The 51,271-nt window shown below is 64.6% G+C and carries 35 protein-coding genes and 1 pseudogene; 21 read left to right on the top strand and 15 right to left on the bottom strand.

Annotated elements, in window-relative coordinates:
• Positions 1-258, top strand: a pseudogene (locus E4K65_RS42290) (FAD-containing monooxygenase EthA); the annotation flags it as partial.
• Between the two features lie 400 nt (positions 259-658).
• Here the strand turns inward: E4K65_RS42290 and E4K65_RS42295 are convergent.
• Complete coding sequence (locus E4K65_RS42295) at positions 659-1,585, bottom strand: response regulator (protein ID WP_167771597.1); 927 nt, start codon at positions 1,583-1,585, stop codon at positions 659-661.
• Positions 1,569-4,940: a hybrid sensor histidine kinase/response regulator gene (locus E4K65_RS42300; protein WP_135179140.1), complete on the bottom strand. Its 3,372-nt coding sequence runs from the start codon at positions 4,938-4,940 to the stop codon at positions 1,569-1,571. Before E4K65_RS42300 ends, E4K65_RS42295 begins: the two co-directional genes overlap by 17 nt.
• 166 nt (positions 4,941-5,106) lie before the next feature.
• Between E4K65_RS42300 and urtA the strand changes: the two genes are divergently transcribed.
• From urtA to E4K65_RS42345, 9 genes are all read left to right on the top strand, one after another.
• Positions 5,107-6,366: an urea ABC transporter substrate-binding protein gene (gene urtA, locus E4K65_RS42305; RefSeq protein ID WP_027542194.1), complete on the top strand. Its 1,260-nt coding sequence runs from the start codon at positions 5,107-5,109 to the stop codon at positions 6,364-6,366.
• A 148-nt stretch (positions 6,367-6,514) separates the two neighbouring features.
• Positions 6,515-7,441, top strand: coding sequence for an urea ABC transporter permease subunit UrtB (gene urtB / locus E4K65_RS42310; RefSeq protein ID WP_135179141.1), 927 nt, complete (start codon positions 6,515-6,517; stop codon positions 7,439-7,441).
• Between the two features lie 18 nt (positions 7,442-7,459).
• Complete coding sequence (urtC, locus tag E4K65_RS42315; RefSeq protein WP_135179142.1) at positions 7,460-8,602, top strand: urea ABC transporter permease subunit UrtC; 1,143 nt, start codon at positions 7,460-7,462, stop codon at positions 8,600-8,602.
• A gap of 64 nt (positions 8,603-8,666) precedes the next feature.
• Entirely contained in the window at positions 8,667-9,422 is a 756-nt protein-coding gene (urtD, locus tag E4K65_RS42320) for an urea ABC transporter ATP-binding protein UrtD (RefSeq protein WP_011083791.1), read from the top strand.
• A 10-nt stretch (positions 9,423-9,432) separates the two neighbouring features.
• Positions 9,433-10,122, top strand: a complete 690-nt coding sequence (gene urtE, locus E4K65_RS42325; RefSeq protein ID WP_135179143.1) for an urea ABC transporter ATP-binding subunit UrtE — start codon at positions 9,433-9,435, stop codon at positions 10,120-10,122.
• Positions 10,123-10,149: 27 nt separating this feature from the next.
• Positions 10,150-11,379 (top strand): formamidase, encoded by a 1,230-nt coding sequence (gene fmdA / locus E4K65_RS42330; protein ID WP_027542198.1) that lies wholly within the window; start codon positions 10,150-10,152, stop codon positions 11,377-11,379.
• A 92-nt stretch (positions 11,380-11,471) separates the two neighbouring features.
• Positions 11,472-11,849: an FmdB family zinc ribbon protein gene (locus E4K65_RS42335; RefSeq protein WP_135179144.1), complete on the top strand. Its 378-nt coding sequence runs from the start codon at positions 11,472-11,474 to the stop codon at positions 11,847-11,849.
• A gap of 45 nt (positions 11,850-11,894) precedes the next feature.
• Entirely contained in the window at positions 11,895-12,935 is a 1,041-nt protein-coding gene (locus E4K65_RS42340; RefSeq protein ID WP_135179145.1) for an aliphatic amidase, read from the top strand.
• Between the two features lie 378 nt (positions 12,936-13,313).
• Positions 13,314-16,295, top strand: coding sequence for an autotransporter outer membrane beta-barrel domain-containing protein (locus E4K65_RS42345; protein WP_135179146.1), 2,982 nt, complete (start codon positions 13,314-13,316; stop codon positions 16,293-16,295).
• Positions 16,296-16,335: 40 nt separating this feature from the next.
• On the opposite strand, the gene E4K65_RS42350 is transcribed toward E4K65_RS42345, so the two are convergent.
• From E4K65_RS42350 to E4K65_RS42365, 4 genes are all read right to left on the bottom strand, one after another.
• Positions 16,336-17,157: an MlaD family protein gene (locus E4K65_RS42350; protein WP_135179147.1), complete on the bottom strand. Its 822-nt coding sequence runs from the start codon at positions 17,155-17,157 to the stop codon at positions 16,336-16,338.
• A gap of 163 nt (positions 17,158-17,320) precedes the next feature.
• A complete protein-coding gene (locus tag E4K65_RS42355; protein ID WP_135179148.1) occupies positions 17,321-19,540 on the bottom strand; it encodes an acetate--CoA ligase family protein in 2,220 nt (739 codons plus the stop codon).
• A gap of 271 nt (positions 19,541-19,811) precedes the next feature.
• Positions 19,812-20,381, bottom strand: a complete 570-nt coding sequence (locus tag E4K65_RS42360; RefSeq protein WP_135179149.1) for a class GN sortase — start codon at positions 20,379-20,381, stop codon at positions 19,812-19,814.
• Between the two features lie 178 nt (positions 20,382-20,559).
• Positions 20,560-22,821 carry a marine proteobacterial sortase target protein gene (locus E4K65_RS42365; protein WP_135179150.1) on the bottom strand — a complete coding sequence of 754 codons (2,262 nt, stop codon included), beginning with the start codon at positions 22,819-22,821 and terminating at the stop codon, positions 20,560-20,562.
• Positions 22,822-23,007: 186 nt separating this feature from the next.
• On the opposite strand from E4K65_RS42365, the gene E4K65_RS42370 reads away from it, so the two are divergent.
• The gene (locus E4K65_RS42370) at positions 23,008-23,769 is read left to right on the top strand and encodes a helix-turn-helix transcriptional regulator (RefSeq protein WP_027542206.1); all 762 of its coding nucleotides are present in this window, start codon (positions 23,008-23,010) and stop codon (positions 23,767-23,769) included.
• A gap of 79 nt (positions 23,770-23,848) precedes the next feature.
• On the opposite strand, the gene E4K65_RS42375 is transcribed toward E4K65_RS42370, so the two are convergent.
• Both E4K65_RS42375 and E4K65_RS42380 read right to left on the bottom strand, forming a co-directional pair.
• Positions 23,849-25,072 (bottom strand): ABC transporter substrate-binding protein, encoded by a 1,224-nt coding sequence (locus tag E4K65_RS42375; protein ID WP_135179151.1) that lies wholly within the window; start codon positions 25,070-25,072, stop codon positions 23,849-23,851.
• Positions 25,073-25,145: 73 nt separating this feature from the next.
• Positions 25,146-26,696 carry an acyl-CoA synthetase gene (locus tag E4K65_RS42380; protein ID WP_167771598.1) on the bottom strand — a complete coding sequence of 517 codons (1,551 nt, stop codon included), beginning with the start codon at positions 26,694-26,696 and terminating at the stop codon, positions 25,146-25,148.
• A gap of 264 nt (positions 26,697-26,960) precedes the next feature.
• Here E4K65_RS42380 and E4K65_RS42385 point away from each other — a divergent pair, with 264 nt between their 5' ends.
• The 7 genes from E4K65_RS42385 to E4K65_RS42415 all read left to right on the top strand — a co-directional run bounded on the left by E4K65_RS42385 (position 26,961) and on the right by E4K65_RS42415 (position 35,966).
• Positions 26,961-28,097 (top strand): acyl-CoA dehydrogenase family protein, encoded by a 1,137-nt coding sequence (locus E4K65_RS42385; protein ID WP_167771599.1) that lies wholly within the window; start codon positions 26,961-26,963, stop codon positions 28,095-28,097.
• A 126-nt stretch (positions 28,098-28,223) separates the two neighbouring features.
• Positions 28,224-29,390, top strand: coding sequence for an acyl-CoA dehydrogenase family protein (locus E4K65_RS42390; RefSeq protein WP_135179154.1), 1,167 nt, complete (start codon positions 28,224-28,226; stop codon positions 29,388-29,390).
• The gene (locus tag E4K65_RS42395; RefSeq protein ID WP_135179155.1) at positions 29,387-30,043 is read left to right on the top strand and encodes a glutathione S-transferase family protein; all 657 of its coding nucleotides are present in this window, start codon (positions 29,387-29,389) and stop codon (positions 30,041-30,043) included. The genes E4K65_RS42390 and E4K65_RS42395 overlap by 4 nt, the downstream gene beginning before the upstream one ends.
• A gap of 312 nt (positions 30,044-30,355) precedes the next feature.
• Positions 30,356-31,156 carry a helix-turn-helix domain-containing protein gene (locus E4K65_RS42400; protein ID WP_135179156.1) on the top strand — a complete coding sequence of 267 codons (801 nt, stop codon included), beginning with the start codon at positions 30,356-30,358 and terminating at the stop codon, positions 31,154-31,156.
• Between the two features lie 234 nt (positions 31,157-31,390).
• On the top strand, positions 31,391-32,257 hold the full coding sequence (locus E4K65_RS42405) for a beta-keto acid cleavage family enzyme (RefSeq protein WP_135179157.1): 867 nt from the start codon (positions 31,391-31,393) through the stop codon (positions 32,255-32,257).
• A 119-nt stretch (positions 32,258-32,376) separates the two neighbouring features.
• A complete protein-coding gene (locus E4K65_RS42410) occupies positions 32,377-33,993 on the top strand; it encodes an acyl-CoA carboxylase subunit beta (RefSeq protein ID WP_135179158.1) in 1,617 nt (538 codons plus the stop codon).
• Positions 33,990-35,966, top strand: a complete 1,977-nt coding sequence (locus E4K65_RS42415) for an acetyl/propionyl/methylcrotonyl-CoA carboxylase subunit alpha (protein ID WP_135179159.1) — start codon at positions 33,990-33,992, stop codon at positions 35,964-35,966. The genes E4K65_RS42410 and E4K65_RS42415 overlap by 4 nt, the downstream gene beginning before the upstream one ends.
• A 170-nt stretch (positions 35,967-36,136) precedes the next feature.
• On the opposite strand, the gene E4K65_RS42420 is transcribed toward E4K65_RS42415, so the two are convergent.
• From E4K65_RS42420 to E4K65_RS42450, 7 genes are all read right to left on the bottom strand, one after another.
• On the bottom strand, positions 36,137-37,123 hold the full coding sequence (locus E4K65_RS42420) for an ABC transporter ATP-binding protein (protein WP_135179160.1): 987 nt from the start codon (positions 37,121-37,123) through the stop codon (positions 36,137-36,139).
• Positions 37,120-38,127 carry an ABC transporter ATP-binding protein gene (locus E4K65_RS42425; RefSeq protein WP_135179161.1) on the bottom strand — a complete coding sequence of 336 codons (1,008 nt, stop codon included), beginning with the start codon at positions 38,125-38,127 and terminating at the stop codon, positions 37,120-37,122. The genes E4K65_RS42420 and E4K65_RS42425 overlap by 4 nt, the downstream gene beginning before the upstream one ends.
• Entirely contained in the window at positions 38,127-39,020 is an 894-nt protein-coding gene (locus E4K65_RS42430; protein WP_135179162.1) for an ABC transporter permease, read from the bottom strand. Before E4K65_RS42430 ends, E4K65_RS42425 begins: the two co-directional genes overlap by 1 nt.
• A gap of 83 nt (positions 39,021-39,103) precedes the next feature.
• Positions 39,104-40,051 carry an ABC transporter permease gene (locus tag E4K65_RS42435; protein ID WP_135179163.1) on the bottom strand — a complete coding sequence of 316 codons (948 nt, stop codon included), beginning with the start codon at positions 40,049-40,051 and terminating at the stop codon, positions 39,104-39,106.
• A 42-nt stretch (positions 40,052-40,093) separates the two neighbouring features.
• Positions 40,094-41,692 carry an ABC transporter substrate-binding protein gene (locus E4K65_RS42440; protein WP_135179164.1) on the bottom strand — a complete coding sequence of 533 codons (1,599 nt, stop codon included), beginning with the start codon at positions 41,690-41,692 and terminating at the stop codon, positions 40,094-40,096.
• A gap of 285 nt (positions 41,693-41,977) precedes the next feature.
• Positions 41,978-43,528 (bottom strand): AMP-binding protein, encoded by a 1,551-nt coding sequence (locus E4K65_RS42445; protein WP_135179165.1) that lies wholly within the window; start codon positions 43,526-43,528, stop codon positions 41,978-41,980.
• A gap of 18 nt (positions 43,529-43,546) precedes the next feature.
• On the bottom strand, positions 43,547-44,701 hold the full coding sequence (locus E4K65_RS42450) for an iron-containing alcohol dehydrogenase (protein WP_167771600.1): 1,155 nt from the start codon (positions 44,699-44,701) through the stop codon (positions 43,547-43,549).
• A gap of 545 nt (positions 44,702-45,246) precedes the next feature.
• On the opposite strand from E4K65_RS42450, the gene E4K65_RS42455 reads away from it, so the two are divergent.
• The 3 genes from E4K65_RS42455 to E4K65_RS42465 all read left to right on the top strand — a co-directional run bounded on the left by E4K65_RS42455 (position 45,247) and on the right by E4K65_RS42465 (position 50,997).
• Positions 45,247-46,464, top strand: coding sequence for an efflux RND transporter periplasmic adaptor subunit (locus E4K65_RS42455; RefSeq protein ID WP_167771601.1), 1,218 nt, complete (start codon positions 45,247-45,249; stop codon positions 46,462-46,464).
• The gene (locus E4K65_RS42460; RefSeq protein ID WP_135179168.1) at positions 46,461-49,628 is read left to right on the top strand and encodes an efflux RND transporter permease subunit; all 3,168 of its coding nucleotides are present in this window, start codon (positions 46,461-46,463) and stop codon (positions 49,626-49,628) included. Before E4K65_RS42455 ends, E4K65_RS42460 begins: the two co-directional genes overlap by 4 nt.
• A gap of 175 nt (positions 49,629-49,803) precedes the next feature.
• The gene (locus tag E4K65_RS42465) at positions 49,804-50,997 is read left to right on the top strand and encodes an ABC transporter substrate-binding protein (RefSeq protein WP_135179169.1); all 1,194 of its coding nucleotides are present in this window, start codon (positions 49,804-49,806) and stop codon (positions 50,995-50,997) included.
• Positions 50,998-51,271: the final 274 nt, after the last annotated feature.

Below are 51,271 nucleotides of genomic sequence, written 5' to 3' on the forward strand. Positions count from 1 at the left end.
GTCTGCCGCCTGCTCGGACACATGAAGGCGAAGGGCAAAAAGAAGGTCGAGGTACGCTTGCGACCCGAAGACCACAACATGCCGATCCTGCCCTGGATCGATCCGGAAAACTTCAATCCCGGCTACATGATGCGCAACATGAATCTTCTGCCCAAGCGCGGCGACAAGCCGGAATGGCAGCACAGCCAGGATTACTGGACCGAGAAGGACGAGATCCCGAAGACGGATCTGGACGACAAGGCGTTCGTTTACGGGTGAGGTGCGTTCGCGCTGACCACACACTCCGCTGTCGTCCCGGCGAAGGCCGGGACCCATACCGCGAGGTCTATCGATTGCGGATGGTGCTAATCCCGCACGACCAATCTTCGCCAAATCTCTCCCTGTGATTATGGGTCCCGGCCTTCGCCGGGACGACACCGTCTGTTGGGCATGCGGTGCCTCAACTCATTCACGCCGCAGCTACGAATTCCGCCGTCGTCCCGGGGCGCGAAGCGAGCCCGGGACCCATACTCCCAGGCCGTGGTTATAGGGCGGACAGGTCACTCCGAGTCTTCGCCAAACATCTTCCTGTGGTTATGGATCCCGGATCTGCGCTTCGCTTGTCCGGGACGACCACCGTTGTTTGGGTGAACGGCGCCTCAACTCATTCGCAGTACCGTCACGAATTCCGCCTTGTCGCGCTCGTCGCAATTGCGGCGGCAGCCGTCCGGTTCTCGACCCCCAGCTTCGAATAGATCTGCTCGAGATGCTTGTCGACCGTGCGCGGGCTCAATCCCAGGATCTGCGCGATGTCGCGATTGGTCTTGCCCTTGCTGAGCCATGCCAGCACCTCGCCTTCGCGGGTGGTGAGTCCGAGTTCGCTGGTGAATTCAGGCGGCAGTGCCGAGCCGGACTCCTTGGACAGCCGCAGCAGGAACTCGTTGGGCGCGGTTTCGCCCATGTAATAGAACCGGAGCTGCGGATTGTCGGGCAAGGAAGCACCTTGCGATTTCGAGCTGCCCTTGCCCTTGGCCTGCTCCAGCCATTGCAGCAGCGATGGCGGCAGGGCGAAGTCGTCGGCCTGTGCGCCGTGGTGATCGGACAGCAGCTTCTGCGCCTGCGGGGTCGCCCAGAGGATGTTGCCCTGGCGGTTGACCGCGAACAGGAAGCGGCCGGAGACGTCGAGCGCGGCGCGCGCACTCTGGGTCAGGCGGGCGTTGCCGAGATGGACACGGATGCGCGCCAGCATCTCCTCGATCACGATCGGCTTGGTCACGTAGTCGACGCCGCCGGCGTCCAGCCCGCGCACGATATGCTCGGTCTCGGCAAGGCCCGTCATGAAGATCACGGGGATGTTGGCAAGCCCCGCATCGCGCTTGAGGCGGCGGCAGGTCTCGAAGCCGTCCATGCCGGGCATCACCGCATCGAGCAGCACGATGTCGGGCGTGATCTGGTCGACGATGCGCATCGCTGCCGCGCCGTCGAGTGCCACCATCACCGTCATGCCGGCGCCGTCGAGCGCGTCGGTGAGCAGCCGCAGCGTTTCGGGAGAGTCATCCACAACGAGCGCGACGTCGCGCTTCTTCGAGTCAATGCTCATGCGCATGCAACGTCTTCAATGTGGCCATGTACTGGTCGAGATCGAAGCGGTCGACCAGCGATCGCATCTGGGCGACGAAGTCGGCGTGCTCCGGATGCTCGCTGCCGATCTCGTCGAGCTTCAGCTGGATGCCCTTGACGTAGCCGATCTGGCCGAGCCCAATCAGCTCCTCGATGTGTCGCGGCGGCGGCCGTGAGCCGCTCTCGGGCTGCCAGAACGGCACCGCGATCTCGTCCGGGCCGTACTGCCATTCGATCTTGAGCAGCTGGCGGATCGTCTCCAGCAGCCGCGGAATGTCGATCGGCTTCATCAGATAGCCGTCGTGGAATGGCTGTGCCAGCGGCGTGCCATGAGCCTCGAGCGCACTTGCCGAGACCATCAGGATCCGGGCCTGGTGATGGCCGCTCGCGCGCAGCGTCTCCGCGACCGTCCAGCCGTCCATGCCGGACATGGAGATGTCGAGCAGGAACAGATCGGGCCGGCAATGCTGCGCCAGCGCGAGGCAGCCCGGGCCGTCGGTGGCGCTGAGCAGGATGAAGCCGAGCGGCGTCAGCACCTCGCGCAGAAGGTCGCGATGAACGGGGTCGTCGTCGGTGATCAGGATCGTCTTGCGCGCGCCGTGATAGCCGGAGACCGGCGCTTCCACCGGCGCAATGCGCTGGGGATTGGCGACCTCCGACAGCAGGATCTTGACCTTGAACGTGCTGCCGGTGCCGACCGTGCTCACGACCTTGATGTCACCGCCCATGACGCCGGCGAGCAGCCGGCTGATGGTCAGCCCGAGGCCCGTTCCGGTCTGCGGCTGCGAGACACCGAGGGCGCCGCGTTCGAACGGCGCGAAGATGCGCTCGAGATCGTCGCCCTGGATGCCGGGACCGGTGTCGATCACCTCGAACTCGGCAACGGGGCTGCGATAATGCACGACGAATTGCACGCTGCCGGCCTGGGTGAATTTGATCGCGTTGGAGAGCAGATTGATCAGCACCTGGCGCAGCCGCTTCTCGTCGGCATACACGACGACCGGTAAATGCGCCGGACGCCTGAACACGAAGTCGATGCCCTTGGCGGCGGCCTGGAGCCGGAACATGCCGACGAGCTGGTCGAGGAATTCGCTGAGGCGCACCTCGTCGCGCGAGAGATACAGCCGCCCCGCCTCGATCTTGGAGATGTCCAGAATGCCGTCGATCAGGCCGGAGAGATGGTCGGCGCTGCGGCGGACGACGCGGACCTGATCGCGCGGCTTGGTGCTCAGCGTCGCATCCTGCTCGAGGAGCTGTGCATAGCCGCTGATCGCATTCAGCGGCGAGCGCAGCTCGTGGCTGAGGCCGACGACATAGCGGCTCTTGGCGAGGTTGGCGGATTCGGCGACCTCCTTGGCGCGCTGGAGCTCGGCGTCGGTGCGCTTGTGCGCGTCGATCTCCTGGATCAGCAGCGTGGTCTGCCGCCGCGTCTCGGCCTCCGCGGCGCGGCGGCTCTGCTGCGCCAGCACGAACAGCCAGGCCACCACGCCGATGATGATGCTGAGCGAGAAGAACACCTTCCACAGCACATCGGAGACGAGCATGTTCTCGCCATGCACGCTCGCGGAGGTCTGGAGATAGATCAGCCCCAGCACGAGCGCGACGAGCCCGGCCGAGACCACGAACACGCCGATGTAATGGCCGAGCTGCGAATTGATCCGCTGGTAGATCGGCTGCGGCAGGATCTTGCCGAGCGTCTCGGAGAACTGCGTCTGTGCGCGCGCATGCGGCTTGCAGAGGTCGTGGCAACGGGCGTCGAGCGAACAGCACAGGGAGCAGATCGGCCCGGCGTAAGCGGGGCAGGAGGCCATGTCCTCCGGTTCGAACGAGTGCTCGCAGATGCAGCACTGGATCGCCTCGATGTTCTGCCAGCTCCGCTTCGGTTTGCGCGCGATGTAGTATTTGCCGCCGGTCGCCCATGCGATCAGGGGGGCGGCGAGGAAGGCAACCGCCAGCGCGATGAAGGCCGACAGCGCCTTCGCGGTCGGCCCGAACAGGCCGTAGAAGGCGCTGATGGAGAGAATGGTCGCGATCGTCATCGCGCCGACGCCGACCGGATTGATGTCGTAGAGATGCGCGCGCTTGAACTCGATCTGCTGCGGCCGCAAGCCAAGCGGCTTGTTGATGACGAGGTCGGCGACCAGGGCACCGACCCAGGCGATCGCGACGTTGGAATAGAGCGCCAGCGTCTGCTCCAGCGCCTTGTAGACGCCGATCTCCATCAACAGCAGCGCCACGATGACGTTGAAGACCAGCCAGACCACGCGGCCGGGATGGCTGTGGGTCAGGCGCGAGAAGAAGTTCGACCAGGCGATCGAGCCGGCATAGGCGTTGGTGACGTTGATCTTGACCTGCGACAGGATCACGAAGGTGCCGGTCAGCGCCAGCGCGAGGTCCGGCTGCGACAGCACGTATCGAAAGGCCTCGAGATACATATGCGCCGGCTCGGCGGCCTCTTCGGGCGGCACGCCGTGGCCGAGCGCGAAGAAGGCGAGGAACGAGCCCGCCAGAAGCTTCAGCGCGCCGAGCACGATCCAGCCGGGCCCAGCGCTCATCAGTGCGATCCACCAGGAGGTCCTGGAGGCGCGACGGTCGCGCGGCAGGAATCGCAGGAAGTCGACCTGCTCGCCGATCTGCGCCACGAGCGAGAACACGACCGAGGCCGCAACACCGAACAGCAGTAGATCGAAATGTCCGTTGAGGTCGCCGTGCTCGCCCGAGAACTTGCGCCACTCCGTAAAGGAGTGTGGGTTGTGCCAGGCGATCGCTGCAAACGGCATGATGTGGAGCACGATCCAGAGTGGCTGGGTCCAAAGCTGGAAGCGGCTGATCAGCGTGATGCCGTAGGCCACCAGCGGGATGATGACGACGGCGCTGATGAGATAGCCTACGGGGCGCGGAATCCCGAAGCACATCTCGAGCGCGGACGCCAGGATCACCGCTTCGATCGCAAAGAAGATGAAGGTGAAGGACGCGTAGATCAGCGAGGTGATGGTCGAGCCGATGTAGCCGAAACCAGCGCCGCGCGTCAGCAGGTCAATGTCGATGCCGCATTTGGCGGCATAATAGGCAATCGGCACGCCGCAGCAGAAGATGATGGTCGAAACCACGAGGATCGCGGCGGTGGCGTTGGTGACGCCGTAGTTCAGGGTGATGGTGCCGCCGATCGCCTCCATCGCCAGGAACGAGATCGCGCCCAGCGCGGTGTTGGCGACGCGGGCGGTGGACCAGCGGCGCGCGCTCTTGGCCGTAAAGCGCAGCGCGTAGTCTTCCAGCGTCTGGTTGGCGACCCATTGGTTGTACTGGCGCCTGACGCGGTCTATTCGCTGCCGCCCTGCCACTTAACCCCACTCCGATACGATCCGGATCCCTCGCAAAACCCGTACCAAAAGCCTACGTCGGCATTTTGCGGTGCAGTATACGCGATCTTGCGTATGCTTGCGCTGCACAAATTCGAGCCATCCTCACGGCACCAATCGCGTGTCCTCGAACAAAAGTGGGGTGCTCATGTCAGACGAAGCAAACAAGGGCCTGTTGTCGCCGCTCCGGCGCAAATTATTGATGGGAATGGCGGCCGTGCCGGCCATCACGATGCTGCCGCGGGCGTCTTTTGCGCAGGCCCCGGCGACCTCGGCGGTCAATACCACGGGTCTCGCAGTCACCGATACCGAGGTGACGGTCGGCATCCTGCATTCGGCGACCGGCACCATGGCCATCTCCGAGACCGGCTCGATCGAAGCTGAAAAGCTCGCCATCGAGCAGATCAACGCCATGGGCGGCGTGCTCGGCCGCAAGATCAAGTTCATCCAGGAAGACGGCGCCAGCGACTGGCCGACCTTCGCCGAAAAGGCCAAGAAGCTGCTCGTCAACGACAAGGTCGCGGCGATCATGGGCTGCTGGACCTCGGCCTCGCGCAAGGCCGTGCTCCCGGTCATGGAGCAGTACAACGGCATGCTCTACTACCCGACCTTCTACGAAGGCCTCGAGCAGTCCAAGAACGTCATCTACACCGGCCAGGAAGCGACCCAGCAGATCCTCGCGGGCCTGAACTGGATCGCGAAGGAGAAGGGCGCGAAGTCGTTCTTCTTCATCGGCTCCGACTACATCTGGCCGCGCACCTCGAACAAGATCGCGCGCAAGCACGTCGAGAACGTGCTGAAGGGCAAGGTCGTCGGCGAGGAGTATTATCCGCTCGGCAACACCCAGTTCAATTCGGTCATCAACAAGATCAAGCTGACCAAGCCCGACGTGATCTTCACCGACGTCGTCGGCGGTTCCAACGTCGCGTTCTACAAGCAGCTCAAGGCTGCCGGCATCGACCTCGCCAAGCAGCCGCTTTTGACGATCTCGGTGACCGAAGACGAAATCGACGGCATCGGCGGCGAGAACATCGCGGGCGCCTATGCCTGCATGAAGTACTTCCAGTCGCTCGACAACCCGAACAACAAGACCTTCGTGCCCGCGTTCAAGAAGCTGTGGGGCGAGAAGACCGTGATCGGAGACGTCACCCAGGCTGCCTATCTCGGCCCGTGGCTCTGGAAGTTGACGGTCGAGAAGGCCGGCTCCTTCGACGTCGACAAGATCGCGGCGGCTTCGCCGGGCGTCGAGTTCAAGGGCGCTCCGGAAGGCTATGTGCGCATCCACGAAAACCATCATCTGTGGTCGAAGACCCGGGTGGGGCGCGCCAAGCTCGATGGCCAGTTCGAGCTGATCTACGAGACCGCCGATCTCGTCGAGCCGGATCCGTTCCCCAAGGGCTACCAGTAATAAGCGCTACCAGTAAGAGGCGCAGCCTCTGCCGCGGTCTCCCTCGAGGCAAAACCGCTCCCTGGCGTGGATCGCAAGTCCATGCCCAAGACCCCCGCGTCGCGAACCTGCTCGCGACGCGGGACCCTTTCCCTGACGGAGGACATCGATGTTCGGCGACTACTCGATTGGCGACCTTGGCTCCATCTTCGTCATGCAGGGTTTTGCGGGACTGATCCTGTTCTCGGTCTACGTGCTGATGGCGCTTGGTCTTGCGATCATCTTCGGCCAGATGGGCGTCATCAACATGGCCCATGGCGAGTTCATGATCCTCGGGGCCTACGTCACCTGGATGACCTCCAATCTATTCCAGACCTACTTGCCGAGCCTGTTCAGCGGCTACTTCTTCCTCGCGATGATCCTGGCCTTCGTCGCGTCCGGCGCGCTGGGCATGCTGGTGGAATGGGTGCTGATACGGCACCTCTACAAGCGCCCGCTCGATACGCTGCTCGCCACCTGGGGCCTCAGCCTCATGCTCCAGCAGGCCTATCGTTCCGTGTTCGGCGCACGCGAGGTCGGCGTCGAGCTGCCGCAATGGATGCTCGGCTCGCTGCACGTGACCGACAGCATCGAGGTGCCGATCAACGGCGTCTTCGTGATGTGCCTCACTGTGCTGATCACCATCGGCGTCGCCTATGTCATGTACAAGTCGCGCTGGGGCCGCCAGGTCCGCGCTGTCGTGCAGAACCGCATCATGGCTGGCGCGGTGGGCATCAACACCGAAAAGGTCGATCGCTACACCTTCGGTCTCGGTTGCGGCATCGCCGGTGTCGCCGGCAGCGCCTTCACGATGATCGGCTCCACCGGGCCAACCTCTGGGCAGCTCTACATCGTCGATACGTTCCTGGTGGTCGTGTTCGGCGGCGCCGCCAGTTTGATCGGCACCATCGCCTCGGCCTTCTCGATCTCGCAGACGCAATCCACCCTCGAATTCTTCATGTCGGGCTCGATGGCGAAAGTGCTGACGTTGCTCGCGGTTGTCGGAATCCTGATGCTGCGGCCGCAAGGGCTGTTCGCCCTCAAGGTCCGCAAGTGAGAAACTGGGGCTGATGCAATGACCGACAATCGCTTCTTCAACCGATCGGAGTTCATCGGAATTCTGGTGCTCGCGGTCTTCCTGGTGGTGATCCTGCCGCTCACACTTGATGTCTTCAGGCTCAATCTGGTCGCAAAATACCTGACCTACGCCTTCGTCGCGCTCGGCCTGGTGATCTGCTGGGGCTATGGCGGCATTCTCAGCCTCGGTCAGGGCGTGTTCTTCGGGCTCGGCGGCTACTGCATGGCGATGTTCCTCAAGCTCGAGGCGTCGAGCGTGGAGAACACCAAGATCCAGTCGACGCCCGGCATTCCCGATTTCATGGACTGGAATCAGATCACCACGCTGCCGCTGTTCTGGAAGCCATTCAGCAGCCTCACCTTCACGATCGCCGCCATCGTTCTCGTGCCTGGCATCTTCGCTCTCATCATCGGCACCGCGATGTTCAAGCGCCGGGTCGGCGGCACCTACTTCGCCATCATCACCCAGGCGGTCGCGGCCATCCTCACCATCCTGATCGTGGGACAGCAGGGCTACACCGGCGGCATCAACGGCATGACCGACCTGCGGACGTTGAAGGGCTGGGACATCCGGCCTGATCACGCCAAGATCGTGCTGTACTTCTTCGAGGTCGGACTGCTGTTCGCCTGCATCATGATCGCGCAGTTCGTCCGTCACTCGAAGCTCGGGCGCATCCTGGTCGCGATGCGGGAGAAGGAGGACCGGGTCCGCTTCTCCGGCTACAGCGTCGCGAACTTCAAGATCTTCGCCTTCTGCATCGCCGCCGTGTTCGCTGCGATCGGCGGCGCCATGTTCGCGCTCAATGTCGGCTTCATGTCGCCGTCCTTCGTCGGCATCGTGCCGTCGATCGAGATGGTGATCTACACCGCGGTCGGCGGCCGGCTCTCGATCCTCGGCGCGGTCTACGGCACGCTGCTGGTCAACTTCGCCAAGACCAGTCTGTCGGAAACCTTTCCCGAATTGTGGCTGTTCGGTCTTGGCGGATTGTTCATCGCCGTGGTCCTGGCCTTCCCGAACGGTCTCGCTGGGATCTGGGGCGACTACGTGCAGCCGCGCATCGATCGCCTGATCTCGTCGCGCAAACCGAAACCTGACGGCTGGACCGACAGTTCGGTCGCCGACGGCGCCCCGGCAGAGTGAGGAGATCATCATGCTCGTAGGTCACCACGATGCCGATGCCATGCCGGCAGTGAGGAGATAGGTCATGCTCGTCGGTCACCAGCCCAAGGAATTCCTGCTCGCCGTCGAAGCGCTGACCGTGTCGTTCGACGGCTTCAAGGCGGTCAACGATCTCTCCTTCTACGTCGACGAGAACGAGATCCGCGTCATCATCGGCCCCAACGGTGCCGGCAAGACCACCGTGCTCGACCTGATCTGCGGCAAGACCAAAGCAACGTCGGGCTCGATCCAGTTCCGTGGCAAGGAGCTGACGCGGATGAAGGAAAACGAGATCGTCAAGACCGGCGTCGGCCGCAAATTCCAGAACCCGTCGATCTACGACGATCTCACGGTGTTCGAGAATCTGGAGATCTCCTATCCGCGCGGCCGCTCGGTGTTCGGCGCACTGACCTTCACCCGCGACGCCGCCGTGCGCGACCGGGTGCACGAGGTCGCCGAGATGATCTTCCTGAAGGACCGGCTCAACGTGAACGCCGATCTGCTCAGTCACGGCCAGAAGCAATGGCTCGAGATCGGCATGCTGCTGATCCAGGACCCGGACCTCTTGATGCTGGACGAGCCCGTCGCCGGCATGAGCGTGTCCGAGCGCGCCAAGACCGCCGAGCTTCTCAACCGCATCATCAAGAACCGTTCGGTGCTGGTGATCGAGCACGACATGAAATTCGTCGAGGACATCGCGCACAAGGTCACCGTGCTCCACCAGGGCCAGATCCTCTCCGAGGGCACCATGGAGAAGGTGAAGAACGATCCCAAGGTCGTCGAAGTCTATCTCGGTCACTAGGAGCGCGATGATGCTGGCAATTTCCGATCTTCACGTTGCCTACGGCCAGAGCGAGGTGCTGCACGGGCTCAACGTCAATGTCGCGCCGAACGAGATCGTCGCGATCATGGGGCGCAACGGCATGGGCAAGACCACGCTGATGAAATCGCTGATGGGCATCCTGCCCGCCAAGAGTGGCTCGGTGACCATGGACGGCGCCGAGCTCGGTGGTCTGCCGAGCTACGAGCGGGTGGCCAAGGGCCTCGCCTATGTGCCGCAGGGGCGCATGATCTTCTCCACCATGACGGTGAAGGAGAACATCGAGACCGGCCTCGTCGTCTCCGGCGGGACCGAGGTGCCTGAAGACATCTACGAACTATTCCCGGTGCTGTTGGAGATGAAGGGGCGCCGCGGCGGCAATCTCTCCGGCGGCCAGCAGCAGCAGCTCGCGATCGCACGCGCGCTCGCGACCAAGCCGAAGGTGCTGCTGCTGGATGAGCCGACCGAAGGCATCCAGCCCTCGATCATCAAGGACATGGCGCGCACCCTGAAGCGCATCCGCGACGAGAAGGGCCTGTCGATCGTCGTGTCCGAGCAGGTCCTGAGTTTCGCACTCGATATCGCCGACCGCGTGCTGGTGATCGAGAACGGCGAGATCGTGCGCGACGATCCGCGCGACAGCGTCGATGCCGCGCAGGTCTCCAAATATCTGTCCGTCTAACCAACCGTGTAAAAGGGGAGCATCTCGATGCCAGAGACACTGATCAAGGTCGATCTCACCAAGTCGGCTTACGAAAATGACATGGTGCATAACCGCTGGCACCCCGACATCCCGATCGTGGCCTGGGTCAATCCCGGCGACGATTTCATCATCGAGACCTATGACTGGACCGGCGGCTTCATCAAGAACAACGATTCCGCCGACGACGTGCGCGACATCGACCTCTCGATCGTGCACTTCCTCTCCGGTCCGATCGGCGTCAAGGGCGCCGAGCCCGGCGATCTCCTGGTCGTCGACCTGCTCGACGTCGGCCCGATGAAGGAGAGCCTGTGGGGCTTCAACGGCTTCTTCTCCAAGCAGAATGGCGGCGGCTTCCTCACCGACCATTTCCCGCTGGCGCAGAAGTCGATCTGGGACATCAAGGGCCTCTACACCTCGTCGCGTCACGTTCCCGGCGTCAACTTCGCCGGCCTGATCCATCCCGGCCTGATCGGCTGTCTGCCCGATCCGAAGATGCTGGACATGTGGAACAAGCGCGAGGCCGAGCTGATCTCGACCAATCCAACCCGCGTGCCAGGCCTCGCCAACCCGCCGTTCGCGCCGACCGCCCATGGCGGCCGCGCCAAGGGCGACGTCAAGGCCAAGATCGGTGCCGAAGGCGCGCGCACCGTGCCGCCGCGCGAGCATGGCGGCAATTGCGACATCAAGGACCTGTCGCGCGGATCGAAGATCTACTTCCCGGTCTATGTGCCCGGCGCCGGTCTCTCGATGGGCGACCTGCACTTCAGCCAGGGCGACGGCGAGATCACCTTCTGCGGCGCGATCGAGATGGCCGGCTGGCTGCATCTGAAGGTCGAGGTGATCAAGGACGGGATGGCGAAATACGGCATCAAGAATCCGATCTTCAAGCCGTCGCCGATCACGCCGAACTACAAGGACTATCTGATCTTCGAAGGCATCTCGGTGGATGAAGCCGGCAAGCAGCACTATCTCGACGTCCACATCGCCTATCGCCAGGCCTGCCTCAACGCCATCGAGTACCTGAAGAAGTTCGGCTACTCCGGCGCGCAGGCCTACTCGATCCTCGGCACCGCGCCGTGCCAGGGTCACATTTCCGGCGTGGTCGACGTGCCCAACGCCTGCGCCACGCTGTGGCTGCCGACGGAGATCTTCGACTTCGACGTGATGCCGTCGGCGGCTGGACCCATCAAGCACATCACGGGCGATATCCAGATGCCGATCTCGCCGGACAAGTGATCCCTGCGCGACGGGATGCGGGACGGCGCGCATTTGCCGCCCCGCATCCGCCGCGAGGTGCGTTGAACAGGCAAGAGCGTGGGGATGATGCGATGCCGGTCTATGAATATCTCTGTGACGACTGCGGTCCGTTCAAGGACCTGCGCCCGATGGCGGAATGCGACGATCCGCAAAGCTGTCCGCATTGCGAGACCATGGCGCCGCGGGTGATCCTGACGGCACCGAATTTCTTCTGCATGCCGGCGGAAAAGCGCAAGGCGCACGCCGTCAACGAGCGCAGCACGCACGCGCCGCAGACGCTCGCACAATACAAGGCCTCGCACGGTCCCGGCTGCGGCTGCTGCTCCACGGGCAAGACGGTCAAGGACAAGGGCACGGCGGACAAGAAGAAGCCGGCGCGGCTGATGACCAAGAGCAAGAGCGGCGCCAAGGGTTTTCCCACCGCGCGCCCCTGGATGATCAGCCACTGACGCCACGCGCCAACATCAAACAGGTAAATTACAGGAGCGTCCGAAATGCTTCACGGTGACATTTCCAGCAGCAACGACACCGTCGGCGTCGCAGTGGTCAACTACAAGATGCCCCGCCTTCACACCAAGGCCGAGGTGCTCGACAACGCCCGCAAGATCGCCGACATGGTGGTGGGCATGAAGGTCGGCCTGCCCGGCATGGACCTCGTGATCTTCCCCGAATACTCCACCCAGGGGATCATGTACGACTCCAAGGAGATGTATGAGACCGCTTCGGCGGTGCCCGGTGAAGAGACCGCGATCTTTGCCGAGGCCTGCCGCAAGGCGAAAGTGTGGGGCGTGTTCTCGCTGACCGGCGAGCGCCACGAGGAGCACCCGCACAAGGCGCCCTACAACACCTTGATCCTGATGAACGACAAGGGCGAGATCGTCCAGAAGTACCGCAAGATCATGCCGTGGGTGCCGATCGAGGGCTGGTATCCCGGCAACTGTACCTATGTCTCCGACGGCCCGAAAGGCCTCAAGGTCAGCCTGATCATCTGCGACGACGGCAACTACCCGGAAATCTGGCGTGACTGCGCCATGAAGGGCGCCGAGCTGATCGTGCGTTGCCAGGGCTACATGTATCCGGCCAAGGAGCAGCAGGTCCTGATCTCCAAGGCCATGGCATGGGCCAACAATGTCTATGTCGCGGTCGCCAATGCCGCCGGCTTCGATGGCGTCTATTCCTATTTCGGCCACTCCGCGATTATCGGCTTCGATGGCCGCACACTCGGCGAGTGCGGCGAAGAGGATTACGGCATCCAGTACGCCCAGCTGTCGAAACATCTGATCCGCGATGCGCGCCGCAATGGTCAGTCGCAGAACCATCTCTACAAGCTGGTCCATCGCGGCTACACCGGCATGATCAATTCCGGCGACAGCCCGCGCGGCATTGCGGCGTGTCCGTATGATTTCTACAAGAACTGGATCGCCGATCCCGAAGGCACGCGCGACATGGTCGAGGCGATGACCCGCTCGACGCCGGGGACCGACGAGTGTCCCATCGACGGCATTCCGAACGGGGCGGCGGCGTCGAATTACTAGCATCGCCGGCGGCGCAGGTTGAGCTCGATGCCTGGATGATCGGCCATTGATGTGAATGGCCGTCCATAGGCGCCGACGTTCCGAGAGGTCTGCGCATGCGCGGAATGGGAATGGCGCCCGGCAAACCGTGGCGCGGTTGCAACATGGACGCCTGAATCTGTTCAGGTTGCTTTGCCATTGGCGGATTCTCGACGCGCACCGGTTCTACCGGTCATCCTCATGGCCTAAGTTCCGCGCGGTGCCGCCAGGAGCGCCGTCCGTGAGGGGAAGAGTGTGGAAGTTTGGTTGCGATCGAGCGGGCCGGGTTGCTCGCACCTGAGCACTGTCGCAATTCGCACGGCATTCTGGGTCGGCCTCACCTTGGGCGCATCTGCCGCCATGACCTCCGCCGGAGCGCAGCAATTCTTCAACGGATCGCAGACCACGCCGAACGGTGCCGTCAATGGCGGCGGCGGCGTCTGGGACTCGACCACCACCAACTGGACGGATTTCTCCGGTTCGACCAGCACCGCTTACGATCCGTCGTCATTCGGCACAACGTTCGGCAGCGGCGGTCCCTCGACGCCGGCCACAGGCGGCACGGTGACGGTTACGCCAGGCGGCGTGCAGCTCACCAGTCTCGTGGGCTTCGATCTCACCGGCGATGGTTCGATCTATACCATCCAGGGCGGCGACCTCAGGCTGGCCCCGGGCGGCACCACGTTCTTCACCAATGATGTCACGGGCAGCGGAGCCCCCTCGGCCGCGATTGCTTCCCGCATCACGGGCAGCGGCGGCATCTCCGTGCAGGGGCCCGGCATCCTGGCGTTGCTCGGCGCCAACACCTATTCCGGCGCCACGTTCATCTGCAACTGCGGCTCGTTGCAGCTTGGCGATGCGACCCATACCGCCAGCATCATCGGCGCTGTCACCAACGAGGGCCTGTTCAAGATCGTCAATGCCGACACGTCGGGCATCACGTCGCTGCTCAACGACTTCTCCGGCACGACGACGTTTCTCAACGCGACCTCCGCGAGCGCGATGGTGATCACCAACAGCGGCCAGGTGTATTTCGGCGATCTGGCCGGTGGCGGGACCGATACCGCGACGGCTGGCCGGGCGACCATCATCAATGATGGCGGTTTGACCAGCTTCTTTGGCCGCACCAACGCGGGCACGGCCAGCATCACCAACCAGAATGGTGGCGGCGTCGCGTTCCTCGAGCAATCCTCGGCCGGCTCGGCGACCATCGTGAACAATGATCTCAGCGGGACTGTGTTTGGTACGCTGAGTGGATCCGACACCGCGACCGCGGGCAACGCGACGATCGTCAACGAGTTCGGCGGCCGGACCAATTTCGGCGCGTTCACCACGGCCGGCAATGCCGCCATCATCACCAGGGACGGCGGCAAGACCGAGTTCTTCGACAATTCCACCGGCGGCAATGCGCGGTTCATCACCACCGGGACGGGCATCGTAGATTTCGGGGTCAGCGTCGGTCCCAACAGCGACGGCCGCATCACGGCCGGCTCGATCGAAGGCAGCGGCTTCTATTACATCGGCGGCGGCAACACGCTCGTCGTCGGCGGCAACAACCGCTCGACGGAGGTCAGCGGTGTCATCGGCGACTACGATCCCTGTAGTTGCGGTCCCGCCGGTCCGGGCTCGCTGGAAAAGGTCGGCAGCGGCACGCTGATCCTCTCCGGCACGAACACCTATACCGGCACCACCACGGTCAATGGCGGCATCCTGCGGGTCGATGGCAATATCTCGCAATCGAGCCTGACCACCGTCAACGCGGGCGGCGCACTGTTCGGCGCAGGGATCGTCGGCAACACCGTTATCGCCAGCGGTGGCATCTATGCGCCTGGTGACGGCGGCCCCGGCTCGAGCATGCTGGTTCTGGGTGACCTCGCCTTCCAGTCCGGTGCGCTGTACCTCGTGCAGGTCGGCAGCGGAACCACCGCGAGTTTTGCAAACGTTGTCGGCAACGTTACCCTGAATGGCACCGTCGGCGTCTCGCTCTCTGCCGGCAGCACCATATTGCCGCACTACAAGATCATGCAGTTTTCCGGCTCGGCTACCGACAACTTTGTCGGCGTTGCCGCGCCCGGGGGTCTCATCGGCACGACCAGCGTGAACCCTGGTGGCACCGTCTATCTCAATTTCACGCTCGACTATGGCGCGAAGTACGCCCTCAACATCAATCAGAAGAACGTCGCCACGACGCTTCAGAACTTCTTCAACGCCAATGGTTTCCTGCAAGCCGAATTCGCGGGCCTCGGCCCCAACGGCTTGACGCAGGCTTCCGGCGAGTCGGCGACAGGTTCGCAGCAGACGACATTCAACGCGATGAATCTGTTCCTCGGCCTGCTGACCGAAATCTACGGCTCGGGGCGCAGCGGCGCTTCAGGTGCGACGCCATATGCCGATGACGCGAGCGCAAGTGCTTATGCCGCGGCAGGCAAGATCCCGCGTGACAAGAGCGCGCGCGACGCGTTCGCCTCGATCTACCGCAAGGCACCGGCCGCGACTTTCGAGCAGCGCTGGGACGTGTGGGCGGCCGGCTACGGCGGCTCCCAGACGACCGACGGCAATGCCGGCCTCGGCTCGAACAACACCACCAGCAGCATCTACGGCACGGCCGTCGGTCTCGACTACCGTTTCTCGCCGTCGACCATCGCCGGCTTCGCGCTTGCCGGCGGCGGCACCAGCTTCGGCGTCACCGGCCTCGGCTGGGGCCACTCCGACCTGTTCCAGGCCGGCGCTTTCGTGCGTCATACCGCCGGACCGGCCTATATCACGGCTGCGCTGGCCTATGGCTGGCAGGATGTGACCACCAATCGCGTCGTCATCGCCGCCGGGTTCGACCAGCTGCGCGCCCAGTTCAATACCAACGCGTTTTCGGGCCGTGTCGAGGGTGGCTACCGCCACGCGATGTCATGGATCGGCGTCACGCCCTATGCGGCGCTGCAGGCCACCATGTTCGGCCTTCCGGGCTATTCGGAGTTCGCCGTGGCCGGCAGCAGCGTCTTCGCCCTCAACTATGCGGCCAAGGACGTGACCAGCACCCGCACCGAGCTCGGCCTGCGCGCGGACAGGTCATTTGCCGCTGCCGGCGGCCTGATGACGCTGCGCGGCCGCGTTGCCTGGGCGCATGACTACAATCCGGATCGTACCGTCGGCGCGGTGTTTCAGACCCTGCCTGGATCGGCTTTCGTCGTGAATGGCGCCGCGCAGGCACGCGATTCCGCGCTGACCACGGCGTCGGTGCAGGTGAACTGGATGAACGGCTGGTCCGCATCGGCAACCTTCGACGGCGAGTTCTCGAACGTCACGCGTTCCTACGCCGGCAAGGGACTCGTGCGCTACGCGTGGTAGGCGCGGCTCATCCTCCCCCAGGGGAGGACAAGGAAGAGGGTCACTGCTTCTTCTGCACGGGCTTGCGCGGCGGCCGCGGCGCCACGGGCGTGCCGGCCATCTTGTTGGCGGTCTCGCTGACGTCGAGCAGCGAACGGCGAATGTCCTCGATGTAGCTCGCCGACTTCTTCCTCATGGTTTCGGTCAGCTCGCGCAGCCCCTGTATCTTCTCGAACAGCTCGTCGGCATTGCCATTGACGAAGCCGGGCACCACGCCCTCGATCTTCGTGACCGCCTTGTCGAATCCCGCGAAGGCGCTGTCGACCTTGGCCATCACGGAATCGATTTCGCCGCCCTTGCTCCTGAGGTCGGCGCTATAGTTCTCGAATGTGCGAAGCCCTTCCTTGATCGCGGGGGCATTGCTCACGATCGTGCGGTCGACACTGTGCAGGGTGTCGACGATGGATTCGGCGTCGCTGAGATCGGCGGTCAGCACGGGAACGCCGTCCACATCCAGCGGCACCGGTGGCGCGGAGGGCGCGCCCCCGATCAGCGAGATCGCGGCGACGCCGGTCAGGCCCTGGAATTCGATGCCCGCGACGGTGTCCTTGCGGATCGGCGCGGTGTTGTCGAGCATCACCAGCGCCACGACCTTGCGAGGATTGTCCAGCTTGATCGATAGGATCTGGCCGGCGGGCACGCCGTCGAAATTGACCGGCCCGCCGCGGCGCAGGCCGCTGGCGGAACCGCCTTCGAACACCACGCGCAACTGGCTGCGACTCTGGATGGTGCGCCATTTCTGTACGCCGAGCAGGCCGCCGAACGCCACGGCGATCACCGCCAGCGTCGCCGTTCCGATCACCAGATTGCTCGCGCGTGCCATAAGGCTGAGTCTAGGGCCAAAGCGGGGAAGTTGGAAGGAGCCCGGATGCTGCTCCGGCCGCAATCGTACGTAGGGCGGGTTAGCGAAGCGTAACCCGCCACTGCTCTCCGCATTCACCGTGCAAAATGGCGGATTACGCTGCGCTAATCCGCCCTACGCGACATCAATGCCCGGCCGCGCGCTTTGCCGCAGCATTGTTCAGCACGATCAGGGCATCAACGGCGACACCCGTCCTGGTGTTGATCAGGAACGGATTGATGTCGATCGAGGCGATCCGGTCGCCGGCATCAGCGATCAGGTTGGACAGGCCGACCAGCGCCTTCACCGCGGAGGCCTCGTGCAAGGCCGGCTTGCCGCGATAGCCGCGCATCTTGATGCCGGCCTTGGTGCGACCGATCAGGAGCCGCGCCTCGGCCTCGTCCAGCGGCGCGCCGGCGAGCGCGACGTCCTTCATCAGCTCGATGTCGATGCCGCCGGTGCCGAACAGCACGACCGGACCCATCTCGGCATCGAGCGAGGCGCCGACCACGAGTTCGAGGTCGGCCTTGACCTGCTGCGCGATCAGGATGCCGTCGAGCCTCGGCTTGCCCTTCAGCCTCTTCACCCGCGCGGTGATGTCGACGAACGCCTTCCTCACCTCGGCCGCATTGCTCAGGTTCAGCACCACGCCGCCGATGTCGGACTTGTGCAGGATCTCGGCGCTGACGACCTTTGCCACGACCGGGAAGCCGATCTGTTTCGCGATCTTCACGGCTTCCACCGCCGTCTGTGCGATCGCTTCCTTCGAGATCGGGATGCCATACGCCTTCAGGAGCTTCTTCGAGGCGACTTCGTCGAGCGCGGCGCCGCTTGCCGATGTCAGCGCCTTTTCCAGCTCGGCACGCGCGGCGGGTTTCGAGCTCGAGACGATGTCGGGGACTTCCTTGCGCAGCTTCGCATAGGCGAGCAGCGACTTGATCGCGGTCACCGCGCGATCCATGCCCTGCATGACCGCGAGATGCGGCAGCGATTTGCGCAAGGTCTTGGTGAACTCGGTGAAGCCGATCGACATCGCGCTGATGTAGATCACGGGCTTTGAGGCCCGGCTCGCCATCTCGTCGACGATGCGCAGGTTGCGCTCGCGCAGCTCGTGCGGCGCCTTCGGCAGCTCGGCATCGACGATGACGATGTCGATATCGGGGTCGTCGATCATCAGCTTGATCGACTTCATGTAGACGGAGGGATCGACGACCGCGGCAAAGCCGGCGTCGAGCGGGTTGCCGACGATCGATCCGGGCCCGAGCATCTTCGCCAGCTCCGAGCTGACATGCGGGCTGAGCGGCGCGAAGTTCAAGCCCTCGGCGTAGAACGCGTCGATCAGCATGCCGCGCTTGCCGCCGGACAGCGTGACCGCGGCGAGCCGGTCGCCTTTGGGCACGGCGGCGTGGACGAAGCATTCGGTGGTCTCGATCAACTCGTCGAGCCCGCCGACCCGGATGACACCTTCACGCGTTGCGATGGCGTCGAACGTCTCGATCGAGCCTGCGAGTGCGCCGGTGTGCGCCATCGCCGCGGCGCGGCCGCCCTCGGATGCGCCGAGCTTGAGCGCGATCACGGGTTTGCTCGCTGCGCGCGCCGCCTTGCAGGCATCGCGAAAGGCCTTGGTGTTGCGCACGCCCTCGAGGTAGACGACGATCACCTTGATGCTCGGATCCTCCGCGAAATAACGCATCAGGTCCGGCGTCTCGAGCCCGGCCTCGTTCCCGGTCGTCACCATGTAGCCGACACCGACGCCACGATCCTCCAGTGCCTGGCGGATCGCCATGACGATGGCGCCGGATTGCCCGGCGATCGCCACCGCGCCCTGCTCCATGGTGACGACACGGTCGTCGATATTGGTGAAGAGCTTTTCGCCGGCGCTCAAGTTGCCGAGGCAATTCGGGCCGGTGACGGCGAGGCCCGTCTCGCGCACCGCCGCTTGCAGTTCGGCTGCGAGCTTCTGGCTCTCGTCATCCTGCAACTCGCTGAAGCCGGAGGTGACGATGGTGGCCGAGCGTGCGCCGGCCGCGGCGGCATCGCGGATCACCTGCACGGCGAAGCGCGCAGGCACCAGCACCAGGACATGATCGGGTTTTTCCGGAAGGCTCGCAAAATCCTTGTAGCAGGGCACACCCCAGATCGTCGCGCGTTTGGCGTTGACCGGATAGAGCCCGCCCTCGAAGCCGTATTTGACCAGGTTGTTCCAGATGCGCTCGGCATAATTGCCGGGCTTGTCGGTCGCGCCCACCAGCACGATGTTGTGCGGGTGCAGCATGGCATGGATGCCCTTCACGATGTCGCTGGCGTCGGGCGATGGAGACCATGGGCGAGAAGAGAAGGATGCAGCAGACACCTGGGCTTCCATGGCGCAATCCTCAATTTTTATTGTTGTTGCAGCGCGTCGTTCTGTTCGATGGCGGGGTTCTGGCGAGGCAATCACGAAGGGCGCAATGCCGCCAGACGGAATGGGCAGGGCTTCATGCAGGAAGGCTAGCATCACCGGACTTTGGGCGAAAGTACGAACGGTTTGCCGACGCGGCAAGCCAGCGATCGTCGATATGGCGCTCCAGCAATTGCTGTTCGATCGATGGCGTCGACAGGAAGGCTTCCCACAGGATGGAGATGGATGAGGGAACCTATTCGTCGGCGCCGATCAAGATCGCGTGCAAGATGTAGCGTTCGGGACCGGGCGTAATGGCGTCGAACGGCCAGCAGGTTGTGAGTACGAGCTCGAAACCCTGCGTCGCGGGATCGATGCCCGATGCGTCGAAACGGACCACGGCCGAAGAATCCGCACGATAGCGGAAATGCTTGCCGTCGCGACGGGTGATCTCGATCACGTCACCCATGGCAACATTCCGCAGGAAACGGAAATGCGTGTCGCGATGTGCGGCATATACGGCAACGCCGCGCTCGCCGGCATCGACCGTTTGCTGGATGTGGCCGGGTCCGAAAGCAAGTGCCTGGCCGCTCGCGCCCTCCAGCACGATGGCGCTGGCGCCGATCCGCTTCACCTCGATCCGGGCGACCGGCCAGGTGTCGGCCCATGACCATGGCTTGACCGCCTGGCCCGTCGCGACGCTTCTGTCGAATGCGCGCTCCAGCAGCACCTGCGCGAGCCAGGCCTTGGCGTGGATGTAGGCACCGTCGCCGAACAGGATGAGGCCGATCAGCGCGAGAACCAGGGGCGAGATGAGGCGGGGCATTCTATCCACGATCGTCATTGCGAGCGAAGCGAAGCAAAGCAATCCAGATTCTTTCCGCGGAGGCAGTCTGGATTGCTTCGCTGCGCTCGCAATGACGGTAGGAAAAAGGCGCGCGCGGCCGTTGGGTAGGGGACGGGCAGCCGCGCGCGCTAACAGAGGAGTTCGGGGGGCTCCTCTCTCAAGCGGCGTCGGTGAGCAAGGGCCGACGCCGGTTGAACACGAACAGGATCAGGGCGAGCACGATCAGGATCAGACCTGCGATCATCTTCAGCTCGGCCGAGGTGGCGGTCTTGGGCAGGCGGATCGCATCGGGTGCGGCGGGTGTCGGCCGCCTCGTCGCCGGCTGGTTGCGCGCATCGGCATGACGTTCGCGCAGCTGCGTCGGTACCTGCTGCGGCCGTTCGCCGAAGATCTTCTCGAAATCCCAGCCGGCCGGCAGGTTGACCGGCAATTCGCTGAGCTTGAGCGGCGCGCCTTCGGGACGGCTCGGCGTCTTGTCGACCGCGACGAGGCTGGTGAGCCGCGTGACGATCTGATGGTCGAGCGCCAGTGCCAGGATCGCCTTGTCGGCCTCTTCCGGCGTCATCTCGCGCATCGTGCGCGCCACTTCGGCATCGCCGATCTTGCGCTTGGCCCAGAGTTTTGACAGGCCCTTGCCTTCGGCGGCATTTTGCAACGGCAGCGTCACCGACCACGGACGGTCGCCGACGCGTCCCTTGATCTCGAGCGAGCCTGCGAGCTTGTCGAGCCTGGCCGCCAGCACCAGGGGCTCGTCGCGATAGACGTCGGGAATGATCGCCGGCGTAATGTCGGCCGTGGCTTCGGAGAACTTTGCGCTGAGGCCGGTCACCGCCGGATTTTCCAGCTTGGCGAACAAGCCGCGCATGCGCTCCTCGACCTGCTCGACGGAGCCGATATGGGTGAAGGCCCCGCGGCCGAGCTCGGAAGCGCGCGTCATCAGATGGGTGTTGGGCGCCGACCCGATGCCGACCATGAACACGCGTGAGCGGCCGCGCATCGCGGTGATCGTCTCGAACAATTGCTGCTCGTTGCCGATCGCGCCGTCGGTCAGGAACACGACCTGGCGAACCATGCCGGTGTCGCTGAGCTTGTCGGTCAGCGCAGCCCGCATCGCCGGCACCATCTCGGTGCCGCCACGTGCCTGCAACGCGCTGACGAACGAGGTCGCTTCGCCGACATGCGCGGCGTCCGCCGACACGGAGGCCGGAAACAGCACGTCCATCGTATCGTCGAAACGGATGATGTTGAAGCGGTCGGCCGGCTGGAGGCGACCGAGTGCGTAAAGCAGGCTCGCCTTGGCCTGGACGATCGAGGTGCCGCCCATCGAGCCGGAATTGTCGATCACGAACACGACCTCGCGCGGCAGCGGCTTCTGCGTCGCCTGCTCGACGCTCGGCGGCGTGACGAAGGCGAGCAGATAATCGGCATCGCCGACATGCTCGCGGAACAGGCCGACCGACGGTGCTTTCTGGGCCGCCGGCGTCCACGTCAGTTCGAAATCGCGGTCGGCGGGCACCGCGCCGTCGGCGAGCGTGACGATGCGCGTGGCGTTGTCCGGGCTCTCGGTCTTGACGTTGTGATGGTGGCTCTTGACCTCGCCGACCGCAAAGCCGGCCTTCAGACGCACCGTGATGCTGGTCGGGTTAACGGGCGCATTCTTGGCGGGGTCCAGCACCGTCGGGGAAATACGGTCGCGGTCGGGCACGGGATCGGACGTGGCGCCCCAGCCGGAGCCGTCGTTGCGGAAGTCGACACTCTGCACGATCGGCGCCGGATTGTAGCGCGGGGCGACCACCAGCGGCACGCGCAGCGAATATTCATTGCCGGATTGATGCACCGGCTCCTGATATTCGATCTGCACCAGCACGGTTTCGCCGGGACCGATATTGGCAACCGAGTTGGTGAAGATGTTGGGCCGCTCCTGCTCGGTCAGCGCAGCCTTCTGGCCGGCGCTGCGCGCCTGTTCGTAGATCACGCGCGCCTGCTGCCGTTCCTTGACGTCGCCGACGATGACGCGGTCGCCGACCACCATCTTCATCGTATCGACGGCGCCATTGGTCGCGAGCGGGTAGACATAGGTGGCCTCGACCCAGTCCTTGGTCGGATTGCGAAACGCCTGGGTGACGCGTGTGCGCAGCGTCGGGCCTGATACCGTGATATCGACATCGATGCCGAGACGGATCGCTTCGGTGTAGGCGCCATCTTCCTTCAGGAGGAGGGTGCCGGACCTGGCATCGCCGGGCTGGAGCAGGCTGGCCTGTTCGGTCGTTGCCGACCAACTCGTCCCGAAGCTCACCAGCAGGGCCACGAAGGCGACCAGCATCACCGCGATGCCCTGCGCGAGAAGGAACAATCCGAGCTTGATCAGCCGGCCCAGCAGGGGGTGCTCGTCGTGGTCGGCTGTGTCGTAGGTGTTCATTTGGCCTGCTCCCGAAGGATGTTTGCTGGCCTTCAGCATCCGCCGGGAGGGCCCGATTTCGCGAGCAGAATGATCGGCAATGTTCCGCCGCGGCCGGCCCGGGCGGGTCGCGGCCGGGTGGCCATGTGCGGTTTTGTGCTGGTTTGTCCGCCCTGCTAGAATGGTGCTCCAAAGGCAGGGTTGACGATGCAGATGCAGGCCGACAAGCAGCTTTCGGACGAGCAGAGCCGCGAGATCGCGGAGACCATTCGCGAGGAGCTCGCCAGGCGCCGGATCTCCCGGCAGGCGCTGGCCGAACAGGCCAAGCTCAGCCTGTCGACGCTGGAGAAGGTGCTCGGCGGCCGCCGGCCGTTCACGCTGGCGACGACGGTCCGGCTGGAGCAGGCGCTGGGCGTATCGTTGCGCAAGAGCGCCATCGTCGTGACGCCTCCGGCCGCAAACGATGTTGCGCCCGACAGCCTCGGCTCCTATGCGCATCGCGCGGTGACTTGGCTCGAGGATGCCTACATCACGCTACGGCCGTCATTCGGCGACAAGAACGCGATCTTCGCCTACCGCACCGAGATCGTATGGGAGCCGAAAGTCTCGTCGCTGGTCTTCCGCGAGGGCGATCGGACCGATGCCGCCTATGAGCACACCGGCGAGGTCGCGGTGCCGCATCAGTCCGGCTTCATCTATCTCGTCATCATCAAGCACGGCCAGCATCGCGTGATCACGGTGTCGCGGCCGACGGTCGCCGGCGAGATGTACGGCATCATCTCGACGCTCCGCGCCGGCCCCGGCTCGCAGCTGACGCCGATCGCAGCGCCGATCGCCTATGTGCCGCTCAGGAATGTTCCCAAGCCCTCTTTGGGACGGGTTGCGCCCGACGACGCCAACTATGAGCTGTACCGAAAACACCTGCGCCGCACGGTGGAAGAGCCGTTCGCGCTGTTCCTGCCGGCATAGGTTCACCCTGGAGATCCGCGGATAAAGAGATGGCGGCCTCGTGGCCGCCATCTCCCATGCACGGACGGTTCGCCGAGAACTAGCCGCTCGGCTCCGCGCTGATGATGGGGCCGAACAGTTCCCACTGGCCGTTCTTGAACCGCCACATCTTGAGCTGCTCGATCGGCGCGAAGTCGGTGGGCGAGGTGTTGATCTTGATTCCCGGGATCAGCGTATCAGGAGCGAAGTCCTTCAGGCTGGCGGCCTGCTTCATCACGTTTTCGCGGGTGAGATTGTCGCCCGCCTGCTTCAGCACCTGCACCATCGTCTGGGCCGCGGCATAGCCGTAGACCAGATTGGCGTCCGAGATGTTCGCGCCGGGCATGTACTTATCGATGAAGGCCATGAACTTCTTCATGCCCTCGTCGTCTTTCCACTGCGGATCCGACGCGTCCTTCAGATAGCCGGCCGACAGCACGCCCTCGGAGGCTTCGAGGCCGGCGGGCTTCATCACCGCGCCGATGGACACCGAAACGTCCGTCATCAGGTGCATCGGCTTCCATTCCAGCTCCGCGATCTTCTTGATGGCTTGCGCCGCGAATTTCGGGGTCGAGATGTTCACGAAGACATCCGCGCCGGTGCCCTTGAGCTTGACGATGTGCGAATCGATCGATGGCTCCGAGGTCTCGTAGCTCTCTTCGGCCACGATCAGCTTCGATGCCTTGTCGCCGAACACGTCCTTGATGCCGGCGACGTAGTCCTTGCCGAAATCGTCGTTGGCATAGAAGATCGCGACCTTCGCGTCCGGTTTCTCCTTCAGGATGTACTTGGCGAAGATCCGCGCCTCGACGCGGTAGCTCGGCTGGAAGCCCATGGTCCACGGGAAATTTTGCGGGTCGTTCCACTTGCTGGCGCCGGTGGCGAGGAAGAGCTGCGGGATCTTCTTGGCGTTGTGATACTTCTGCACGGCCGTCTGCGTCGGCGTGCCCAGCGCGTTGAACACCAGGAACACTTCGTCGCTTTCGATCAGCTTGCGGACCTGCTCCACGGTCTTCGGCGGCGAATAGCCGTCGTCATAGGAGATCCAGTTGATCTTGCGGCCGTTGATGCCGCCCTGATCGTTGATCATCTTGAAATAGGCCTCTTCGGTCTTGCCGATCACGCCGTAGGCGGAGGCGGGACCGGAATAGGCCTCGACGTTGCCGATCCTGATCTCGGTGTCGGAGGCGCCGGTGTCATATTTCTTCTGCGCCTGGGCGCCCTGGGTCGAGAGCAATGTCAGCGCAGCCGCCGCGGCGAGCAGGGAGAGTTTCTTGTTCTTCATGGAAATTCCTTGGGTTTCTTGTTGGTTGGAGCAGGCACGTCAAAACAAAAAGCGCCCACGAGGGGCGCTTCGATCAGGCGCTGGCGACTTTCTTGTCGACTTCCGAGGTTATCGAAAACTCCTTGCGTAAGGTCGGCTTGTGGATCTTGCCCGTGGCGTTGCGCGGCAGCGCGTCGACGAAGCGGACCTGACGTGGGCATTTGAAGCGCGCGAGATTGGCAGCACAGTGCGCAAAGACGTCCGCCTCCGTCAGCCTTTGTCCCGGCTTGACCGCGACGATGGCAAGGCCCACCTCGCCCCATTGCGGATCGGGAATGCCGATCACTGCGGCTTCGGCGATGGCGCCAAGCTGGTGCAGGACGTTCTCGACCTCGGCCGGATAGACGTTCTCGCCGCCGGAGATGTACATGTCCTTCCAGCGGTCGACGATGTAGTAGAAGCCTTCCTCGTCGACGCGCGTCGCATCGCCCGTGTGCAGCCAGCCGTCGGTAAAGGAGGATTTGTTCGCCTCCGGCCTGTTCCAGTAGCCGGGCGTGATGTTCGGTCCCTTCACCCAGAGCTCGCCAAGCTCGCCGACATCGGCGTCGCTGCCGTCGGGCCGCACGATGCGCACCTCCGTGTGCAGCACCGGCTTGCCGGCGGAGCCGGCCTTGCGCGCGGCATCCTCGCGGTCGAGCACCAGCACGGCCGGCGAGGTCTCGGTCATGCCGTAGCCCTGCTGGAGCGCAACGCCGCGCGCCTCCCAGACCTTCAGCAGCGGCACCGGCATCGGCGCGCCGCCGACACCGCCGACGATCAGCCGGGTCAGGTCGGTCGTTGCGAAGGCGGGATGCTGCGCCATGAACTGGTAGATCGCGGGGACGCCGAAGAACACGTTGATGCCCTGCGCGGGATCGTTGATCAGGCCGAGCGCCGTGCCGGGATCGAAGGCCCGCATGATCATCACGGTGCCGCCGGCATGCAGCACCGGATTGGTGTAGCAATTCAGCCCGCCGGTATGGAACAGCGGCAGCACGGTGAGCAGCACCGAGGACGGCCCGATGCAGGCGGGGCCGCCGAGATTGACGCAATTCCAGAACGTCATGCCATGGGTGATGGTCGCGCCCTTCGGATGACCCGTGGTGCCGGACGTGTACATGATGGTCGAGACGTCATCGAGCGTGACCTCCTCGATCCGGTCGAGCGGCTTTGCCGCGGCGATGCCGGCCTCGTAGGCGCCGCCGGGACCGAGCAGCAGGCTGGTCGCGACACCGCAGAGTTTGGCAACGCTCAGCGCGGTCTCGGCGAGGTCGGCATCATGGATCATCACCTTCGGCGCACAGTCAGCGGTGATGAACTGGAGTTCGGGAACGGTAAGGCGGGTGTTCAGCGGCACGAAGATCGCACCTAACCGCCCGCAGGCGAACTGCACCTCCAGCGTATCGGTCGTGTTCAGCGCCAGCACCGCGACGCGGTCGCCGCGCGAGACCTTCAGCGTGTGACGCAGGAACGAGGCGAGACGCGAGACTCTCGCATCCATCTGCGAATAGGTGAAGCGGCGCTCGCTCGCGAGGTCGATGACCGCGACCTTGCCAGGCGTGCGGCGGCCATGATGGGCGATCCAGTCGTAGTAACGAACGGCCAAAAGTTCCTCCTTCGGCGGTCTTGTGCCGCCTGCGCCCCTATTGCCGTGCACCATGCCCGGCGTGGCCCTGGGGCCAGCCGGAGTTTGTGCACCACGTCTTTTTTGACTTGGAGTTGGCGCGCGAGGGGCGAAAACCGTCTTGCGTTGAGTTGCTAGGTGATGCCCTGCTGAATGGCCTTTCCGGGTCAGCCACTCCGCGCAAGTGAGCTGCCCAGGTTCCAGCCATGGTGGATGAGACGAATCCGTCCGCGAGGCGAGAGTGCGATGAAGAGCCCGTTCTATACCGCCGAGCACGACGCCTTCCGCGAAATGATGCGTCGCTTCGTCGAGAAGGAGATCACGCCCTTCGCCCATGAATGGGACGAGGCCGGCGAATTTCCCCGCGCGCTCTATCGCAAGGCGGCGGAGATCGGGCTGTTGGGGCTGGGATTCCCCGAGGAATATGGCGGGATTGCCGCCGACCAGTTCATGAAGATCGTGGCGAGCCAGGAACTGGCGCGGGCCGGCGCCGGCGGCGTCAGCGCCAGCCTGATGAGCCATACCATCGGCTCGCCGCCGATCGCGCGTGCGGCGCGGCCGGAGGTGAAGGCGCGCGTGCTGCCGCAGGTGCTGGCGGGCGAGAAGATCTCCGCGCTTGCGATCACCGAACCGGGCGGTGGTTCGGACGTTGCGGGCCTGCGCACCCGAGCGCGGCGCGACGGCGATCACTACGTCGTGAGCGGCGAGAAGACCTTCATCACCTCGGGCATGCGCGCGGACTATCTGACCGTTGCGGTGCGTACCGGCGGCGAGGGTGCCGGCGGCGTCAGCCTGCTCCTGATCGAGGGCGACACGCCCGGCCTGTCGCGGACGAAATTGAAGAAGATGGGCTGGTGGGCCTCCGACACCGCGACGCTGCATTTCGACGACTGCCGCGTGCCGGCCGAAAATCTGATCGGCGAGGAGGGCCAGGGCTTCAAGATCATCATGCGGAATTTCAACAGCGAGCGCATAGGCATGGCGGCGAGCTGCACCGCCTTCGCCCGCGTCTGTCTCGACGAGGCGACTGCCTACGCCAAGGAGCGCAAGACGTTCGGCAAGCCGCTCGCCCAGCACCAGGTCATCAGGCACAAGATCGTCGACATGGCGCAGAAGGTGGCGGCGTCGCAGGCGATGCTGGAGATGCTGGCCTGGCGTCTGGAACAGGGCGAAAGTCCGGTCGCCGAAATCTGCATGATGAAGAACCAGGCGACGCAGACCATGGCGTTCTGCGCCTCGGAAGCCGTGCAGATTTTTGGCGGCGCCGGCTTCATGCGCGGCATCAAGGCCGAGCGCATCTACCGCGAGGTCAAGGTCAACGCCATCGGCGGCGGCACTGAGGAGATCATGAAGGATCTGGCCTCGAGGCAGATGGGGCTGTGATGCACGCTGTCATTCCGGGGCGCGCGCAAGGCGCGCGAGCCCGGAATCCATCGGGCTCCAGATCCCGCAGAGGAATGGATTCCGGGCTCATCGCTTCGCGATGCCCCGGAATGACGAGAGGACAAAATGCTATTCACCGCCGACCACGACGAGATCCGCCGTTCCCTGCAAAAATTCATCGCGGGCGAGATCAACCCTCATGTCGATGAATGGGAGAAGGCCGACATCTTCCCCGCGCACGAGCTGTTCAAGAAGATGGGCAGCCTCGGTTTCCTCGGATTGAACAAGCCGGTCGAATTCGGCGGCTCCGGGCTCGATTATTCCTATGCGCTGATGATGGCGGAGGAGCTTGGGGCCATCACCTGTGGCGGCGTGCCGATGGCGATCGGGGTGCAGACCGACATGGCGACGCCCGCGCTGGCGCGATTCGGCTCCGACGAGGTGCGACGGGAATTCCTGGCGCCGTCGATCTCCGGTGACTACGTGGCCTGCATCGGCGTTTCCGAGCCCGGTGCAGGTTCGGACGTTGCCTCGATCAAGACCAGCGCACGCTCGGACGGCGACGACTACGTCATCAACGGCGGCAAGATGTGGATCACCAACGGCACCCAGGCCGACTGGATCTGCCTGCTCGCCAACACCGGCGATGGGCCCGTTCACCGCAACAAGTCGCTGATCTGCGTGCCCATGAAGGCCAAGGGCGTCACGGTGGCGCGAAAGCTCGACAAGATGGGGATGCGCTCATCCGACACCGCGCAGATCTTCTTCGACAATGTCCGCGTCCCCAAGCGCAACCGGATCGGCGAGGAGGGCAAGGGCTTTACCTACCAGATGATCCAGTTCCAGGAGGAGCGTCTGTGGGGCGCGGCGGCCTGCCTTAAGGCGCATGAATACATTATCAATGAGACCATTGAGTACACGCGCAACCGCAAGGCTTTTGGCCAGAGCATCCTCGACAATCAGGTCGTGCACTTCAAGCTCGCGGAGATGCAGACCGAGGTCGAGCTGTTGCGCGCGCTGATCTATCGCGCCGGCGAGGCGCTGGTGGCGGGCGAGGACGTGACCAGGCTTGCGACCATGGCCAAGCTCAAGGCGGGCCGGCTCGGCCGCGAGCTCACCGACGCCTGCTTGCAATATTGGGGCGGGATGGGCTTTACCAACGAGACGCCGGTCAGCCGTGCCTATCGCGACAGCCGTCTGACCTCGATCGGCGGTGGCGCCGACGAGGTCATGCTGATGGTCCTGTGCAAGATGATGGGTACGCTGCCTGGCAGCAAAGGGAATGCATCATGATCACGCTCTATCACTGTGACGCCGCACGCTCGTTCCGTCCGCTCTGGATGCTGGAGGAGATGGGGCTGCCGTACGAGTTGAAGATGCTGCCGTTCCCGCCGCGGGTTTTCGCCAAGGAATATCTCGCGCTCAATCCGCTCGGCACGATTCCCTTCATGATCGACGGCGAGACGAAGATGACGGAGTCCTCCGGCATCTGCCACTACCTCGGCACCAGATATGCCCCGACGCCGCTGATGGTGGACGTCGAGGATCCCGCCTATGGCGCGTTCCTGAACTGGATGTATTTCAGTGATGCCACGTTGACCTTCCCGCAGACGCTGGTGCTCCGCTACACCCAGCTCGAGCCCGAGGAGCGCCGTAATCCGCAGGTCGCCGGCGACTACGCTAAATGGTTCCTGGGTCGGCTGCGCGCCGTTGAGGCAGCGACCGCGAATGCCGAAACCTTGTGCGCCGGCCGTTTCACCGCCGCCGACATCGTGATCGGCTACGCGCTCCGCCTCGCCGACAATATCGGCCTCGCCAAGGACTTTGGGCCAAATGTCGCAGCCTATTGGGCGCGATTGCAGCAACGCGAGGGCTTCAAACGCGCGGTTGCTGCAGAGCAGAAGGCCGGCGTCGAGCAGAATGTCGCGCCAAGGGCGAGGGCGTAGTCTCCATTGTCGTCGCGGCGAAGGCCGGGACCCATACTCCCAGGGAGATGTTTTGCGAAGATTGGTCGTTCGGGATCAGCACCGCCCCCATCGGTAGACCTCGCGGTATGGGTCCCGGCCCCCGTGCGCAATTGCGCACTAGGCCGGGACGACGGTGTAGTTGAAGAGTTCCGGATTTGGCTCCTCTTCGTCCCGGAATGACACCCTTTTATTGCGCGCCGTGACAGCGCTATCCCGTCGTGACAGCGCCCAAATTTCCGCTAAGGTGATCTCCGTCCGCAGCGGCCAGAGAGCCGCGCGAGGAGGACCCCAATGGAAGATATCGGTCGCGAATCCGACCATCTGATGCTCATCACGCCGGAACGGGTATTCTATGCCGGCCTGCTCGGCCGCCCCCGCAAGCGGACCCCCGGCTGCTGCCATGTCTATGTGGCGGTCAAGGGCAACCTGCACCTGACGATCGACGACGTCCTCGCCACCGGCGAGCTGTTCGTCACCCTGCCGAACCAGCGGCATTCCATTGCCGGCGACTACCGCACGGCAATCAGCGTAACGCTCGAGCCGGAAAGCATGCCGGATGGCGTGATCGAGGCTTTGGCCGAGCGGCTGACCGGGCCGGACCGGGCCGTCTATGCCCGCAAGATCCTCGCCGCCTACGCGCTGCTGCGCCAGCGCCGCTACGGCGACATCACCACGGCCGAATTCGACGAGATGTGCTTTGGCGAGGCGCTGCCGCGCCGTGTGCTCGATCCGCGGGTGATGCGCGCGGTCGCACGCATCGGACGCTTCTCCGGCGAACCGGTGACGGCGGATACATGTGCTGCGGAAGCAGGCCTCTCCGCCTCGCGGTTCCTGCATCTGTTCAAGGAGGAGACCGGCATCTCGTTCCGCTCCTTCCGCGCCTGGAAGCGTGCGCGGCACCTGCTGCACTTCGCCAATCAGGATCTCAACCTCGCCCATCTCGCGCAGGACATCGGCTATCCCGATTCGACCCATTTCAGCCATTCGATCCGCCGCTTCTACGGATTGAAGCCGCGCGCGATCTTCGTCGGCTCGCGCGATCTTGCGATCTATCGCAGCACCGAGACGGTGCGACTCGCGGAAGCGAGCTAGGCTCGCCCTCGTCGGGTGGGTTAGCTCGCGGCTGCGCAAAGCGCAGTCCGCCAGCGTAACCCACCGCTTCTGCGTTCGCGGTAAGAGGCGTTGGTGGGTTACGCCTTCGGCTAACCCACCCTACAACTCGCCCTTTTCCAGCTTCTCCGCGCAAGAAGCCGCATGCCGCGCGTCACATGATCGCAAGCGTTGAATTCTCAACCTGCGAGACATCCAAGCCATGAGCGTCAAGGCATGAGCGACAAGGCCGTCATCACCTGCGCGCTGAACGGCGTGCTCACCGACCCCAGGCAGCACAACGTGCCTGTGACGCCCGAGCAGATGGCGCGCGAGGCCAAGGCAGCGTTCGACGCCGGCGCCAGCATCATGCACATCCATCTGCGCCAGCAGGCGCCGAACAAGGGACATCTGCCGTCCTGGGAGGTCAGCGTCAGCAAGGAGGTCCAGCAGGCGATCCGGGAGGCCTGCCCGGGTGTGATCATCAACCACACCTCGGGCGTATCAGGGCCGAACTACAGCGGTGCGCTCGACTGCATCCGTGAGACGAAGCCGGAGATCGCCGCCTGCAACGCCGGCTCGCTGAATTATCTGAAAGTGAAGGCCGACAACACCTGGGCCTGGCCGCCGATGATGTTCGACAACGCCGTCGAGAAGGTGAAGGACTATCTCGACGTCATGAACGCGGTCGGTACCATCCCCGAATTCGAGTGCTTCGACGTCGGCATCGTGCGCTGCGTCGGCATGTACACTCAGGTCGGCATGTACAAGGGCCCGCTCGAATATAACTTCGTGATGGGCGTCGCGTCCGGCATGCCGTCGGACCCCGACCTGCTGCCGATCCTGATCAAGCTGAAGCGCCCCGAAGCGCATTGGCAGGTCACGGCGATCGGCCGCGAAGAGATCTGGCCGCTGCACCAGCGCTGCGCCGAGCTCGGCGGCCATCTGCGTACCGGTCTCGAAGACACCTTCTATCTCGCCGACGGCACAAAGGTGACGTCGAACGGCCAGCTGATCGAAGCCGTCGCCGCCTGTGCCCGCCGCGCCGGCCGCGAGATCGCAAGCCCCGCCGAGGCGCGGAAGATTTTTGGGACGAATCGGTAGCCACATCTCGTCATTCCGGGATGGCCCGAAGGGCCAGGCCCGGAATCCATAACCACGATCGGGAATATGGATGCCGGGCTCGCGCTTCGCGCGCCCTGGAATGACGAGCAGGAGCAACAATGTCTACAATCGAAAACACCATTTCCCCCGGCAGCACCGCCTACCACGCCAACCGCGACGGTATGCTGGGTTTGATCGACCGCATGCGCGCGCTGGAAGAGCGCACGCGGGCGGCGTCGGCCGCGGCAAAGGATCGTTTCCACAAGCGCGGCCAGATGCTGCCGCGCGAACGCGTGGCGCTGGTGCTCGATCCCGGCGCACCCTTCATCGAGCTGTCGACGCTCGCCGGCTACATGTTCGACGTGCCCGATGCGAACAAGAGCGTGCCGGGCGGCGGCGTCATCGCCGGCATCGGTTTCGTCTCGGGCATCCGCTGCATGGTCAGCGCCAGCGATTCCGGCATAGACGCCGGCGCGCTGCAACCTTTCGGCCTCGACAAGACGCTGCGGGTGCAGGAGCTCGCGCTGGAGAACAAGCTGCCTTACATGCAGCTGGTCGAAAGCGCCGGTGCCAATTTGCTGCGCTACCGCGTCGAGGATTTCGTCCGCGGTGGCAACATCTTTCGCAATCTTGCACGGCTCTCGGCGGCGGGACTGCCGGTCGTGACCGTCACGCACGGATCGTCCACCGCGGGCGGTGCCTATCAAACGGGCCTGTCCGACTACATCGTCATGGTGCGTGGCCGCACCCGCGCCTTCCTCGCAGGTCCCCCGCTGCTGAAAGCCGCAACCGGCGAGATCGCGACCGAGGAAGAGCTCGGCGGCGCCGAGATGCATACCCAGGTCTCCGGCCTCGGTGATTACCTCGCCGAGGACGATCGCGACGCGCTGCGCATCGCACGCGAGATCATGGCGGCGCTGGAGTGGGAGCGGCCGGGCAGGGCGCCTCTTCAATTCAAGCCGCCGCGCTACGACCAGGACGAGCTGCTCGGCATCATGCCGATGGACCACAAGCGCCCCGTGGACATGAAGCAGGTGATTGCCCGCATCGTCGACGATTCCGACTTCACCGAGATGGCGCCGAATTACGGCCCCGCCACCGTCTGCGGCCATGCCCGCATCGAGGGCCAGGCCATCGGCATCATCACCAACAACGGTCCGCTCGATCCCGCCGGCGCCAACAAGGCGACGCACTTCATCCAGGCCTGCTGCCAGACCCGCACCCCGCTGCTCTATCTCAACAACACCACCGGCTACATGGTCGGCAAGGCCTATGAAGAAGCCGGCATGATCAAGCACGGCTCGAAGATGATCCAGGCGGTGACGTCGGCCACGGTGCCTCAGATCACCATCTATTGCGGCGCCTCGTTCGGCGCCGGCAATTACGGCATGTGCGGGCGCGGCTTCCATCCGCGCTTCTGCTTCTCCTGGCCCAACGCCAAGACCGCGGTGATGGGCGGCGAGCAGGCCGCCGAGACCATGGCCATCGTGACAGAGGCTGCCGCCGCGCGTCGCGGCAAGCCGATCGAGAAGGACAAGCTCGATGCCATGAAGGCGCAGATCGTCGGCGTGTTCGACGGCCAGATGGACGTGTTCTCCACGAGTGCGCGCGTGCTCGACGACGGCGTGATCGATCCGCGCGACACCCGCGCGGTGCTGTCGGAGGTGCTCGCGATCTGCCGCGAGGGCGACGCACGCGCGCCCCAGCGCATGCAGTTTTCGGTGGCCCGGCCATGAGGAACGGATCAGTGCAGCACCGGCCGTTCTTCAGGGTTCTGGTCGCCAATCGCGGCGAGATCGCGCTGCGCGTGATGCGCAGCGCGCGGAAGCTCGGCCTCGGCGTCGTCGTAGTCTATTCCGACGCCGATCGCGATGCGCTGCATGTGCGGCAGGCCGATCAGGCCGTGCGCATCGGCGAGGCGCTGCCGGCGCAATCCTATCTCAACATTTCCGCGATCATTGCCGCGGCGAAAGCCAGCGGCGCGGATGCCGTCCATCCCGGCTACGGTTTCCTCGCCGAGAACGAGGACTTTGCGCAGGCTTGCAAGGACGCCGGTCTCGTCTTCATCGGCCCGTCGCCCCAGGCGATCGAGGCGATGGGCAACAAGGCCGGCGCCAAGGAGATCATGCGGAAGGCCGGTGTGCCCTGCGTGCCCGGCTATCAGGGCTCCGAGCAGAGCGACGAGGTCATGCTCGTGGAAGCCAAAAAGATCGGCTTCCCCGTGATGATCAAGGCGGTCGCCGGTGGCGGCGGCCGCGGCATGCGGCTCGTGACCGATGCGGCGTCGTTCCCCGATGCGTTGCGCAGCGCACGATCGGAGGCGAAGGCTGCGTTCGGCGATCCCACGGTTATCCTCGAACGCGCGATCCAGAATCCCCGGCACATCGAGATCCAGGTGTTCGGCGACAGCCACGGCAACGCCATTCATCTCGGCGAGCGTGACTGCTCCGTGCAGCGCCGGCACCAGAAGCTGATCGAGGAAGCGCCGTCGCCGGCCGTCACTCCGGAGCTGCGCGCGAGAATGGGCGAGGTCGCCGTCGCCGCGGTGAAGGCACTGCGCTACGAGGGCGCCGGCACGCTGGAATTCCTGCTCGATGCCAGCGGGGAGTTCTACTTCATGGAGATGAATACGCGTCTCCAGGTCGAGCATCCCGTGACCGAGGCCATCACCGGGCTCGATCTCGTCGAGCTGCAGCTGCGCGTCGCGCGCGGCGAGCCGCTGCCGGTGAAGCAGCAGGATATCCGCTTCGTCGGCCATGCCATTGAGGTCCGGCTGTGCTCGGAAGATGCCGCGCACGATTTCATGCCGCAGTCCGGCCGCATGGCGCGCTGGCAGGTGCCTGACGGCATCCGCGTCGAGCATGCGCTGCAATCGGGCGCGGAGATCCCGCCGTTCTACGATTCGATGATCGCCAAGGTGGTCAGTCATGGTGCCACGCGCGAGGAGGCGAGGGGACGGCTGATCGTCGGCCTGGAGCAGCTCACCGCCTTCGGCGTGACCACCAACCAGGCTTTCCTGATGGCGTGCCTGCGTCACCCCGGCTTTGCCAGGGGCGAGGCGACGACGGCGTTCATCGGCGCACATCGCGACGAACTGTTGGCGCCATCGGCGAATGCTGCATTCGATACGGCGCTGGCGGGCCTGCTGCTCTACGTCACAAATCCGCGCGCGCCGTCATGGAGAGGGGGGCGGAGCCTGTCGGCAACGTTCCCTCTGCCCGCGAAAATCGAGATCGCCGGCCACGGGCATGAGCTCGAAGTCACCCGCGAGCGCGACGGCAGCTACACCGTCGCCGCCGATGGCCGGCAGGACAGGTTCGAGATCGACCAGCTCGATCCCGACGCCATCCGCTTCCGCCACGATGGTGTGATGGACAGCGCCAAATTCCTGCGCGAGGGTGACCGGCTCTATCTCCAGCACCGCGGCATCCCGCTCGCGGTGACTGATCTCACCCTCGCCGCGCCGAAGGCCGCTGCGAGCAACGGCGGCGACGGCAAGGTTCGCGCCGCCCTGAACGGCCGCGTCGTCGCCGTGCTGGTCAAGCCCGGCGACCGCGTCGCCGCCGGCCAGCCGGTGCTGACGCTGGAAGCGATGAAGATGGAGCATATCCACAAGGCCGGCATCGACGGCGTCGTCGCCGCGATCGACGTTGCCGAAGGCGAGCAGGTCACGACGGGACGGATCGTGGTGGAGATCGGGGCGGGGTAGCGCGGCAAGTTCGTCATTGCGAGCGCAGCGAAGCAATCCAGGAATCTCTCCGCGGCGATAGTCTGGATTGCTTCGCTGCGCTCGCAATGACGATGTGGAGACAGTGTTGCCTCAAACTCTGCTCGTCGTCCCGGCCTAGTGCGCAATTGCGCACGGGGGCCGGGACGACGTTATGGGGGTCGCCCCGTCCCCTCATTCAGCAAACACGCCACCTGGTGCCCGTCACCCGCCTCCATCAACACCGGCCGCTCCGTCCTGCACCGCTCCATCGCGAACCGGCAGCGCGTGTGAAACGCGCAGCCGGATGGCGGATTGACCGGGCTCGGCACGTCGCCATCGACCAGCGGCGCGAGCTTCTTTGCGAGCGGGTTGGCAACCGGCACGGAGGCGAGCAGGGCCTGCGTGTAGGGATGCCGCGGATTCCTGAACAGCTCGTCCTTGCTGGCGATCTCGACGATGCGGCCGAGATACATCACGGCGACGCGGTGGCTGATATGGGCGACCACGGCGAGGTCGTGGGCGATGAAGAGGTAGGAGAAGCCGTGCTGGCGCTGGAGATCGATCAGCAAATTGATCACCTGCGCCTGGATCGAGACGTCGAGCGCGGAGACCGGCTCGTCGCAGACGATCAGGCGCGGCCCCAGCGCCAGCGCCCGTGCGATGCAGATGCGCTGGCGCTGGCCGCCGGAGAACTGATGCGGGAAATTGCGCATCTGGTCGGGCCGCAGGCCCACCTGCTCGAACAGTTTTGCGGTGCGCGCCTCCAGCGCCTTGCCGGTCGCAAGCCCATGCACGGCCAGCGGCTCGCCGACGATGTCGCCCGCGGTCATGCGTGGATTGAGCGAGGCGAACGGGTCCTGGAACACGATCTGCATCGAGCGGCGGTGCGGGCGCAGCGCCGCCTTGGAAAGATGGGTGATGTCCTCGCCCCCGAGACGGATCTGTCCGGAGGTCGGTTCGACCAGCCGCAGCACGCTGCGCGCCACCGTCGACTTGCCGCAGCCGGATTCGCCGACCAGCCCCAGTGTTTCGCCGACACCAACCGCGAACGAGACGCCGTCCACCGCGTGCACGGTGCCGACCTGCCGGCGCAACACGCCGGCGCGCACCGGGTAATGCTTCGTGAGATCGGTGACTTCGAGCAGCGCTTCGGTCATGCGACCTCCGCGACGTCAGCCGCGCGCCAGCAGGCGGCAAGATGCCCTCCGCCCCAATCCATGAGCGGCGGATATTCGTCCTGGCAGCGTTTCACCGCGAGCTTGCAGCGCGGCGCGAAAGCGCAGCCTGGCGGCAGCCGCACCAGCGACGGCACGGTGCCGGGAATTTCGTTGAGTCGCGCCTGCGTCGCGGCGCCGGACGCCGGCACCGACGGAATCGAGGCCATCAACCCGCGCGTATAGGGGTGCTTGGGATCGGCGAACAGCGCCTCGACGCTGGCTTCCTCGACCTTCCGGCCCGCATACATCACGATCACGCGCTGCGCGGTCTGCGCGACGACGCCGAGATCATGGGTGATCAGCACGAGCCCGGTGCCGAGCTCCTTCTGGAGGTCGAGGATCAGCGCCAGGATCTGCGCCTGGATGGTGACGTCCAGCGCAGTGGTCGGCTCGTCCGCGATCAGCAGCGCCGGCCGGCAGGCCAGCGCCATCGCGATCATCGCGCGCTGGCGCATGCCGCCGGACAATTGGTGCGGATATTCCCGCGCGCGTCGCGCTGGCTCCGGAATCCGCACCAGCCGCAGCATCTCGACTGCGATGTTCCAGGCTGCTTTGGCCGACATCGCCCGGTGCAGCCGCACGGCTTCGACGATCTGGTCGCCGATCCGCATGACGGGATTGAGCGACGTCATCGGCTCCTGGAAGATCATGGAGATGCGGTTACCCCTGACGGCGCGCATCTGTGCCTCATCCAGCGCCAGCAGGTCGGTGCCTTCGAGCGTGACGGTGCCGCCGACGATGCGGCCGGGAGGATCGGGCACCAGCCGCATCAGCGACAGCGCGGTGACGCTCTTGCCGCAGCCGGACTCGCCGACGATCGCCAGCGTCTCGCCGCGCTTGACCGTGAAGGAGACGTCGTCGACGGCCTTGAAGAGACCGGAGTTCGTGAAGAACACCGTCTTCAGGTTCTTCACCTCGAGCACGAGATCGGATTTATCAGCCATCAACTGCGCTGCCTCGGATCGAGAATGTCGCGCAGGGCGTCGCCGAACAGGTTGGCGCCGAACACGGCGAGGCTGATGGCGATGCCCGGGAAGATTACCAGCCACGGCGCGGTGCGGGCATATTCGGCCGCGGATTCCGACAGCATGCGACCCCAGGACGGATAAGGCTCGGGAATGCCGAGGCCGAGGAAGGAGAGCGAGGCTTCGGTGAGAATGGTCGAGCCGAGCTGCGCGGTGGCGAGCACGATCAGTGGCGCCAGCGTGTTCGGCAGCACATGGCGGAGCGCGATGCGGACGTCGCTCATGCCGATCGACTTGGCGGATTCGATAAAGGGCAGTTCGCGCAGCGCCAGCGTGTTGGCGCGAATGACGCGCGATACGGTCGGGATCAGCGGAATGGCGATGGCGATGATGACGTTCGGCAAGGACGGGCCGAGTGCGGCGGTCATGATCAGTGCCAGGACCAGCAATGGAAGCGCCTGAAGAACGTCTGAGACACGCTGGAACACCAGATCGACCCAGCCGGAGAGATAACCGGACGTCAGCCCGACGATGACGCCGATCGTGCCGCCGAGCGCGGTCGAGCCGATGCCGACGGCAAGGGAGATGCGTGCACCATGGATGATGCGGCTGAAGACGTCGCGGCCGAAGGAATCCGTACCCATCCAGTGCGTCAGGCTCGGGCGGGCCAGCGCGCGGGCGGAGTCGATCGTCAGCGGATCATAGCGTGCGATGAAATCGGCGAAGATCGCCGTGAGGACGAACGCCGTCATGATGACGAGCCCCGCAGCGCCCAGCACATGCCGCTGCGCCAGGAACAGCACGCGCCGCCAGCCCCCGGTCGCATGCACGCCGGCGCGTCTGAGTTCAAGATCATAGTCGATCGTGGCCATGCGGCTCCTACCTTCTCCCTCTCCCCCGCAGGCGGGGAGAGGTGAACGAACGCGCGAACGCTGTGTGAGTGATGATCATGCGACTAGTCCGTGTACCGGATACGCGGATCGAACACCGCATACAGCATGTCGACGATGAAATTCGCGCTCACCACCACGACGGCGATCAGCATCACGAGGTTCTGCACGATCGGATAATCGCGCCAGCGGATCGCCTCGACCAGGAAGCGCGCGACGCCGGGGATGTTGAACACGGTCTCGGTGACGATCAGGCCGCCGATCAGGAACGCCGCCTCGATGCCGATCACGGTGATGACGGGCAGGATCGCGTTCTTCAGCGCATGCTGGTAGTTCACCGCGGCATCGGATGCGCCCTTGGCGCGCGCGGTGCGGATGTAATCCTGCCGCAGCACCTCCAGCATCGAGGAACGGGTGATGCGCATGGTCAGTGCCGAACTGCGGAATCCGACCACCATCGCCGGGATGCAATAGGTTGCGACCGCCTCGCCAAAACTCTGGGGGTTCGGATTGAAGAGCGGCATCTGGCCGAACATCGCCACCGACGCCGTGAGGACCAGCAGCCCCAGCCAGAATGACGGCAGCGACAGGCCGGACAGACTCACGACACGCAGCGCGTAGTCGAGCCGCGTTCCCTGCTTCACCGCGCTGATGACGCCCAAGGGAATGCCGATGGACGCTGAAAACAGCAGCGCCAGGCCGGCGAGCTGCGCCGTGATCGGGATCCGCGGCAGGATCTCCTGAAGCGCCGGCTTCTCGGAGACATAGGAGTAACCAAAATCGCCGCGCAGGAAGCCGCTGATCCAGTGCCAATATTGCACCACCAGCGGCTGGTCGATGCCGAGCTCCTTCTCCAGATTGGCCTTGTCGGCGGGATCGACGTAGCCGGCCGCGGCAAACAGGATGTCGACGATGTTGCCGGGCACGATGCGCAGCAGGAAGAAGATGACGACCGAGATCCCGAACAGGGTCACGAGCATCAGAAACAGGCGCCGCACCAGATAGGCAAACATTTTGCGCTCTCCCGTCGAGCCGTTAGCCGCCCGTCCGCCGCGCTACTTGTCGAGCCACACGTCCTCGTAGCGGTAGCCGTTGTAGGAGCTGTTCGACATGACCGTTACGCCCTTGACATAGGGCTGCCAGCAGGTGCCCGCGCGCGCATGGAAGATGATCGGGCGCGCGACGTCCTCCTGCAACTTCTTGTCGATGTCCCAAACGAGTTTCTTGCGCTTGGCGACGTCGGTCTCCTGCGACTGCACCTCGAACAGCTTTTCGATGTCCTTGTTGCAATAGTTGGTGTAGTTCCGCTCGGAACCGCAGGAATAGTTCTCGTAAAACGACTGGTCGGGATCGTCCACGGCGTTGCCGGTCAGGTTGAGGCCGAGCATGTAGTCCTTGCGCGCGACTTTCGGGAACCAGTTCGCAGTCTCGACGACGTCGAGCTCGCCGTCGATATAGATGCTCTTGAGCTGGTCGATCAGGATCACCGCGGGATCGCGATATTCGGCAAGGTTGCGGGTCGAGACCTTGACCGCGAGATGCTTGTCCGGACCGTAGCCCGCCTTCTGCATCAGCTTGCGCGCCTCCTCGCGGTTGGCGTTCACGTCGGGACCATAGCCCGGAATGCTCTCCAGCATCTCCTTCGGCATGCCCCACAGCCCGTTCGGTGCCGGCAGCATGGTGCCGCCGATGTCGGCCTGGCCCTCGAACAGGATCGATACGAAGGCCTTGCGGTCGAGGGACATCGCCATGGCGCGGCGGATTTCGATATTGTCGAACGGCGGCGCGGTCGAATTGACGATGATGTTGGTCGAGACATTGGTAGGCTCGACCTTGCAAACGGCATTAGCTGCCTGGGATTTCACATCCTTCAGGAGGGGGATGGTGATGTGCGTCGGGAATGTCATGTCGAACTTGCCGGCGACGAAAGCGAGGATCGCCGTCGAGCGGTTCGGGATGATGGTGAACTCGATGCCGTCGAGATAGGGCCGGCCCTCGCGCCAATAGTCGGGATTGCGGGTCAGCTTGATCGATTCATTGGCCTTGAACTCGACGAATCTGAACGGGCCGGTACCGATCGGATGCGTGCGCATGTCGCCGGGCGAGACGTGACACGGGTACACGGGCGTATAGCCCGAGGCGAGCAGCGCCAGCAGTGACGGCTGCGGCCGCTTCAGATTGAACGAGACCTCGAGATCGCCGTTGGTCGAAACGTCGCTGACCTGGTCGTACCAGGATTTTCGGGGATTTTGCCGGAACTTCTGCTGCGACTTGCCCATCAGCATGTCGAAGGTACACTTCACGTCCGCCGAGGTGAACGGCTTGCCGTCGTGCCATTTGACGCCCTGGCGCAGCTTGAAGGTCAGCGTCTTGTTGTCGTTCACCCAGGCCCAGCTCTCCGCGAGCTCCGGCACGATGGTATCCATGCTGTTCTGCGCCACGTCCTGCTTGTAGATGACGAGGTTGTTGAACACGGGCATGAAGGGAACGTTGAGCGAGTAGGTCGCGCCTTCGTGGATCGAGGCGTTGCCGGGGCTGTCGCGGTGATACATCCGCAGAATTCCGCCCTGCTTGGGCCCGCCGGCCAATGCGATGGTCGAAAACGCCAGCAAAGATAGCGCCGCCGTCGCGGCGAGCGCCCGCACGCTCCGCATCCTCGTCCTCCCTGGACAACAGCCTTTTTCGGCCTGTTTGAAGCGACGATAGCGAGGCCCTCGCAGCGAGGCAACCGGCAAGGGTGGCGGCGCTCTCGACAATTCGGATGACGGAAGGCCGCAGGGGCTTTTCTCTCACGATGTGAGAGTGGGGGCGCCAGTTCCTGCGCAGGCGTTGGGCCCGACTATCGCAACAAACTCCGCCGTCACGCGGTATGGGTCCCGGCCTTCGCCGGGACGACATCGTGGCGACGTGCGTGCCAAACAGCCGCACGTTACGGCCCCTCACACAATCCGCGACGCCTTGTTCCCCCAGTACCGGTCCCTTAGCAACCGCTTGTACAGTTTGCCCGTCGGCAGGCGCGGCAGTTCCTTCTCGAAATCGACCGAGCGCGGCACCTTCTGTCGCGACAGCGACGCCCCGCAGAAGGCGATCAGCTCCTCGGCGAGCGTTTCGCCCGGCACCACGCCCGGCATCGGCTGCACCACCGCCTTCACCTCTTCGCCGAGATCGGGATTGGGCACGCCGAACACGGCGGCATCGGCGACCTTCGGGTGGGTGATCAGCAGATTTTCGCATTCCTGCGGATAGATGTTCACGCCGCCCGAGATGATCATGAAGGTGGCGCGGTCGGTGAGGTAGAGGAAGCGATCGGCATCGACATAGCCGACGTCGCCGACCGTGCTCATGCTGCCGTCGGCGGAGCGCGCCTCCCTGGTCTTCTCCGGATCGTTGAAATATTCGAAGGGCGAGGCGGTCTTGAACCACACCTGGCCGGGCGTGCCGGTCGGGCATTCCCGCATGTTCTCATCGAGAATGTGGAGGTCGCCCAGCAGCACCTTGCCGACGGTGCCGCGATGGGCGAGCCACTCCTCGCTGTTGCGGGCGGTGAAGCCGAGGCCCTCGGTCGCGCCGTAATATTCGTGGATGATCGGCCCCCACCATTTGATGACGTCGTCCTTGACGAGGGCCGGGCAGGGCGCCGCGGCGTGGATCGCGATCTCGAGCGAGGACAGGTCGTGGCGCTTTCGCACCTCCTCAGGCAGCTTCAGCATGCGCGAGAACATCGTCGGCACCAGCTGGGTGTGCGTGATGCCCCACCGCTCGACGAGCTCGAGATAGCGCTCGGGGTCGAACGTCTCCATGATGATGACGGTGCCGCCCATGCGGATCGTGAGGTTCACAGCGGCTTGCGGCGCGGAGTGATACAGCGGCGCCGGCGACAGATAGACCATGCCCTCGCGGTAGTGCCAGAGCTTCGTCAGGAAATCGAACAGCGGCAGATTGTGCTTCGGCGGCTCCTCCGGCAGCGGCCGCAGGATGCCCTTGGGCCGCCCTGTCGTGCCGGACGAATAGAGCATCGCGGTGCCGAGCCACTCATCCGCGATCGGTGTCTTCGGCAGATCGGCGGTCACCGCGGCAAGGCCGACGATGCGGTCACTCTCGCCGGGGCCGTCGGCGACGATGCAGAGCTTGATATCGGGGCAGGCCTTGATCGCCTCGCGCGCGATGTCGAGCTTCGCCACGGAGGTGATCAGGATCTTGGACTGGCTGTTGACGAGGAGATAGGCGAGCTCGCCCGGCGTCAGGAAGGAGTTGATGCAGGTGTAGTACAGCCCGGACCGCTCGCCGGCGCCGCAGGCCTCGAGATAGCGGGAATTGTTCTCCATGAAGATCGAATAATGGTCGAGCCGTTTCAAGCCGTGCTTGCGGAACAGATGCGCCAGGCGGTTGCTGCGCGCCTCCAACTCGCGATAGGTGACGGTTTCGCCGGTCGCGGCCATGATGAAGGCGGGCTGGAGCGGACGCAGGCGGGCATGGTGACCAGTGTACATCGATCCTCCGGCTTGAGGTTATGCGGCGAGAAGCAGGATTTCGCGCAACTGCGCGGGGCCGTCGATCTTGCGCGGGTTGCGGGGCACCCAGGGCGTGCGCATCGCCTGTTCGGCGATGGCGTCGAAATGCTCCGGCGACACGCGCACGTCCGCAAGGCTCCGTGGCATGCCGAGCGAGCGGATGAAGGCATCGAGCACATCGGCGGCATTGTGGCCGGGAAAGCCCATGGCGGCAGCCACGATCGTCTGGCGCTCGGCATTGTCGCGCGCGTTCCAGCGCATCACCGCCGGCAGCATGATGCAGGAGGTGTAGCCGTGCGGCACGTCGAAGGCCGCCCCCAGCACGTAGCCGATGCCATGGCTCGCACCCATCGGGACGCCGGCCGCAAGCGCGCCCATCGACAGCCAGGTGCCGATCTGCGCGTCCATCCGCGCGTCGAGGTCGGCAGGATCGGCCTTCACCCGCGGCAGCGCGTCGGCGAGCATGGCAAGGCCCTTGACCGATTGCGCGTCGGCATAAGGGTGCGTCTCGCGCGAGCAGATCGCCTCGACGCAATGGTCCACGGCGCGGATGCCGGTGGACAGGAACAGCCATTCCGGCGTGTGCACGGTGATGGCGGGATCGAGGATGGTCGCGCGCGGCACGGTGAGCGGATGCCGCAGCATCTGCTTCACATGCGTGCTGCGGTCGGTCACGCCCGCGATCGAGCTGAACTCGCCGCCGGCAATGGTCGTCGGCACGCTGATCTGGCGCACGGCCGGCGCGTTCATGTCCGGCGCGACGCCCTTGTGCACGCGGATGCGCTCGATGCCGTCGATATCATTGATGCCGTTGGCAAGACAAAGCTGCACCGCCTTGGCGCCGTCGGTGATCGAGCCGCCGCCGACCGTGACGATCAGATCGGCGCCCACCTCGCGCGCCGCATTGGTAGCCGCGATCACCGCCTCGCGCGGCGTGTGCGCCGGCATGGCGTCGAACACGCCCGCGCAGCGCGCACCCAGCGCCTCTCTGATCTTCTCGATTTCGTCGGTCTGCCGGTTCAGCGTGCCGGAGACCATCAGGAAGGCACGGCGCGTCCCCAGCCGGTCCATCTGGGCGACGATGGCGCCTGCCGCAGGATGGCCAAAGACGACCTCCTCGATCGCGCCGTAAACGACACGTCCCTTGTGCACGCCTGTCCTCCCGGACAATTCGTCTTGTTTTTGTAGGGGTAATCTAGCCGAGAGGCCGGCATCCGTCATGTGCGAAGACGCTGGGGCAACTCTTGTCCTCCCCCCGGGGAGAGCTATCGCATGTGACTTCTTGGCGGGGGCCTGAGCACGCCTCGTCCTTCGAGACGACCGCTTCCAGCGGTCTCCTCAGGATGAGGCTGAGCGGCATCTTTGCCGGTCGAAATTGCTGCCGCGCACTCCGTCCTCATCCTGAGGGCCCGCCAAAGGCGGGCGTCTCGAAGGATGGGCCGCAGAGCAACGGGCTTGAATGCGCTTGCAGGGGAGGGTGGGAACGTTCTCTTTCATCACCAGACTTAAGCGAGCTCAATCCGACCCTCGCGCCCGCTGCCGTCTCTCTCCCTGTCAACCCATCATCCGGCTAGGTCCCCTCGCCGAGCATTGCGCGAGCCATCGTCTTGAAGATTTCACTATGGCAGCCCATCTTGTGTCCCCCGCGGGTAGGCGCGTACCCTGCGTTTTCTGCGGCTTTTATGCGAGGACCTGGGATGAGCGGACCGGATGGAAGCGAGCAATTTGTCAAAACGCACGATTTCGTTCGGCCGCGGCCTTACGCCATCGCCGGCCTTCTCGCCGCAGCATTTGCGCTCACCGGTTGCGGACAGCCGGCCTCGCAAGCCTCTGCCCCGCCGCCTCCGCCGGTGACGGTCGCCCAGCCGGTCAAGCGCACCGTCACCGATTGGGACGAATTCACCGGCCGCTTCGAGGCGGTGGAGGAGGTGCAGGTGCGCCCCCGCGTCGGCGGCTTCGTCAACTCCGTCGAATTCCAGGACGGCGCCATCGTGCACCAGGGCGATCTGCTCTATGTCATCGACCCGCGTCCGTTCGAGGCGGTGGCTGAGCAGGCTGACGGCCAGCTCTCCGATGCGCGTGCCAAGGTGGAGCTTGCCAAGCGCGAGCTCGACCGCGGCCTCAACCTGGTGCAGACCAGCGCCGTCTCCGAGCAGGTCGTCGACCAGCGCCGGCAGGCCCTGCAGGCCGCGCACGCGGCGGAAGTGCAGGCCGCGGGCGCACTGAAGGCTGCCAAGCTCAACATCGAATTCACCCATGTGACCGCGCCCCTCACGGGCCGCGTCAGCCGCCATCTCGTCAGCCCCGGCAATCTCGTGCAGGGCAGCGATACCGGCACCTCGACGCTGCTCACCTCGATCGTCGCGCTCGATCCGATCTACGTCTATTTCGACATGGATGAGGCGACCTTCATCAAATACAGCAAGCTCTGGTTCGAAGGTAAGCGCCCGAGCTCGCGCGATACGGCGAACCCGGTGCAGGTGACGCTGGCCGGCGAAACCAAGCCCTCGCATGAGGGCACCATCAACTTCCTCGACAACCGCCTCGATGTCTCCACCGGGACCCTGCGCAGCCGCGCGGTGATCAAGAACACCGATCTGTCGATCCTGCCCGGCCAGTTCGGCCGCGTCCGTCTGATCGGCAGCGCACCCTATGAGGCGCTGCTGATCCCGGATGTCGCCGTTGCGACCGACCAGTCCCGCAAGATCGTGTTCGTGGTCAAGCCTGATGACACCGTCGAAGCGCGCCCCGTGGTGCTTGGGCCGATCGACGACGGCCTGCGGGTGATCCGCGAAGGGCTGAAGGCCGACGACCGCATCATCGTCAACGGCATCCAGCGCGCCCGCGTCGGCGCCAAGGTAACGCCGTCTCCCGCGCCAGCGCCGGCCGGCGGCAAGCCCGGTGACAAGTCATGAACCTTGGCCGCCTCTCCATCAACCAGCCCATCCTGGCGATGGTGTTGTCGATCGTGCTCCTGATCGTCGGCGCGCTGGCCTACACCACGCTGCCGGTCTCCGAATATCCGCAAGTGGTGCCGCCGACCGTCGTCGTCACCACGCAATATCCGGGCGCCTCCGCGCAGACCGTGTCCGACACGGTCGCAGCTCCGATCGAGCAGCAGATCAACGGCGTCGAGGACATGCTGTATCTCTACAGCCAGGCGACCTCGAACGGGCAGCTGACGATCACCGTCACCTTCAAGCTCGGCACCGACCTCGACAAGGCGCAGGTGCTGGTGCAGAACCGCGTCGCGATCGCGCAGCCGCAACTGCCGGACGAGGTGCAGCGCAATGGCGTCGTCACCCGCAAGAACTCGCCCGACATCCTGATGGTCGTGTTCATGCTGTCGCCCGACGACAGCTTCGACCAGCTCTACATCTCCAACTACGCGCTGCTCCAGGTCCGTGACCAGCTGCTGCGCATCGACGGCGTCGGCGACATCCAGATCTTCGGCGCCCGCGACTATTCGATGCGGCTGTGGCTCGATCCTGACCGCATCGCCAATCTCGGCCTGACCTCGACCGAGGTGCTGGCGGCGATCCGCGCCCAGAACGTGCAGATCGCGGGCGGGCAGATTGCCGAGCCGCCGATCGCCGACCGCGCCTTCCAGCCGAACCTGACGTTCACGGGGCGCCTGAAGGACCAGAAGCAGTTCGAGGACATCCTGATCAAGGCGGGCTCCGATGGCCGCACGGTGCGGCTGCGCGACGTCGCCCGCATCGAGCTCGGGGCGCTGGCGTACTCCACCAACAGCTTCCTGTTGCGCAAGTCGGCGGTCGCGATGCTGGTGACGCAGCGGCCGGGATCGAACGCGCTCGCGACGGCCAAACACATCTCCGACACCATGACGAGGCTCAAGGAGAGTTTTCCGAAAGGCCTCGATTACAATATCGGCTACAACCCGACCGAATTCATCGCGCAGTCCGTCCACGAACTGATCAAGACCATCTACGAGGCGATGCTGCTCGTGGTCGTCGTAGTGCTGGTGTTCCTGCAGGGATGGCGACCCGCGATCATTCCGATCATCGCGATCCCGGTGTCGCTGGTCGGCACCTTCGCGGTGATGGCGGCGCTGGGCTTCTCCATCAACAATCTCACGCTGTTCGGCCTCGTGCTCGCGGTCGGCATCGTGGTCGACGACGCCATCGTTGTGGTGGAAAATGTGGAGCGCCATCTCGAGCACGGCCTGAGCCGGCGCGATGCCGCGCTCAAGACCATGGAAGAGGTCGGCGGCGCGCTGGTCTCGATCGCGCTGGTGCTGTGCGCGGTGTTCGTTCCGACTGCATTCATCGGAGGCATTTCCGGGCAGTTCTTCCAGCAATTTGCTGTCACCATTGCGGTCGCGACCGCGATCTCCTGCTTCTGCTCGCTGACGCTGTCGCCAGCGCTGGCCTCGCAGATTCTCACCCCGCATGAAGAGAAGCGGCCGCCGGCGAGCTGGAATGTCATCGCGCGCGGCTGGAATGCCTTCACCAGCGTGTTCAACCGCACGTTCGACCGTCTCGCGCATGGCTATGCCGGCCTTGCCAATTTCGTGATCCGGCACTCGGTGGTGATGATCCTGATCTACGTCGTGCTGATCGGCAGTGCCGGCTGGCTGATCGTGACCACGCCGCAGGGCTTCATCCCGGCGCAGGATCGCGGCTACGTCATCATCTCCGTGCAATTGCCCGGCGCGGCCTCGCTGGCGCGCACCACGGAGGTCGTGCGCGAGATCGAACGCATCTCGCTGGACACGCCGGGCATCGTCCGCGTCGCGGCCTTTGCCGGCTTCTCGGGTGCGACGCGCACGCAGGCCGGCAATGCGGCGGCATTGTTTCCGGTGTTCGACGAGCCCGAGGTGCGCCTGAAGAAGGGGCTCTCGGCGAACGCCATCACGGTCGAGCTGCGCAAGCGCCTGGCCGCGATCCAGGGCGCCTTCATCATCGTGATTCCGCCGCCGGCCGTACCCGGCATCGGCACCGGCGGCGGCTTCACCATCCGCATCCAGGACCGCCAGGGTCGCGGGCCCGAGCTGCTCGCCGCGGCCACCGACGAGCTCGTCGCCGCGGCGCGCAAATCGCCCTTGCTGCTCGCTCCGACGGTGTTCTCGCCGTTCTCAGCCAACACGCCGCAGCTGTTCGTCGACATCGACCGCACCAAGGCGCAAAAGCTCGGCGTGCCCATCGCCAACATCAACGACACGATCCAGACCTATTTCGGATCGACCTATGTCAACGACTTCAACCTCTTCGGCCGCACCTATCACGTCACCGCGCAGGCGGACTTTCCGTTTCGGAAAGAACCGAGCGACCTCTCGCGGCTGCGCACCCGCAACGCCTCCGGCGACATGGTGATGCTCGGCAGCGTGGTCGACTTCAAGGATGTTTCCGGCCCTGACCGCGTCGCTCGCTACAATCTCTATGCAGCATCCGAGCTCCAGGGCGAGCCAGCGCCGGGCGTGAGCTCGACCACGGCGCTCAACACCGTCAAGAAGCTCGCGGACGATACCTTGCCGAGCGGATTCACCTTCGAATGGACCGACCTCTCCTACCAGCAAATCACCGGCGGCAATGCCGGCCTGCTGGTGTTCCCGATCTGCGTGCTGTTCGTCTATCTCGTGCTCGCCGCGCAATATGGCAGCTGGACCCTGCCGTTCGCGGTCATCCTGATCGTGCCGATGTGCCTGCTCGCGGCCACCATCGGCGTGCGCATCATGGGCCAGGACGTCAACATCCTCACCCAGATCGGCTTCGTCGTGCTGGTAGGCCTGGCGGCGAAGAACGCGATCCTGATCGTCGAGTTCGCCCGCGACATCGAGCTCGAAGGCAAGCCGCGGCTCGAGGCCGTGATCGAGGCTTGTCGATTGCGCCTGCGGCCGATCCTGATGACGTCCTTCGCCTTCATCCTCGGCGTGCTGCCGCTGGTGATCTCGAGCGGCTCGGGCTCGGAGATGCGCCAGGCCGTCGGCGTCGCCGTGTTCTTCGGCATGATCGGCGTCACCCTGTTCGGGCTTCTGTTCACGCCGATCTTCTATGTGGTGGTGCGGAACCTGGCCGAGGGGAAGAACGCCAAGAAGCCGGAGGTCGCGGGCTCCTAGGTGTCGGGGATGGCAGCTGGCGCATCCTCATTCACGGTGTCGTCCCGGCCTTCGCCGGGACGACACCATTTTTGTAGCCCCACCTTCATACTAACGACCAACACGCAATGGATGGGCATTCCCGGGGTTCTTCACTAGTATCCGCGCGATTTCAAAACACTGCTGGAGCCAACACATGAAATCAGCCCTTCTCGCCGCCGTCGCAGCCTCGGCCCTGTTGCTGGCAGCGCCGGCCTCCGCGCAAGGCGTCAAGATCGGCATCCTCAACGACCAGTCCGGCGTCTATGCCGATTACGGCGGCAAATGGTCGGTCGAAGCCGCCAAGATGGCGATCGAGGACTTTGGCGGCGAGGTGCTCGGCCAGAAGATCGAGCTCGTCACCGCCGACCACCAGAACAAGCCGGATCTGGCGAGCTCGATCGCGCGGCGCTGGTACGACGTCGAGAACGTCGACATGATCACGGAGTTGACGACCTCTTCCGTCGCGCTCGCGATCCACGAGCTCTCCAAGGAAAAGAAGAAGATCGACATCGTGGTGGGCGCCGCGACCTCGCGTCTCACCGGTGATGCCTGCCAGCCCTACGGCTTCCACTGGGCCTATGACACCCGCGCGCTCGGCGTCGGCACCGGCGGCGCGCTGACCAAGGCCGGCGGCGACACCTGGTTCTTCCTCACCGCGGACTACGCCTTCGGCTACGCGCTGGAGAAGGACACCAGCGAGATCGTCACGGCCAATGGCGGCAAGGTGGTCGGCTCCGTCCGCGTGCCGCTCAATTCCTCGGACTTCTCCTCCTTCCTGCTGCAGGCGCAGAGCTCCAAGGCGAAGATCGTCGGCCTCGCCAATGCCGGTCTCGACACCACCAACTCGATCAAGCAGGCATCCGAGTTCGGCATCGTCGCCAGCGGCCAGAAGCTCGCCGGCCTGTTGATGACGCTCGCCGAGGTGAACGGCCTCGGCCTGCAGGCCGCGCAAGGCCTGGTGCTGACCGAGGGCTATTACTGGGATCTCAACGACAAGACCCGCAATCTCGGCGAGCGCTTCCTCAAGCGCACCGGGCGGATGCCGAGCATGATCCACGCCGGCACCTATTCGGCGACGCTAAGCTATCTCAAGGCCGTCAAGGCCGCCGGCACCAAGGATCCGGAAGCCGTTGCCAAGAAGCTGAAGGAGCTGCCGGTCGACGACGACTTCGCGCAAGGCGGCAAGGTGCTCCAGAACGGCCGCATGGTCCACGACATGTATCTGTTCGAGGTCAAGAAGCCCGCGGAGTCGAAGAAGCCCTGGGACTATTACAAGCTGCTCGCCACCGTCCCCGGCGACAAGGCGTTCTTCACCGCCAAGGACAGCGGTTGCCCGCTGACGAAGTGATGCTGATGGGGTAGGGCGAACGCCACACCTCCGGTGTCGTCCCGGACAAGCGCAGCCCCTGGCAACGCGTAGCGTTGTCGAGGGCGGAGCGCAGATCCGGGATCCATAGCCACAGGCCGACGTGGTTACGGGGACTCGGAGTTACCAGCTCGCGCCACAACTCCTCCCTGTGGTTATGGATCCCGGATCGGCGCGCGCCTTAAGGGCGCGCTTGTCCGGGACGACAGCGGAATTTGTGGCCGCAGCCCGCCCCTCACACCACCCGCAACACCAC

It is taken from the genome of Bradyrhizobium niftali (assembly GCF_004571025.1).
Lineage (GTDB): Bacteria > Pseudomonadota > Alphaproteobacteria > Rhizobiales > Xanthobacteraceae > Bradyrhizobium > Bradyrhizobium niftali.

Excerpts from the sequence above, each read along its gene's own strand:
- E4K65_RS42295 (WP_167771597.1), bottom strand. The coding sequence starts at position 1,585 with ATGCGCATGAGCATTGACTCGAAGAAGCGCGACGTCGCGCTCGTTGTG.
- urtA (WP_027542194.1), top strand. The coding sequence starts at position 5,107 with ATGTCAGACGAAGCAAACAAGGGCCTGTTGTCGCCGCTCCGGCGCAAA.
- urtB (WP_135179141.1), top strand. The coding sequence starts at position 6,515 with ATGTTCGGCGACTACTCGATTGGCGACCTTGGCTCCATCTTCGTCATG.
- urtC (WP_135179142.1), top strand. The coding sequence starts at position 7,460 with ATGACCGACAATCGCTTCTTCAACCGATCGGAGTTCATCGGAATTCTG.
- urtD (WP_011083791.1), top strand. The coding sequence starts at position 8,667 with ATGCTCGTCGGTCACCAGCCCAAGGAATTCCTGCTCGCCGTCGAAGCG.
- urtE (WP_135179143.1), top strand. The coding sequence starts at position 9,433 with ATGCTGGCAATTTCCGATCTTCACGTTGCCTACGGCCAGAGCGAGGTG.
- fmdA (WP_027542198.1), top strand. The coding sequence starts at position 10,150 with ATGCCAGAGACACTGATCAAGGTCGATCTCACCAAGTCGGCTTACGAA.
- E4K65_RS42335 (WP_135179144.1), top strand. The coding sequence starts at position 11,472 with ATGCCGGTCTATGAATATCTCTGTGACGACTGCGGTCCGTTCAAGGAC.
- E4K65_RS42340 (WP_135179145.1), top strand. The coding sequence starts at position 11,895 with ATGCTTCACGGTGACATTTCCAGCAGCAACGACACCGTCGGCGTCGCA.
- E4K65_RS42345 (WP_135179146.1), top strand. The coding sequence starts at position 13,314 with ATGACCTCCGCCGGAGCGCAGCAATTCTTCAACGGATCGCAGACCACG.
- E4K65_RS42350 (WP_135179147.1), bottom strand. The coding sequence starts at position 17,157 with ATGGCACGCGCGAGCAATCTGGTGATCGGAACGGCGACGCTGGCGGTG.
- E4K65_RS42355 (WP_135179148.1), bottom strand. The coding sequence starts at position 19,540 with ATGGAAGCCCAGGTGTCTGCTGCATCCTTCTCTTCTCGCCCATGGTCT.
- E4K65_RS42360 (WP_135179149.1), bottom strand. The coding sequence starts at position 20,381 with ATGCCCCGCCTCATCTCGCCCCTGGTTCTCGCGCTGATCGGCCTCATC.
- E4K65_RS42365 (WP_135179150.1), bottom strand. The coding sequence starts at position 22,821 with ATGAACACCTACGACACAGCCGACCACGACGAGCACCCCCTGCTGGGC.
- E4K65_RS42370 (WP_027542206.1), top strand. The coding sequence starts at position 23,008 with ATGCAGATGCAGGCCGACAAGCAGCTTTCGGACGAGCAGAGCCGCGAG.
- E4K65_RS42375 (WP_135179151.1), bottom strand. The coding sequence starts at position 25,072 with ATGAAGAACAAGAAACTCTCCCTGCTCGCCGCGGCGGCTGCGCTGACA.
- E4K65_RS42385 (WP_167771599.1), top strand. The coding sequence starts at position 26,961 with ATGAAGAGCCCGTTCTATACCGCCGAGCACGACGCCTTCCGCGAAATG.
- E4K65_RS42390 (WP_135179154.1), top strand. The coding sequence starts at position 28,224 with ATGCTATTCACCGCCGACCACGACGAGATCCGCCGTTCCCTGCAAAAA.
- E4K65_RS42395 (WP_135179155.1), top strand. The coding sequence starts at position 29,387 with ATGATCACGCTCTATCACTGTGACGCCGCACGCTCGTTCCGTCCGCTC.
- E4K65_RS42400 (WP_135179156.1), top strand. The coding sequence starts at position 30,356 with ATGGAAGATATCGGTCGCGAATCCGACCATCTGATGCTCATCACGCCG.
- E4K65_RS42405 (WP_135179157.1), top strand. The coding sequence starts at position 31,391 with ATGAGCGACAAGGCCGTCATCACCTGCGCGCTGAACGGCGTGCTCACC.
- E4K65_RS42410 (WP_135179158.1), top strand. The coding sequence starts at position 32,377 with ATGTCTACAATCGAAAACACCATTTCCCCCGGCAGCACCGCCTACCAC.
- E4K65_RS42415 (WP_135179159.1), top strand. The coding sequence starts at position 33,990 with ATGAGGAACGGATCAGTGCAGCACCGGCCGTTCTTCAGGGTTCTGGTC.
- E4K65_RS42420 (WP_135179160.1), bottom strand. The coding sequence starts at position 37,123 with ATGACCGAAGCGCTGCTCGAAGTCACCGATCTCACGAAGCATTACCCG.
- E4K65_RS42425 (WP_135179161.1), bottom strand. The coding sequence starts at position 38,127 with ATGGCTGATAAATCCGATCTCGTGCTCGAGGTGAAGAACCTGAAGACG.
- E4K65_RS42430 (WP_135179162.1), bottom strand. The coding sequence starts at position 39,020 with ATGGCCACGATCGACTATGATCTTGAACTCAGACGCGCCGGCGTGCAT.
- E4K65_RS42435 (WP_135179163.1), bottom strand. The coding sequence starts at position 40,051 with ATGTTTGCCTATCTGGTGCGGCGCCTGTTTCTGATGCTCGTGACCCTG.
- E4K65_RS42440 (WP_135179164.1), bottom strand. The coding sequence starts at position 41,692 with ATGCGGAGCGTGCGGGCGCTCGCCGCGACGGCGGCGCTATCTTTGCTG.
- E4K65_RS42445 (WP_135179165.1), bottom strand. The coding sequence starts at position 43,528 with ATGTACACTGGTCACCATGCCCGCCTGCGTCCGCTCCAGCCCGCCTTC.
- E4K65_RS42455 (WP_167771601.1), top strand. The coding sequence starts at position 45,247 with ATGAGCGGACCGGATGGAAGCGAGCAATTTGTCAAAACGCACGATTTC.
- E4K65_RS42460 (WP_135179168.1), top strand. The coding sequence starts at position 46,461 with ATGAACCTTGGCCGCCTCTCCATCAACCAGCCCATCCTGGCGATGGTG.
- E4K65_RS42465 (WP_135179169.1), top strand. The coding sequence starts at position 49,804 with ATGAAATCAGCCCTTCTCGCCGCCGTCGCAGCCTCGGCCCTGTTGCTG.